This is a genomic window from Cellulomonas avistercoris, assembly GCF_014836445.1.
Taxonomy (GTDB): domain Bacteria; phylum Actinomycetota; class Actinomycetes; order Actinomycetales; family Cellulomonadaceae; genus Cellulomonas; species Cellulomonas avistercoris.
Genome location: NZ_JACSQV010000014.1, coordinates 87,157 through 127,944, shown reverse-complemented (window position 1 = coordinate 127,944; position 40,788 = coordinate 87,157). Strand labels below are relative to the sequence as shown.

At 75.4% G+C, this 40,788-nt stretch carries 39 protein-coding genes (1 of these 39 only partly in view); 22 read left to right on the top strand and 17 right to left on the bottom strand.

Going from position 1 to position 40,788, the window contains the following annotated elements; translation table 11 throughout:
* Window positions 1–68 precede the first annotated feature (68 nt).
* Window positions 69–3,794, top strand: a complete 3,726-nt coding sequence (locus tag H9657_RS19740) for an FtsK/SpoIIIE domain-containing protein (protein WP_191784341.1) — start codon at window positions 69–71, stop codon at window positions 3,792–3,794.
* Between the two features lie 18 nt (window positions 3,795–3,812).
* Here H9657_RS19740 and H9657_RS15625 read toward each other — a convergent pair whose 3' ends face one another.
* Window positions 3,813–4,268: a hypothetical protein gene (locus H9657_RS15625; RefSeq protein WP_191784340.1), complete on the bottom strand. Its 456-nt coding sequence runs from the start codon at window positions 4,266–4,268 to the stop codon at window positions 3,813–3,815.
* A gap of 537 nt (window positions 4,269–4,805) precedes the next feature.
* On the opposite strand from H9657_RS15625, the gene H9657_RS15620 reads away from it, so the two are divergent.
* Window positions 4,806–5,054 carry a WhiB family transcriptional regulator gene (locus H9657_RS15620; protein ID WP_089803287.1) on the top strand — a complete coding sequence of 83 codons (249 nt, stop codon included), beginning with the start codon at window positions 4,806–4,808 and terminating at the stop codon, window positions 5,052–5,054.
* Between the two features lie 168 nt (window positions 5,055–5,222).
* Here the strand turns inward: H9657_RS15620 and H9657_RS15615 are convergent, their stop codons facing one another.
* Window positions 5,223–6,704, bottom strand: a complete 1,482-nt coding sequence (locus tag H9657_RS15615; protein ID WP_191784339.1) for a sensor histidine kinase — start codon at window positions 6,702–6,704, stop codon at window positions 5,223–5,225.
* 118 nt (window positions 6,705–6,822) lie between these two features.
* On the opposite strand from H9657_RS15615, the gene H9657_RS15610 reads away from it, so the two are divergent.
* From H9657_RS15610 to H9657_RS15580, 7 genes are all read left to right on the top strand, one after another.
* On the top strand, window positions 6,823–7,356 hold the full coding sequence (locus H9657_RS15610) for a DUF2505 domain-containing protein (protein WP_191784338.1): 534 nt from the start codon (window positions 6,823–6,825) through the stop codon (window positions 7,354–7,356).
* A 457-nt stretch (window positions 7,357–7,813) separates the two neighbouring features.
* A complete protein-coding gene (locus H9657_RS15605; protein WP_191784337.1) occupies window positions 7,814–9,115 on the top strand; it encodes an ABC transporter substrate-binding protein in 1,302 nt (433 codons plus the stop codon).
* Window positions 9,116–9,209: 94 nt separating this feature from the next.
* The gene (locus tag H9657_RS15600) at window positions 9,210–10,220 is read left to right on the top strand and encodes a carbohydrate ABC transporter permease (protein ID WP_191784336.1); all 1,011 of its coding nucleotides are present in this window, start codon (window positions 9,210–9,212) and stop codon (window positions 10,218–10,220) included.
* The gene (locus H9657_RS15595; RefSeq protein ID WP_191784335.1) at window positions 10,217–11,125 is read left to right on the top strand and encodes a carbohydrate ABC transporter permease; all 909 of its coding nucleotides are present in this window, start codon (window positions 10,217–10,219) and stop codon (window positions 11,123–11,125) included. The genes H9657_RS15600 and H9657_RS15595 overlap by 4 nt, the downstream gene beginning before the upstream one ends.
* 195 nt (window positions 11,126–11,320) lie before the next feature.
* Window positions 11,321–12,361, top strand: coding sequence for a LacI family DNA-binding transcriptional regulator (locus H9657_RS15590; protein WP_191784334.1), 1,041 nt, complete (start codon window positions 11,321–11,323; stop codon window positions 12,359–12,361).
* A gap of 154 nt (window positions 12,362–12,515) precedes the next feature.
* Window positions 12,516–12,995, top strand: a complete 480-nt coding sequence (locus H9657_RS15585; protein WP_191784333.1) for a hypothetical protein — start codon at window positions 12,516–12,518, stop codon at window positions 12,993–12,995.
* Window positions 12,996–13,030: 35 nt separating this feature from the next.
* Window positions 13,031–14,332: a Glu/Leu/Phe/Val family dehydrogenase gene (locus H9657_RS15580; RefSeq protein WP_225215424.1), complete on the top strand. Its 1,302-nt coding sequence runs from the start codon at window positions 13,031–13,033 to the stop codon at window positions 14,330–14,332.
* On the opposite strand, the gene H9657_RS15575 is transcribed toward H9657_RS15580, so the two are convergent.
* Genes H9657_RS15575 through H9657_RS15565 form a run of 3 tightly spaced genes read right to left on the bottom strand, consistent with a single transcriptional unit; the run spans window position 14,323 to window position 16,700 of the window.
* Window positions 14,323–14,757, bottom strand: a complete 435-nt coding sequence (locus tag H9657_RS15575; RefSeq protein WP_191784332.1) for an META domain-containing protein — start codon at window positions 14,755–14,757, stop codon at window positions 14,323–14,325. The genes H9657_RS15580 and H9657_RS15575 overlap by 10 nt on opposite strands.
* Window positions 14,758–14,780: 23 nt before the next feature.
* Window positions 14,781–15,497, bottom strand: coding sequence for a hydrogen peroxide-dependent heme synthase (gene hemQ, locus H9657_RS15570; RefSeq protein WP_318241541.1), 717 nt, complete (start codon window positions 15,495–15,497; stop codon window positions 14,781–14,783).
* 39 nt (window positions 15,498–15,536) lie between these two features.
* Window positions 15,537–16,700, bottom strand: coding sequence for a ferrochelatase (locus H9657_RS15565; RefSeq protein WP_191784331.1), 1,164 nt, complete (start codon window positions 16,698–16,700; stop codon window positions 15,537–15,539).
* A 225-nt stretch (window positions 16,701–16,925) separates the two neighbouring features.
* Between H9657_RS15565 and H9657_RS15560 the strand changes: the two genes are divergently transcribed.
* Entirely contained in the window at window positions 16,926–17,807 is an 882-nt protein-coding gene (locus H9657_RS15560; RefSeq protein ID WP_191784330.1) for a serine/threonine-protein kinase, read from the top strand.
* 81 nt (window positions 17,808–17,888) lie between these two features.
* Here H9657_RS15560 and H9657_RS15555 read toward each other — a convergent pair whose 3' ends face one another.
* Both H9657_RS15555 and H9657_RS15550 read right to left on the bottom strand, forming a co-directional pair.
* On the bottom strand, window positions 17,889–18,416 hold the full coding sequence (locus H9657_RS15555; RefSeq protein ID WP_191784329.1) for a flavodoxin domain-containing protein: 528 nt from the start codon (window positions 18,414–18,416) through the stop codon (window positions 17,889–17,891).
* A gap of 101 nt (window positions 18,417–18,517) precedes the next feature.
* On the bottom strand, window positions 18,518–19,057 hold the full coding sequence (locus tag H9657_RS15550) for a MarR family winged helix-turn-helix transcriptional regulator (RefSeq protein WP_191784328.1): 540 nt from the start codon (window positions 19,055–19,057) through the stop codon (window positions 18,518–18,520).
* A gap of 172 nt (window positions 19,058–19,229) precedes the next feature.
* Here H9657_RS15550 and H9657_RS15545 point away from each other — a divergent pair, with 172 nt between their 5' ends.
* Window positions 19,230–19,793, top strand: coding sequence for an NYN domain-containing protein (locus tag H9657_RS15545; protein ID WP_191784327.1), 564 nt, complete (start codon window positions 19,230–19,232; stop codon window positions 19,791–19,793).
* Window positions 19,794–19,848: 55 nt separating this feature from the next.
* Here the strand turns inward: H9657_RS15545 and H9657_RS15540 are convergent, their stop codons facing one another.
* A complete protein-coding gene (locus H9657_RS15540; protein ID WP_191784326.1) occupies window positions 19,849–20,613 on the bottom strand; it encodes an alpha/beta hydrolase in 765 nt (254 codons plus the stop codon).
* Window positions 20,614–20,760: 147 nt separating this feature from the next.
* Between H9657_RS15540 and H9657_RS15535 the strand changes: the two genes are divergently transcribed.
* Entirely contained in the window at window positions 20,761–21,207 is a 447-nt protein-coding gene (locus tag H9657_RS15535; RefSeq protein ID WP_191784325.1) for an HIT family protein, read from the top strand.
* Between the two features lie 4 nt (window positions 21,208–21,211).
* Window positions 21,212–22,660: a Na+/H+ antiporter NhaA gene (nhaA, locus tag H9657_RS15530; protein ID WP_318241540.1), complete on the top strand. Its 1,449-nt coding sequence runs from the start codon at window positions 21,212–21,214 to the stop codon at window positions 22,658–22,660.
* Window positions 22,661–22,709: 49 nt separating this feature from the next.
* Here the strand turns inward: nhaA and H9657_RS15525 are convergent, their stop codons facing one another.
* From H9657_RS15525 to H9657_RS15510, 4 genes are read right to left on the bottom strand one after another with little or no spacing between them, the layout of a single operon-like run.
* Window positions 22,710–23,558 (bottom strand): SDR family NAD(P)-dependent oxidoreductase, encoded by an 849-nt coding sequence (locus tag H9657_RS15525; protein ID WP_318241539.1) that lies wholly within the window; start codon window positions 23,556–23,558, stop codon window positions 22,710–22,712.
* A gap of 57 nt (window positions 23,559–23,615) precedes the next feature.
* The gene (locus tag H9657_RS15520; RefSeq protein WP_191784324.1) at window positions 23,616–24,140 is read right to left on the bottom strand and encodes a DsbA family protein; all 525 of its coding nucleotides are present in this window, start codon (window positions 24,138–24,140) and stop codon (window positions 23,616–23,618) included.
* Window positions 24,141–24,186: 46 nt separating this feature from the next.
* The gene (locus tag H9657_RS15515) at window positions 24,187–25,215 is read right to left on the bottom strand and encodes an NAD-dependent epimerase/dehydratase family protein (RefSeq protein ID WP_191784323.1); all 1,029 of its coding nucleotides are present in this window, start codon (window positions 25,213–25,215) and stop codon (window positions 24,187–24,189) included.
* Window positions 25,216–25,243: 28 nt separating this feature from the next.
* Window positions 25,244–26,440 (bottom strand): alcohol dehydrogenase catalytic domain-containing protein, encoded by a 1,197-nt coding sequence (locus H9657_RS15510; protein WP_191784322.1) that lies wholly within the window; start codon window positions 26,438–26,440, stop codon window positions 25,244–25,246.
* A 184-nt stretch (window positions 26,441–26,624) separates the two neighbouring features.
* Here H9657_RS15510 and H9657_RS15505 point away from each other — a divergent pair, with 184 nt between their 5' ends.
* From H9657_RS15505 to H9657_RS15490, 4 genes are read left to right on the top strand one after another with little or no spacing between them, the layout of a single operon-like run.
* On the top strand, window positions 26,625–27,173 hold the full coding sequence (locus H9657_RS15505; RefSeq protein WP_191784321.1) for a hypothetical protein: 549 nt from the start codon (window positions 26,625–26,627) through the stop codon (window positions 27,171–27,173).
* 4 nt (window positions 27,174–27,177) lie between these two features.
* A complete protein-coding gene (locus H9657_RS15500; RefSeq protein WP_225215423.1) occupies window positions 27,178–28,323 on the top strand; it encodes an amidoligase family protein in 1,146 nt (381 codons plus the stop codon).
* A complete protein-coding gene (locus H9657_RS15495) occupies window positions 28,320–28,916 on the top strand; it encodes a SigE family RNA polymerase sigma factor (RefSeq protein ID WP_191784320.1) in 597 nt (198 codons plus the stop codon). The genes H9657_RS15500 and H9657_RS15495 overlap by 4 nt, the downstream gene beginning before the upstream one ends.
* On the top strand, window positions 28,916–29,713 hold the full coding sequence (locus H9657_RS15490) for a hypothetical protein (protein ID WP_191784319.1): 798 nt from the start codon (window positions 28,916–28,918) through the stop codon (window positions 29,711–29,713). Before H9657_RS15495 ends, H9657_RS15490 begins: the two co-directional genes overlap by 1 nt.
* Before the next feature lie 6 nt (window positions 29,714–29,719).
* Here the strand turns inward: H9657_RS15490 and H9657_RS15485 are convergent, their stop codons facing one another.
* The 5 genes from H9657_RS15485 to H9657_RS15465 form a co-directional block, all read right to left on the bottom strand.
* Window positions 29,720–30,253, bottom strand: a complete 534-nt coding sequence (locus H9657_RS15485; RefSeq protein ID WP_225215422.1) for a DUF1697 domain-containing protein — start codon at window positions 30,251–30,253, stop codon at window positions 29,720–29,722.
* Window positions 30,254–30,288: 35 nt separating this feature from the next.
* The gene (locus H9657_RS15480) at window positions 30,289–30,807 is read right to left on the bottom strand and encodes a methylated-DNA--[protein]-cysteine S-methyltransferase (RefSeq protein ID WP_191784318.1); all 519 of its coding nucleotides are present in this window, start codon (window positions 30,805–30,807) and stop codon (window positions 30,289–30,291) included.
* 44 nt (window positions 30,808–30,851) lie between these two features.
* Complete coding sequence (locus H9657_RS15475) at window positions 30,852–31,505, bottom strand: DUF6518 family protein (RefSeq protein WP_191784317.1); 654 nt, start codon at window positions 31,503–31,505, stop codon at window positions 30,852–30,854.
* A 105-nt stretch (window positions 31,506–31,610) separates the two neighbouring features.
* Complete coding sequence (locus H9657_RS15470) at window positions 31,611–32,429, bottom strand: ABC transporter permease (protein WP_191784316.1); 819 nt, start codon at window positions 32,427–32,429, stop codon at window positions 31,611–31,613.
* Entirely contained in the window at window positions 32,426–33,430 is a 1,005-nt protein-coding gene (locus H9657_RS15465; protein ID WP_191784315.1) for an ABC transporter ATP-binding protein, read from the bottom strand. The genes H9657_RS15470 and H9657_RS15465 overlap by 4 nt, the downstream gene beginning before the upstream one ends.
* Window positions 33,431–33,522: 92 nt before the next feature.
* Here H9657_RS15465 and H9657_RS15460 point away from each other — a divergent pair, with 92 nt between their 5' ends.
* The 5 genes from H9657_RS15460 to H9657_RS15440 form a co-directional block, all read left to right on the top strand.
* Window positions 33,523–34,542, top strand: a complete 1,020-nt coding sequence (locus H9657_RS15460) for a helix-turn-helix transcriptional regulator (protein WP_191784314.1) — start codon at window positions 33,523–33,525, stop codon at window positions 34,540–34,542.
* 344 nt (window positions 34,543–34,886) lie between these two features.
* Entirely contained in the window at window positions 34,887–35,768 is an 882-nt protein-coding gene (locus H9657_RS15455) for a DNA-3-methyladenine glycosylase family protein (protein WP_191784313.1), read from the top strand.
* Window positions 35,769–35,861: 93 nt separating this feature from the next.
* Window positions 35,862–36,782: a DUF4349 domain-containing protein gene (locus H9657_RS15450; protein WP_191784312.1), complete on the top strand. Its 921-nt coding sequence runs from the start codon at window positions 35,862–35,864 to the stop codon at window positions 36,780–36,782.
* 161 nt (window positions 36,783–36,943) lie between these two features.
* Complete coding sequence (locus H9657_RS15445; protein ID WP_191784311.1) at window positions 36,944–38,854, top strand: DUF4914 family protein; 1,911 nt, start codon at window positions 36,944–36,946, stop codon at window positions 38,852–38,854.
* 123 nt (window positions 38,855–38,977) lie between these two features.
* Window positions 38,978–40,788, top strand: partial view of a cation-translocating P-type ATPase gene (locus H9657_RS15440; RefSeq protein WP_191784310.1) — the 5' portion only. It continues 931 nt past the right edge of the window; only the first 1,811 of its 2,742 coding nucleotides appear in the window; its start codon is at window positions 38,978–38,980; the stop codon falls past the right edge of the window.

Genomic DNA, 40,788 nt, shown 5'->3' with positions numbered 1-40,788 from the left:
GGAGGTGTCACCCACACCTCCCGGCCCCGGGACGTCACGGCGCACCCCGCGGGGCGGATGCTCCCGGGGTGCGCCTCACGCTGCCGTCCCCCGTCCTGCCCCGCCGGCACCTCGACCTCGAGGTGGAGGTCGGGCTGCCGGCCGGTGACCTGCGGCGCCGGCTCGCGGTGCTCACCGGGGACACCCGCTGGGCGGCACCGCGAGCGCGCCTGGAGGTCGCGGGGCACGTCCTCGACGACGAGCACCCCGCGGGGGCGCCCCCGCTCCTCCCCGGCGCCCACCTGGGGCCCGGGCCGGCGCCGCACCACGACGTCGACGCGGCCGTGGCCGCGGGGACCCACGTGGCCGTGCTCACCGGCCCGGGTGCCGGACGCCTGCTGCCGCTGGTCGACGGCGCGCGCCGGCACCTGCGCCTGCCGCCACAGGTGGGTGTCGAGGTGCGTCGCCGCGGCACCCGCACCACGGTCCGGACCACCGGTCCGCGCCGGACGACGGCGGTCGACCTGGGTCCCGCTCGGCGCCGCGGGCGGTCCCGCCGGTCGACGGTCGGGCGCCTGCCACGCCGCTGGCCCGCGCACGCGGACCTCCGGGTCGGCCCGACGCGGCTGAGGCTGCGCGAGGCGGTCGGCGACGAGCGACCCCGTCCCGGCCGCAGGCCACGGGTGCCGCCGTGGGCGTGGACCGCCCTCGCATCGTCGGCCGCTGCGCTCGCCCTGGCCGTCGCACTGCGTCAGCCGCTGCTCCTGCTCACGGCCGCCACGGGCCTCGTCGGGCTCCTCGGCGTGCGGGGGGCCCGCGCACCGCAGGTCCGTCCACCGGCGGGCGTCACGACCGTCGCGCCGGCCTCGGACGTCGCGCTGCTGCGCCTGACGACGGGTCTGCGGCTGCGCGACCTCACCGCGCCCGTCCCGGGCGACGACGCGCCGTGGCCGCCCGACGCCACCCTCGCGCTGGTCGGGCCGCGCAGCTCGACCCTGGGCGCCGCTCGCGCCCTCGTCCTGCGCACGCTCGGTGCGGGTGCGCCGGTCCGCCTCGTGCTGCGGACCGGTGCCGCGGCGGACTGGGCCTGGACGCGCTGGTGGGATCCCGACGCCCGCCTGCCGGCGGCCGAGGACGACGACGTCCTGGTGGTCGCGGACGGCAGCGACACCACGCTGGCGTCGTGGCGCCTGGCCGTGCCGCGCGCCCGGCTCCTGCTGGTGGTGCCGCCGGGCTCGTCCCCGCCGGCCTGGGCGTCCACGGTCCTGCGCACCGACGACCGCACGCCGCCGGGTCCCGCCGCCCTCGAGCAGGTGGACCCGGACGTGGCCGACGCGCAGGCACGGTCGGCCGCCGCTCTGGGCTGGCTGCTGTCCGCGCACGGCACCTCGGCGGTGCGAGCTCCCGCGCCGGCCCCGGCGCTGGGAGACCTGCCCGGCGTGCCACCGCCCGACGCGGCAGCCGTCGCGTCGTCCTGGAGCCGTCCGGACGGCCCCGGCACGCTGGCCGCACCCGTGGGCACCGGGGCGGGCGGCAGGCCCGTCGTCCTCGACCTGCTGCAGGACGGGCCGCACGCGCTCGTCGCGGGCACGACGGGCGCCGGCAAGTCCGAGCTGCTGACGACCGCCGTGCTCGGGCTCGCGCTGAGCACCCCCCCGTCCCGCCTCGCCGTGCTGCTGGTGGACTTCAAGGGCGGCACGGGCCTGGGCCCGCTCGCGCGGCTGCCGCACGTCGTCGACCACGTCCACGACCTCGACGTCGCCGCGGCCCGGCGCACGCTCGCGGGGCTCCGGGCGGAGCTGCGCCGCCGCGAGCGCCTGCTCGCCGCCGCGGGCTGCACCGACGTCGCCGACCTGGACCGCGCGGGCGCCGCGCCGCCCGCCCGCCTGCTCGTGGGCGTCGACGAGCTGCGGGCGCGCGTCGACGACCTGCCCGAGGCCGCCGCCGCGCTCGCGCGCCTCGCGGCGCAGGGCCGCGCGCTGGGCATGCACCTGCTGCTCGCGACGCAGCGTCCGGCCGGTGCGGTGCCCGCTGACCTGCGCGCGAACGTCGGCCTGCGCATCGCGCTGCGCGTCGCCGACGAGGACGACTCGCGCGACGTCGTGGGGTGCGGGGGCCCCCCCCCCCGCGACGCCGCCCACCCCGGCAGCGCGCTGGTCCGGACCGGCGCCCGGCCCGTGACGCCCCTGCAGGTGGCGCGCGCGCGGCACCGGCGCACGGCGCCGCCGGTCCGCATCGTGCCCTCCGTCCCGGTGCCGCGTGCCACGGCCTGGCGCGTCATGGGGCCGCCCGACGACGACGTCGCCGCCTGGGTGACCGCGTGTCGTGAGGCGGCACGGGACCTCCCGGGTACGGGTGTGCCCTGGACGCGCGCGCTGCCGGACCGCGTCACCGCGGACGAGGTGGGCGCCGGGGCGGACGCCGACGGCCTGCTCGTCGCCGTGGCCGACGTCCCCGACGAGCAGCGCCGTGCACCCGTGCGGTGGGGGCCGGGGCACGGCCACCTCCTCGTGCTCGGCGGGCCGCGCTCGGGGCGGTCCACGGCGCTGCTCACCGTCGGCAGGCACGCGCTGCTGGACCGTGCGCACGTGCACACCGTGGGCCTGCCGGGCGACGCCGTCCGGCATCTGCGCGAGGCGGCGGGACCGCTCCTGGGCACGACGCTCCCGCTCGACGACGTGCACCGCGCGCTGCTGCTGCTCGACCGCCTCGCGACGCGCCGCGAGGCGGCGGGGACGGTCGTGCTCCTGCTCGACGGGCTCGACGCCCTGCTGGACGCCCTCGCGACGCACGCGCGGGGCGTCGGCGTCGACCTGCTCACGGCGTTGCTGCGCCACCCGCCCGCCGGCGTGCGCGTGGCGGCGGCGGGACCGGTCGTGCCGGCCCTGTCGCGCCTGGCGGGCACCTTCGGGCTGCGGCTCGTCCTGCCGGTGCCCGACCCCTCGCTCGACGCGCAGGCCGGGGTCCCGCACGGTCTGCTCGGCCCGCGGACCGCCCCGGGGCGCGCCGTGGTGTCCAGCACGCAGGGAGCCCTCGTGTGCCAGGTCGTGCTGCCGGCACCCGCCGCCGACCGCCCGACCACCGCCCCGGGCGACCACGTGAGGGCGGCGCTGCGGCTCGGCGTCGTGCCCGAGCTGGCCACGCCGCCGTCCGGTCCGATCCCCGCGGGCGGCTGGATCCCTCTCGGCGTCGGGGGTGACGGTCCAGGACCGGTCGAGGTGGACCCGGGCCGACCGCTCGTCGTCACCGGCGCACCGGGAACCGGGCGTACGACGGCCCTGCGCACGCTCGCCCACGGCTGGGCAGCGACCGGGCACGACGTGCTCGTCGTGACACCGGCCGCAGGTCCGGCACGCGTGGGCGACGACTGGGCCGGCCGGGCCGTGCCACCGTCGGACGCTCTCGCGCACCTGGACCGGGCCGCCCGGCGGTCCCCCGGGCGACCCGGCCCCACCGCTCTCCTGGTGGACGACGTCGACCTGCTCGAGCGCGACGCGCCGGAGGTGGCGGAGCGCGTCGGACGGCTGCTCGAGCCCGCGTCGCACGGGATCCGCGTGGTCGCGCTGTCCACCACGAGCGAGCACGCCGCCGCGGGCTGGCGCGGCCCGGTCGCCACGGCGCTGCGCGCGCGCCAGCTGCTCGTGCTCGACGCGCACGGCCCCGCCGCGGCCGACCTGCTGGGTCCGGGTTCCGCGCTGCACGCGGACCCCCGGGCACGGCCCGCGGGTCGCGGCGTGCTGCGCCGGGACCGCGAGCTCGTCCGCGTCCAGGTGCACCGCACTCCCGCGCCGCGCCCCGTGCCGGGCGTGGCGTGACGGGACCTGCCGAGGGCGTCAGGCCCCCGGTTCGCGCCCTCGGGAGGTGGCGGCCAGGACGCGCGGGGTCAGGACGGCGACCGCGACGACCAGCGCGACGACGGCGGGCACGGCGGCCCAGGGACCACCCCCCGACGACCACCACGTCGCGGCCGTGACCAGGAGGAACGCCTGCGCGGTCAGCACGGGGCCCCGCCCCCACCGGCGCCCGGACCACAGGGCGCGCGCCGCCTGCACGAGGAGCGCCGCGGTCCCGAGGGCCAGCGCGCACAGGAAGACGACCTGCCCGGCGTCGCCGCCCTGCACGAGTGCCGCCACGCCCGCGACCACGGCGACCACCAAAGCCGTCGCCTCCAGCAGGACCAGCGCGCACGCGACGGCCAGCATCGTCGGGCGCCCGCCGGGGCCAGGATGCGGCGGGCCGGACCCGCCGGGACCGTCGACCGGCTCGGGGCCGGGGGGCGTGCTGCGCATGGCACGACCCTAGGCGGCGTCGCGCCCTGGGTCCCCCGCTGCGTGCGCCGGCGTGCGCAGGGCGCGGCACCGCGCGGGCTCGCCACGCCCATACCAGAGCCGCGACGGTGCTACGACCACGCGACGCCACCGGAGCACCGTGCACGACGCCGCGGGCCCGGCGGCCCCGCGAGGTGAAGCGCGTCACGCCGTCGCCGCGCGCGCCCCGCGTGACCGACGACACCCCGCATCCCGACATCCCGCACCCAGTGATCTCCCAGGTCAGCGGCATGGCACGGCGCTCGACCCGCTGACCTGGACGTTCGACCCGAACGTCGCGCCCGGATCCTGGGCGGCGCGTCGGGTGCGGCGGACGAGGAGGCAAGACGTGTGATGAACGCCTCAGTCGTTATGCACATGAAACGTTGCCGTAACCCTTGTGCGCCGCCGCCCCGGGTGTGACTCTTGGTGCAGCACGTTTCCCCCACCATTGATCCCATGCATTGTCGCGCGCGCTCCTCCGGGCGTGCAGACATGCGTGTGCCAAGGAGATTCCCCATGGATTGGCGTCACCGCGCAGCCTGCCTCGACGAGGACCCCGAGCTGTTCTTCCCCATCGGGAACACGGGTCCTGCGCTGCAGCAGATCGAGGAGGCGAAGGCTGTCTGCCGTCGCTGCGACGTCGTCGACACGTGCCTCAAGTGGGCCATCGAGACGGGCCAGGACGCCGGCGTCTGGGGCGGGCTGTCCGAGGACGAGCGCCGCGCACTGAAGCGCCGCACCGCCCGCCAGCGCCGCGCCAGCTGACACCGAGCACTGACCGGCGACGACCGCCGACCACCCCGACGGGGCCGCCGACCACGGCGGCCCCGTCGTCGTCTCCGAGTGACCGCCCTCGCGCCGAGTGACCGCCCTCGCGGCGAGTGAGCGCCCTCGCGGCGGACCACCCCGCGGGCGCGCCGCGAGGGCGCGTCGTCACGCGACGGTCGCGGCGTCCCTCCCCTGGCGCAGCTGGGCCTCGATGACGACGGACGTCCCGCCGCCCTCGCGCGCGAGCCACGAGATCGACCCGCCGAGCTCGTTGCGGACGAGCGTCGAGACGATCTGGGTGCCCAGCCCGGTGCCCTCACCCTTGCCCTCCGGCACGCCGCCGCCGTCGTCGGCGACCTCGACGCGCAGCCGGTTGCCCTCGCGCTCCACCACGATCTCCACCGTGCCCTGGTCGCGGCCGGCCAGACCGTGCTCGACCGCGTTCGTCACGAGCTCGGTGAGGATGAGCGCCAGCGCCGTCGCGTCCTCCGCCGGCACCGCGCCGAACGAGCCGCGGACCGTGGTGCGCACGTGCGCGCCCGCGGTCGCGACGTCCGCCGCCAGGCGCAGGCTCCGACCGACGAGGTCGTCGAAGGGCACGCTCTCGTCGAGGGTCTGGGAGAGGGTCTCGTGGACGAGCGCGATCGTCGCGACACGTCGCATCGCCTCGGCGAGCGCGTCGCGCGCCTCGGGCGAGCTCATGCGACGCGACTGGAGCCGCAGGAGCGCGGCGACGGTCTGCAGGTTGTTCTTCACCCGGTGGTGGATCTCGCGGATCGTCGCGTCCTTGGTGATGAGCTCGCGCTCGCGCCGCCGCAGCTCGGAGACGTCGCGGCACAGCAGGACCGCCCCCGTGCGCTGACCGCGCTCGGTGAGCGGGACCGCGCGCAGCGAGAGCGCCACACCGCGCGCCTCGACGTCCACGCGCCACGGCGCTCGGCCCATGAGCACCAGCGGCATCGACTCGTCCACCGTCGCGTTCTGCTCGATGAGGTCCGACGTCACCTCGATCAGCGACCTGCCGACGAGGTCGCCCAGGACGCCGAGGCGGTGGAAGCAGGACAGCGCGTTCGGGCTCGCGTACAGCACCTCGCCCTCACCGTTGAGGCGCACCAGGCCGTCGCCCACGCGCGGCGCGCCGCGGCGGGGACCCGTCGGCGCGTCGGGCGCGGGGAACTCGCCGCGCGCGACCATCCCCACCAGGTCGTCGGCCGCCTCGACGTAGTTCAGCTCGAGCCGCGACGGCGTGCGCGCGCCGCCCAGGTTCGTCTGGCGCGCGAGCACGGCGATCGACCTGCCGCCGCGCACCACGGGGACCGCCTCCTCGCGCACCGCGTACGAGCCGAACCAGCGCGGCTCGCGCGAACGCTGCGGAGCCTGCTCCTCGAGCGCCCGGCGCAGCTGGGAGACCTGCCCCTCGGGCGGGCGGGAGCCCACGACGTCGTCGTAGTGCACGGTGGCCCCGGTCGACGGCCGGCACTGCGCCACCGCCACGAAGTCACCGTCCGGCGTCGGCAGCCACAGCACCAGGTCGGCGAACGCCAGGTCGGACACGACCTGCCAGTCGCCGACCAGGAGGTGCAACCACTCCACGTCGGCGGGGTCGAGCGCACCATGACGCGTGACGAGGTCGCTCAGCGTGGACACACGCCCAGGGTACGCAGCGGCGGCTACGCTCGAGGACGACGGACGCCTTGCGGGCGGTCGCCCGTCGATGGTCCGCGCGGCCGCTCGGACCGGAGTACACCACCCCGGGGGGTCAGCGGTGCAGCTGCACGTGACGATCGACCTGCCGACCGACGTGCGCGGTGCGGCCCACCTGCTGGCCGACCCGGCGTACGTCCACGCGAAGGTGCGCGCCTCGGGCGCCGTCGACGAGCAGGTCGACGTGTCCGGCACCGCGGCGGGCGCCTTCACCGTGACGACGCGCCGCGCCGTGCCGACGTCACAGATCCCCGCGCACCTGCACGCGCTGGTCGGCGCGCGGATCGACGTGCGCCAGGTCGAGGCCTGGGAGGCAGCAGCCGCGGACGGCTCCCGCTCGGGGACCGTCGTCGTCGAGATCGCCGGGGCACCGGTGCGCGTCACGGGACGCACGTCGCTGGTGGCCACCGGGCCCGACGCGTCGCGCGTCACCTACGAGGGCGAGGTCCGTGCCGCCGTCCCGCTGTTCGCGAGCGCGGTGGAGGAGGCCGCGGGCGCGGCCGTGCGGGCAGCGCTGCGCGAGGAGCAGTCCGTGGCCGCCCGGTGGCTCGCAGGCGCGGACGGCACACCGACGGTCGGGCCGGCAGCTCCCTGAACCCGTCGCGGGACGGCGCACCGCCACAGGGCGGTGCGCCCTCCCGTGCGCGCCCGACGCCCCATTCGTCGGGGTATGGGCCCAGCCGAGACGCGGCCGACCAGCCGCCCCGGCGCGGCCGCACGCCGGTCGCCTGAACGAGGCACGGGCAGGTCTCCGAGCCGTAACGATTGGATAACGTGGGAGGCGTGGGAAATGGCGCTGACCTGCGAGGACGTACGTGTGGGACCGCTACCACCACCCCATTGCGCCGCACCGTCCTTGACACCCGCCCATCTCCGGGACGAAGGTGTCCCGCAGTGCGTGGGAACGCTCCCGCGAGACTCATCCGGAAGCGCACCCATGCCGGGGCCCGAAAGCCCCAACGCGCGACGTCCGTCCGGCCCCACAGGCCGGGCGAGCGGCACGCGGACAAGGTGTACGGCGACGCAGCCGTCCGACTGACAAGGGAGTCATTGTGCGCAAGACCACACGCAAGGCGTGGGCGCTCGCAGCTGGTGTGACGAGCATTGCACTCGTCGCCACCGCCTGCTCCTCGAGCGACGACGCGGGCGAGGGTGACGAGACCGCGGACGGCGGCAACATCACCCTCACGGTCGCCACCTTCAACAAGTTCGGCTACACGGACGAGATGTTCGACCGCTACGAGGCCGAGCACCCGGGCGTCACGATCGAGCAGAAGGTCGCCGCGACGTCGAACGAGGCGCGCGAGAACCTCAACACGCGTCTCGCGGCCGGTTCCGGCACCGCCGACATCGAGGCCATCGAGGTCGACTGGCTGCCCGAGCTGATGCAGTTCCCCGACTACTTCGAGGACCTGGCGTCCCCCGACGTCGAGGGCCGCTGGCTCGACTGGAAGGTCGCCCAGGCCACCACGCCGGACGGCAAGCTCATCGGCTACGGCACCGACGTCGGCCCCGAGGGCATCGCCTACCGCGCCGACCTCTTCGAGGCCGCCGGCCTGCCGAGCGACCGCGAGTCCGTCGCCGAGCTCTTCGGTGGCGACGCCGCCACGTGGGACACGTTCTTCCAGGTCGGCAAGGACTACACGGCCAAGACGGGCAAGCCCTTCTTCGACTCCGCCAGCGCCGTCTACCAGGGCATGGTCAACCAGGAGGAGGCGGCCTACGAGGACCCCGACTCCGGTGACGTGATCGCGCTCGACAACCCGCGCATCAAGGCGATGTACGACCAGGTCACGTCCGCTGCGAAGACGGACAACATGTCCGCCCACTTCAGCCAGTGGAGCGACGACTGGACGAACTCGTTCCAGACGGACGGCTTCGCCGTCATGCTGGCTCCGGGCTGGATGCTCGGCGTCATCGCGGGCAACGCGGCCGGCGTCACCGGCTGGGACCTGGCCGACGTCTTCCCCGGCGGCTCGGGCAACTGGGGCGGCTCGTTCCTGACCGTTCCGTCGCAGGGCGAGAACGTCGAGGCCGCCAAGGAGCTGGCCGCGTGGCTGACCGCTCCTGAGCAGCAGATCGAGGCCTTCAACAACGAGGGCACGTTCCCGAGCCAGGTCGAGGCGCTCGAGTCCGACGAGATCAAGTCGGCGACCAACGAGTTCTTCAACAACGCGCCCGTCGGCGAGATCCTCGCCAACCGTGCCAAGGGCGTCGTCGTGCCCTTCAAGGGCCCGCAGTACTTCACGATCCAGGACGCGATCTCCAACGCGATCGTCGAGGTCGACGTCAACGGCGCCGACCCCGCCGCCCAGTGGGAGACCTTCGTCGGGGTGGTCCAGGGTCTCGGCTGACCTGACCTGACCTCAACGCTCCGGGGCCGGGTCGGTGGTGACCGCCACCGACCCGGCCCCGTCCGCGTCGCCCCTGAGTCTCCGGAGGACCCTCATGGCCACCTCGACCACGCAGCCGCGCGCCGGGCGCCGGCTGCCTGACTCCCCGCGCGAACCGCGCCGCGTCGGCTTCAGCCAGAAGCTGGGCCGCTGGGACGTCAAGGTCTCGCCCTACCTGTACATCTCGCCGTTCTTCATCCTGTTCGGCCTCACCGGGCTCTTCCCGCTGGCCTACACCGCGTACGTCTCGGTGTACGACTGGCACCTGCTCGGTGGCCAGGGTGAGTTCGTCGGCTTCGAGAACTTCGCCTTCGTCTTCCAGGAGCCGAACTTCTGGAAGGGCCTGCGCAACACCTTCAGCATCTTCCTGCTGTCGACGGTCCCCCAGCTCATGGTGGCGATCGTGCTCGCGGCGATCCTCGACGCGAACCTGCGTGCCAGGACGTTCTGGCGCATGGGCGTGCTGGTGCCCTACGTCATCGCCCCCGTGGCCGTCTCGCTCATCTTCGGCAAGGTCTTCGCCGACCAGTCCGGTCTCGCGAACGCCGTGCTCGGGATCGTGGGCATCGACCCGATCAAGTGGCACGGCGCCGTGCTGCCGTCGCACTTCGCGGTCGCCACCATGGTCAACTTCCGGTGGACCGGCTACAACACGCTGATCCTGCTCGCAGCGATGCAGGCCGTGCCGCGGGAGCTCTACGAGGCCGCCGTCATCGACGGCGCCGCCCGCGTGCGGCAGTTCTTCTCGATCACGATCCCCCAGATCCGCCCGACCCTGATCTTCGTCGTCATCACGTCGACCATCGGTGGCCTGCAGATCTTCGACGAGCCGCGCATGTTCGACCAGCTCGGGCAGGGCGGTCCCGGTCGGCAGTGGATGACCGTGACCATGTACATCTACGAGCTCGGCTTCGGCAACCAGAAGAGCTTCGGACGAGCGGCCGCTGTCGCGTGGGTGCTGTTCCTCATCATCCTCGCCGTGGGCATGCTCAACTTCTGGCTCACCCGCCGCATCGCGTCGGACGCGACGCCGAAGGAACCACGACGGAAGAAGGTCAAGCGATGAGCGCGCCCTCGGTCCCCTACATCCGGCAGACCGCCGGTGCCGGCGCCGCGCGAGCGGCGAACCGTTCGCGGGGGTACGGCTCGGAGCGTCGGCCGGGCTGGGTCACCTACACGCTGCTGGTGCTCGCGATCCTCGTGTTCGTGTCGCCGATCTACTACGCGTTCCTGCTGGCGAGCTCGGACGCCACGACCATCGCGCAGAACCCGATCCCGTCGCTCATCCCCGGCAGCAACTTCTTCCACAACGCATCCGAGGTGCTGAACGCGGACATCAACTTCTGGAAGGCGCTGACGAACTCGATCATCGTGGCCGTCATCACCTCGGTGTCGGTCGTGCTGTTCTCGACGCTCGCCGGCTTCTCCTTCGCGAAGCTGCGGTTCCGCGGGCGGTCCGGCCTGCTGCTGTTCGTCATCGCCACCACGGCGGTGCCGACACAGCTGGGCATCGTCCCGCTGTTCATCGTCATGGCGGAGCTGCACTGGCTCGGCAAGCTGGTCGCGGTCATCGTGCCCGGCCTGGTCACGGCGTTCGGCGTCTTCTGGATGACGCAGTACCTCGAGTCCGCGCTCCCCTACGAGCTGATCGAGGCGGCGCGGGTCGACGGCGCCTCCATGATCCGCACGTTCTGGAGCATCGCCCTGCCGGCCGCGCGGCCCGCCGCGATCATGCTCGGTCTGTTCGCGTTCGTCGGCTCGTGGACGAACTTCTTCTGGCCGTTCATCGTCCTCGGCTCGACGAACCCGACCCTGCCCGTGGCTCTCCAGCTGCTGCAGGCCACGTACTTCGTCGACATGTCCCTGGTCATGGCGGGCGTCGTGCTCTCGGCGATCCCGCTGCTGCTGCTGTTCGTGGTCGCCGGGCGTCAGCTCGTCGCGGGCATCATGGCAGGGGCGGTCAAGGGCTGACACCGCACGTCGTGCCTGGTCGGGGGGGCCCCCCGCCCCCCCCCCCCCCCCCCCCCCCCCCCCCCCCCCCCCCCCCCCCCCCCCCCACCCCGGGACCGCACGGTCCGCAGGTACCCTCACGTCGTGCGGCGCGAGAGTCCTGGCCAGATGAACGTTCATGCTGCCTCAGTGCAGCCACAGAGGGGATGACCAACGGTGGTCGACAACTTCTCGCTCCGCACCGACCCGTCGCGGCCGGCCGCGCCCACCCTCGAGCAGGTCGCCGAGCGCGCCGGCGTCTCGCGCTCGACGGCGTCGCGCGCGATCAACGGCGGGCTCCGGGTCTCCCCCGAGGCGCTCTCGGCCGTCGAGGCCGCCGTCGCCGACCTGGGCTACACGCCCAACCGCGCCGCGCGCTCCCTCGTGACCCGCCGCACGGACTCGATCGCTCTGGTCGTGCCCGAGCCGGACGAGCGCGTGCTGTCGGACCCCTTCTTCGCGGGCACGCTCAACGGGTTGAGCACGTCGCTCGCCGACTCCGACATCCAGGTCGTCCTCGTCATCGCCCGCCCGGGCGAGAGCGAGCGGACCATCCGCTACCTGCGCAACGGGCACGTCGACGGGGCGATCGTGGTGTCGCACCACCGGGACGACGAGCTCGACCGTGCGCTGCTCGCCTCGCGCGTCCCGAACGTCTTCGTCGGTCGCCCGCTGTCGGCGTCGGACGAGGACGTCCAGTACGTCGACACCGACAACACCGAGGGCGGGCGGCTCGCGACGCAGCACCTCATCGACCGTGGCTGCCGACGCGTGGCCACGATCGCGGGGCCGCAGGACATGTCCGCCGGCATCGACCGGCTCGCCGGGTGGCGCCTCGCGATGGCCGCCTCGGACCTCGACCAGTCCGCGGTCGTCCACGGGGACTTCACCATCACGTCGGGCGCGCACGCCGCGCGCGACCTGCTCACCCGCTTCCCCGACGTCGACGGGATCTTCATCGCCTCCGACCTCATGGCGACCGGAGCCCTCGGCGTGCTCGCCGAGCTCGGGCGCGAGGTGCCCGGTGACGTGGCGATCGTCGGCTACGACAACCTCGGGGTGGCCGCGACCACCACGCCGCCGCTGACGAGCGTCATCCAGCCCGTCGTCGCCATGGCGCGTGCCGCCGGCGCCCGGCTGCTCGACCAGCTGCACGGGGCCCCCGGCGCCGAGCCGCTCATCTTCGCCCCCGAGCTCGTGGTGCGCGCGTCCGCCTGATCCGTCCGCGGGCGGCACCCAGCAATGGCGGGCTCTGACCCCAGTGCTGTCACGCCTTGACAGCACGGGTGACGTCGCGTCAGGGTGGGTCCGGCGTCGCACGACGGGGTGCGGCGCCCCCGTCAGCGCTCGGCGGGAGCCGAGAGGGGACGCGATGCTCCGCACCACCCGCCACGCGCGCCACGCCGCCGTCCCGGCCACACGGCACGAGCGGCTGCACGCGGCGCGCGGCATGCGCGCCCGTCGCCGCGTCACGACCGCGCTGGCGGTCGCGGCGGTCGTGGCGACCACGCTGCCGAGCGCTGCTACCGCGCGCGACGCCGGCGCGGCCCGGTCGGCCGCCACGAGCACGGACCGGAGCGTCGCGGCCCCGCCGGCCGCGGCCCCGGACGCCGTCACGACGCCGGCCGGCACCGAGGACGCCGAGGTCTGGTGCGACTACCTCTCGTCGTACTACCTGGCGTTCCCGTCGCCGTGGACCGCCCGCGTGATCAACTGCCGCTCCACCAGCCTGTTCGTCGCCCCCGTCCGCTCCGACGGGTCGCTCGGGACGTGCGTCCTGGTGCCCGCGCGTCACAGCCGTCACCTCGGCGGCAACGTCGTCAGGTGGGTGACGGACACTCGGCTCTGCTGACGGGTGGCGGGCTGGTCGACGTGCCAGGGTGAGGTATGGGCCACCCCTCGACCACGACCACGGACGGCACGGCCGTCCACCCGCACCCCGACCCGGACACCGCCCCCCTGGCGACCGCGCAGGCACAGCTGAGGCGTGCGGTCGAGATCCTGGGGTACGGCGAGGACCTGCACGAGGTGCTCGCGACCCCGCGCCGCGAGCTGCGCGTCGCCGTGCCGCTGCGGCGCGACGACGGTCGCGTCCAGGTCTTCACCGGCTACCGCGTGCAGCACAACATCTCGCGCGGACCCGGCAAGGGTGGACTGCGCTACGCGCTCGGCGTCGACATCGACGAGGTCCGCGCGCTCGCCATGTGGATGACGTGGAAGTGCGCCGTCGTCGACGTCCCCTACGGCGGTGCGAAGGGAGGCGTCACGGTCGACCCGCACGCGCACTCGACCGGTGAGCTCGAGCGCATCACCCGCCGCTACACGAGTGAGATCATGCCCATGATCGGCCCCGAGCGGGACATCATGGCGCCCGACATCGGGACGAACGAGCAGACCATGGCCTGGGTCATGGACACGTACTCGGTCAACCGCGGGTACACGATCCCGGCGGTGACCACGGGCAAGCCGCTCGCGGTCGGTGGGTCGCTCGGACGCCCGACGGCCACGTCGCAGGGCGTGGTCCACACCGCGCGCGCGGCGCTGCGGGCCGACGGCGTCGAGCTGTCCGAGGTCCGTGCGGCCGTGCAGGGGTTCGGCAAGGTCGGGTCGCACACCGCCAGGCTCCTGCACGAGGCCGGCAGCCGCGTCGTCGCGGTCAGCGACGAGCACGGGGGCGTGCGACGGGACGACGGGCTCGACCTGCCGGCGCTGCTGGAGCACGTCGCCAGCACGGGATCCGTGACCGGGTTCCCGGACGCCGACCCGCTGAGCAACGAGGAGCTCCTGGCGCTGGACGTCGACCTGCTCGTGCCGGCCGCCGTCGAGGGCGTCCTGGACGGCGAGACGGCCCAGCACGTCAAGGCGCGATGGGTGGTGGAGGGCGCCAACGGACCCACCACGAGCGAGGGCGACCGGGTGCTCGCGGAACGGGGCGTCGTGGTGGTGCCCGACGTCCTGGCGAACGCCGGCGGGGTCGTGGTCAGCTACTTCGAGTGGGTGCAGGCCAACCAGGCGTACTGGTGGACCGAGGGCGAGATCGCCGAGCGGCTCGAGCAGCGCATGCTCGCGAGCCACGCCGCGGTCGCCGCGCTCGCGCGGGCCGAGTCGGTGACGCTGCGGGAGGCCGCCATGACGATCGGCGTCCGCCGGGTGGCGGAGGCGCACCTGATCCGCGGCCTCTACCCCTGAGCAGGGCTCTCCCCCACGGCAGGGACGTCGGGCGCGCGCACGAGCTCGAGGACCCGTCCACCGGGCGTCCGCAGCGCGAAGGTGTCGCGCTCGGGCGTCACGTGCCCGCTGTCCTGCAGCACGCCGAGGACGGTCCGCTCGGTGGCCGTCGCCGCCGGCGGACCGGCCATGAGCGTGGCGACGACCGGCCCGAACGTCAGCGCCGTGCCGTCGAGCCGCCACGTCCCGCGCACGCGGTTCACCCCCGCGTAGCCGAACACCATGCCGTCACCGTCGAAGGTGAGCCACGGCGGGCCCTGCAGGCCGTCGGCGAGGGGCGCGCCGTCGCAGCGCACGACCCGCCACGTGCCGTGCAGCCACGGGGCGTCCGGGACCGCCCCCGCGGGGTCGGCGAAGGTCGGCCGGTCGTGCCCGTCGTCGCGCATGCTCGATCATGGCACCTGGAGCCTCAGGCGCGCGGCAGGAGCTGCGCCCACTCCTCGAGCTCGACGCGCGGCCCCGTGTAGAAGGGGACCTCCTCGCGGACGTGCAGGCGCGCCTGCGTCGCCCGCAGGTCACGCATGAGGTCGACGATGCGGTGCAGCTCGGGCGCCTCGAACGCGAGCACCCACTCGTAGTCGCCCAGCGCGAACGACGAGACGGTGTTGGCGCGCACGTCGGCGTAGTCGCGCGCGGCCGCGCCGTGCTCGTGGAGCATCTGCCGCCGCTCGTCGTCCGGCAGGACGTACCACTCGTACGACCGCACGAACGGGTAGACGCACACGTAGTCGCCCGCGGGCTCCCCGGCGAGGAAGGCCGGGACGTGGGCCCGGTTGAACTCCGCGGGACGGTGCAGGCCGACGACGGACCAGACGGGTGTCAGCACCTCGCCGAGCGCGCTCGCGCGCAGCCGGTGATAGGCGCCCTGGACCTGCTCGACGGTCTCGGCGTGCCACCAGACCATGAGGTCGGCGTCCGCGCGCAGCCCCGCGACGTCGTACCACCCGCGCACGACGAGCCCGGGGTCGGACGCGACCGCACGCAGCGCGTCGGCGACGACGTCCGCACGCTCCGCCGCGTCGGCGGGCAGCGGGCCGTCGACGGCGAACACCGACCACATCGTGTAGCGGATGGTCGTGTTGAGCGCATCGGGGTCGGTCGGGTGGGCGGTCGCGTGCGTGGTCACAAGAGCTCCGTCATCGGGTGGGCAGCAGGTCGGGTGGGGTCAGGACCAGGGGTCGACCGAGCACGCGGCCGGGCGGCCCGAGTCGACGCCCTCGCGCATCCGGCAGCACCCCGGCACGCAGACCGAGCGGAACGCGGGCAGGTCGCCCGCCGTCGCCTCGGCAGGCCGGGGCGCACCGGCGTCGTCGGCCCGGGCGATCGCGGCGCGCTCGAGCAGCAGGTCGACCAGGCCGCGCACGAAGGGCTCGCGCACGCCCACGGAGTCGGCCCGCACGGCGGTCATGCCCAGCTCGTGCGCCGTGGCGAGCGCCTCGGTGTCGAGGTCGAACGCGACCTCCATGTGGTCGGACACGAAGCCGATCGGCGACAGCACGACCGACGTCGTGCCCGCCGCCGCGAGCGCCTCGAGGTGGTCGTTGACGTCGGGCTCGAGCCACGGCTGGCTGGGCGGGCCCGAGCGCGAGCAGAAGGCCAGGTCCCACTCGACCGGGCGGCCGAGACGCTGCCCGGCCGCTGCGGCGACGGTGCGGGCGACGTCGAGGTGCTGCTCGCGGTACGACGCGCCGGCGACGGCCGACGCGGCCTCCATCGTGTCCGGGATCGAGTGCGTCACGAAGACGAGGCGGGGCCACGCGGCGTCGGCGGACGTCGCCCCGTACGCCTCGACGACCGCGTCCACGTTGGCCTGGACGAAGCCCGGGTGGTTGAAGTAGGAGCGTGCCTTGTCGACGACGAGCGGCTCGCCGTCCGGGGTCGCCACCGCGTCCAGCGCCGCCCAGAGGTCCTCGCGGTACTGCCGGCAGCCGGAGTACGACGAGTACGCCGACGTCACGAGCGCGACGATGCGGTGCGCACCGGCGGCACGCGCCTCGGCCAGCGCGTCGCGCGTGTACGGCTCCCAGTTGCGGTTGCCCCACACGACGGGGACGTCGAGACCGCGCCGCGCCAGCTCGGCCTGCAGGGCGGCCCGCAGCGCGAGGTTCTGCTCGTTGATCGGGCTGCGTCCGCCGAAGTGGTGGTAGTGCTCCGCGACCTCGGCCAGTCGCTCGTCGGGGATGTTCTTGCCCGCGGTCACGTTGCGCAGGAACGGCAGGACGTCGTCGGGGCCGTTCGGGCCGCCGAAGGAGAACAGCAGGACGGCGTCGTACGGCGCCAGGCCCGCCGTGCCGGCGTCCGGCGTCGGGTCGGTCGAGGGGGGCGTCACGAGAGGCACCGTCCGATCATCCCACCGCGCCCGCGGGACGCCCTGCGGTGGCCGGCCGCCCGGCACGTGACGTTGTCGGGACGGTCTGTCACCTCCTGCACGCCGGCGCCTCACCCGTTCGGTGGGCTCCGCGTGCGCCCTTCCGGGGACGGCTCTACCGTCGTCGTGGCGCGCGGTCCGCGTGCCGAGCCGCGAGGAACCGGAGCCCCTACCGATGAGCAAGCCGTGACGCGCGCCGGGCGGCACGCCGCGCCCGAGCTGGCGCATCGCTACGTCCTGGGCGAACGACTCGGCGAGGGCGGATCGGCACAGGTGTACCGGGCGGTGGACACCCGGCTGGACCGTCCCGTCGCGATCAAGCTCTTCCGCCTGGCGGGCGCCGACCCGGCGCAGGTGCGGCGGTACGCGCAGGAGGCGCGCGTGCTCGCCGAGCTGTCCCACCCCTCGCTCGTGGCCCTGCTCGACGTCGGCGCGGACGTCGCACCGGGCACCGGGCCCGTCGCGTTCCTGGTCATGGAGCTCGTCGAGGGCCGCACGCTGCGCGAGCTCGTCGCGGACGGCCCGCTCGACGCCGCCACGACGGCGGACATCGGGCACCAGCTCGCGCAGGGCCTCGCCCACGCGCACCGTGCCGGCGTCGTGCACCGCGACGTGAAGCCGTCGAACGTCCTGGTGGCGGACACGACCCCGGCTTCCGGCCGGCGCGACGCCCCGACCCTGCCCGTCGTGCTCGCGGACTTCGGCATCGCCGCGTCGGACGCCGCACCGCGCACGAGCCGCACGGACGACCGCGCGACGGCGAGCTACCAGAGCCCCGAGCAGGCGCTCGGGGAGCAGGCGGGGCCCGCGAGCGACATGTACTCGCTCGGGCTCGTCCTGCTCGAGTGCCTCACGGGCCGCCGCGCGTACCCCGGCGACCCGCTCACGGCGTCGCTGGCCCGGCTGCTGCACGGCCCGCAGATCGCCGACGACCTCGACCGCGACTTCGCCGCGCTGCTGCGCGCCATGACCCGCACCGACCCGGACCAGCGCCCCACCATGGTCGCCGCCGCCGCCGAGCTGCGCGGGCTCCGACGCCAGCGCGAGCGGGCGCTGCGCGTCTCCTGACCGCAGCGCGCACCACGCGACCCGTCTCCCCCGACGCCCTCAGCACAAGACGCTCAGCGCGAGACGCTCAGCACCTCCGGCTCAGCACCGGTGCGAGGCCCCCACGGGCCGCTGCGCGGGTGCCGTGCCGAGCGCGTCGGCGATCTCGTCGGCCCAGGCGGCGACGGCCGCCATGTCCCGGTGGTCGCCCTCGCGCGCACGGCCGCCGGCGATGATCGCGCGCTCGGTGAAGGACAGCAGCGAGCGGTCCAGACGCCCGCGGAAGCTGCGGTGCGCGCGGGCCCCGATCCGCTCGCGCAGGGCCGCCACCTCGAGAGGCGAGTTCGCGGAGTTGGCCGGCTGGGTGGCGAGGCCGGACGAGAACACCCAGACCGGCCGGGCGCGGAGCTCGTCGGCGCAGCGCTCCGCCAGGTCGCGCGCGGCGGGCAGCCAGTGCGCGGTGTAGACCGCCGATCCCAGCACCACCGCGTCGTGGTCCGCCACGCTCGTGACGTCCTCGGGCGCCCGCAGGTCGACCTCGTGACCCCGCTCACCCAGCCGACGCGCGATCACCTCGCCGATCTCCCACGTGCCCTGGTGGCGCGACGCCACCGTCAGCAGGATGCGCATCGTTCCTCCTCGCCGTCGTCCGGCGGGCGCCGTGCCCTCCGGGTTCCCATCGTCGCCGGGGCGGGGGGGCACGGCGTGGGCCGGAGGTCCCCGTGGCGTCGTCAGACCTCGGGCGGGTCGTCACCCGTGAGCGCGACGGGATCGGGAAGGTCGGCCTGCGCGAGACGCAGCCGGTCGCACAGCCGCTGGAGCGTCGCGAGCTCCTCGGCGTCGAGCGCACCGCCGACCAGGGCGTCGATCGAACGGGCGTGGCGCCGTCCGATCTCGCGCTGACGTCGCCGCCCGGCCTCCGTCAGCTGCACGACCTTGCCCCGCCGGTCGCCTGCGACCGGTCCGCGCCGGACCAGCCCCTCGGCCTCCAGCCGGTCGACGAGCCGCGACAGGCTGGGCTGCGTCAGGAGGCTCGACCCGGCCAGCTCGCGCAGGCGCAGCGCCCCGTCCTCGGCGAGCGACAGGGTGTAGAGCACGTCGTACTCGCGCATGCTCGTGCCGCCCCACACGTCGTGCCGTGCGAACCGCCGCACGAGCGTGACCTGGGCGCGGAACAGCGCCTCCCAGGCGGCCACCGACGCGCGGACGTCGACGTCGCTGCGCGGCGGACGGTCGGCCGGCGCCGCCGGTCCGAGGTCGTGGTCGGACATCACCCCGTCCCTCCTGCCCGCCACGGCGACGGGTGCCCGCCACCGGTCCTCGCCGGGACGAGGAGAGATCATGTCACCACACCGCGTCGAGGTCCGCCGCCCGCGGGCCGGCGGACTCCCGGCCGTCGCGGACGTGCCGTCCGCGCCGCCCGTGCCCGTCTAGGCTGGGGCGATGAGCGAGACGGGCACCACGTACCTGCTGGTCGACGGCGAGAACATCGACGCCACGCTCGGCTCCTCCATCCTCGGCGGACGACCGACGCCCGAGCAGCGACCTCGCTGGGAGCGGGTGCTGAGCTTCGCGCAGCAGACGTGGGACCAGCCGGTCAAGGCGCTGTTCTTCCTCAACGCGTCGAACGGCTCGCTGCCGATGTCCTTCGTGCAGGCGCTCACCGCGATCGGGTTCGTGCCGATCCCGCTGTCGGGCGAGTCGTACGAGAAGGTCGTCGACATCGGCATCAAGCGCACGCTCGAGGCGATCGCGGACCGCGAGGGCGACGTCCTGCTGGCGAGCCACGACGGCGACTTCGCGCCGGAGGTCGCCGAGCTGGTGGACGCGGGGCGCCGCGTGGGGCTGCTCGCGTTCCGGGAGTTCACGAGCCAGTCGCTCGCGGGCCTGACGGCCCGTGGCCTGCAGACGTTCGACCTCGAGAGCGACGTCGCGGCGTTCAACGTGCAGCTGCCGCGCCTGCGGATCATCCCCCTCGAGGAGTTCGACCCGCTGCGCTACCTGTGAGCCCACGACGGCCGCCCCGGGGACCCGGGTGCGGCCGTCGTCGGACGCCGGTGGCTCAGCCCTCGCCGAAGCCCTGGCTGAGCGCTGTGTCGATCGTGCCGCGCACGTGCTCGGCGTGGTAGCCGTCGGGTGCCATGAACTCGATGCCGTGGGCCGTGCCGGACACCTCGGTGACGATCGACGTCTTGTCGTTGCGCACGACGAGCGCGCTGTCGGCCGCCGGCACCTGGGGGTCGTCGGTCGAGGAGAAGACCTGCAGCGGGCCGGTGAACTGGTTGGCCTCGACGCGCGCGTCGACGTCGCCGTACTGGGCGGGCGGGCTCAGCGCGACGACGGCGACGGCGGACAGGTCGTCGGCCAGCCCCGCGGCCAGCGTGCCGCCGGCGGACGCGCCGACGAACGCCACGCGGTCCGCGCCCGTGGCCTTGAGCACGTCCAGCGCCGCCTGGAAGCCCGCCTGGCCCGACGCGCCCCAGTCGTACGTCGCGACGAGGTACCCGGCACCGGCGAGCCGGGCGACCTCCGCGGACCACTGGCAGACGTCGCCGTTCTCCTGCGGGGCGAACAGGACGCCGCGGTCGCCCGCACCGGCCCAGGCGACCGTGGTGGCACCCGCGTCCTGCCCGACGGTGGCGTAGGCGATGCCGTCGGAGAGGCACTCGGGAGGCTCGGCGGCCGCCAGGTCGACGGGGGCGCTGGCGAGCATCGTGGGTGTCTCGGCCGCGGTGGCCTGCGCGGGGTCGCCGGTCTGCGGCTCGGTGCCGGCGGAGCACGCGCCGAGCAGGCCGAGCGCGAGAGCGGCGACGACGGCCGACCTCACGTGCGCGCTCGTGGGACGGGGGGACACGGTGACGGGTTGCAGACGCACATGCGATTCCTAGGCGGTCGTCGGCGCGGGGACAAGACGCACGCGAGGCCGTAAACGTTTCACAGACCCTGTGCGTGACGACGCGCTAGCGTGTGCACCATGCCGACGCTGTTCACCCGCATCATCGACGGCCAGATCCCCGGACGCTTCGTGTGGGCGGACGAACGGGCGGTCGTCCTGCTCACGATCGCCCCGATCACCGACGGTCACGCGCTCGTCGTGCCGCGCGACGAGGTCGAGCAGCTGACGGACGCACCCGACGACCTGCTGGCCCACCTCGTCCAGGTCGCCAAGGCCGTCGGCCTCGCGCAGCGCGCCGCCTGGGACGCGCCGCGCGCCGCGCTCCTCGTGGCCGGCTTCGAGGTGCCGCACCTGCACCTGCACGTGCTGCCCGCGTGGGACGAGTCCGGCCTCGCGTTCGACCAGGCGCGCCACGACGTGCCCGAGGCCGAGCTCGACGCCGCCGCCGAGCGTCTGCGCGACGCGCTGCGCGCCGCCGGGCACGGCGACCACGTCCCCGCCGACGTCACCTCCCCCGCTCTCTGACCGCGTGGCCGGCACGCGCAGCACGCCGCCCACCGTCGACGTGGCGCCCGGCGCACGTCCCACGCTGCGTTCGCGGGTGCTCCGCGCGCACGGTGGCGCTCGCAGCAGCCTCGCGCCCGCCCTGCGCACGTTCCTGGCGACCGAGGCCGGCAGCGCGGCCGTGCTCCTCGTCGCGACGCTCGCTGCGCTCGTGTGGGCCAACTCCCCGTGGCGCGACACGTACACCGCCCTGTGGCACGCACCCGCGGGCGTCTTCGTCGGCGGTGCCGGCATCGAGATGGACCTGCAGCACTGGGTCAACGACCTCGCGATGGCCGTGTTCTTCGCCGTCGTGGGCCTCGAGATCAACCGCGAGCTCACGCGCGGCGAGCTGCGCGACCCCCGCGCGGTGGCCGTGCCCGCGTTCGGTGCGATCGGTGGGCTGCTCGTACCCGTCCTGGTCTACCTCGCGTTCAACGGCGGCACCGAGGCCGCGCACGGGTGGGGCGTCGTCATGTCGACCGACACCGCGTTCCTCGTGGGCGTCCTGGCGCTGTTCGGCCCCCGCTGCCCCGACCGGCTGCGCCTGTTCCTCCTGACCCTCGCGATCGTCGACGACATCGGCGCGATCGCGGCGATGGCCGTGTTCTACACCGACGACGTCGACCTGCGGGCGCTCGCGGCGGCCGCCGTCCTCGTGGCGGCCCTGGTCGTGCTGCGGCGCCGCGGCGTGTGGCGCCTGGCACCGTACGTCGCCGTCGGGCTCGCCCTGTGGGTGGCGGTGCTCGCGTCGGGCGTCCACGCGACGATCGCCGGCGTCCTCGTCGGACTGCTCGTGCCGACGTCGCTGCCCCACGAGCGACGCCGCCAGGCCGTCGCGGTGCACGCACGCCGGTTCCTGTCCGAGGGGGGCGCCGACCGCGAGCACGCCGCCGAGATCGCGGGCCGCGCGGCCGTGCCGACCGGTGACCGGCTGCAGCGCGCGCTGCACCCGTGGAGCGCGTTCGTGGTGGTCCCGCTCTTCGGCCTCGCCAACGCGGGCGTGCGCCTCGACCCGGCCACGCTCGCGGACGCGTTCTCGTCCCGCCTGACGGTCGGCGTGGCGGTCGCGCTGGTGCTCGGCAACGCCGTGGGCATCGCGGGTGCCGCGACGCTCGCCCTGCGCCTGGGGCTGGGCGACCTGCCCGGCCGCGTGCGCTGGGGCCACCTGATGGGCGGCGCCGTCCTGGCGGGCATCGGGTTCACCATCTCGCTGTTCATCGCGCAGCTCGCGTTCGACGACCCGGTGCTCCTGGAGCGGGCCAAGATCGGCGTGCTCGCGGGCTCGCTCGTCGCGGCCGTCGCGGGCTCGCTCCTGCTGCGCTGGCTCGGCGAGCGGCTGCCGCTGTGCACGCCGCCGGACCTGCCGCCGACGCTGCCCCCGCTGCCCTGGCGGCAGGCCGCCGCGCCCGCGGACGCGACCACGACCGACTGACGCCCGACCCGCCCGCACTGCCGCCCGGGGACGCCGCGTCACACCCGCGTCACACCGCCGGGTCGTCCGCGCCCCAGGTCGACAGCCGCAGCGTCCGGGCGTCCGTCGCCACGATCACGTCGGCGTGCGCACGCAACGAGTCGACCGTGTCGACACCCGCCCGCACGAAGCGCCCCGACAACGCGTCGAGCTCGCCCGCGGCGAAGCCCACGACGAGGGCCGCGACCTGCTCGGGCGACGTCCACTCGGTGCGCTGCGCGTGCACCGGCATGGCGGCCGTCATGTCGGTCGCCACGACGCCGGGCGCCAGGTCCAGCACCCGGATGCCGGCCTCGGCGTACTGGCGGTGCAGCTGGGTCGTCAGACGCGCGAGCGCGCCCTTGCTGATCGCGTAGCCGGTGTAGGACGTCATGGCGCGGTGCCCGGCGCCCGAGTTCATGTTGAGCACCCGCCCACCACCGCGCGCGAGCATGCCCGGCAGGACCGCGTGGGTCGCGAGCAACGGGCCGCGCACGTTCGTCTCGACCACGCGCCAGACGTCCTCGACGTCGTCGGCCGCGAACGGGAGCTCGGCGTGCTCGATGACGCCCGCGTTGTTGACGAGCAGCCCGATGCCGCCCTGCGACGCCAGGCCCGCCTCGACGCGCCCGACCGCGTCCGCGACCGCCGTCGCGTCGACCAGGTCGGCCGCGGCCACGGTCACCGGTGCGCCGAGCGCACGGGCCTCGTCGGCGACCTCCTCGAGGCGTTCGCGCGTGCGTGCCACGAGCCCCAGCGCGTACCCCTCGCGCGCCAGCGCGAGGGCCAGCTCACGCCCGATCCCCCGGCCGGCACCGGTGACCAGTGCCGTGCGCGGGACGGGAGGACGGGTCGGCAGGTCGGGCGTCGTCGTGGTCACGAGCCCATGGTGGCGCAGCACCCGGCCGGACGCCCGCCGCGGGTCGTGCGGCGGCGGTCACACCGCGCCGACGACGCCGCGCAGCTCGTCCAGCGCGATGCGGCCCCGGTACGGCACGCCGTCCACGACCAGCGTCGGCGTGCCCGGGACGTCGAGCTCGATGCCGCCCTCGTAGTCGGCCTGCACCGCGCGGGCGTACCGGTCCGCCGGCGCGCCGACGATCTGCTCCGGGTCGAGCCCCAGCTCCTGGGCGTACCGGGCGAGGTCGTCGTCCGTCAGGGCGTCCTGGTGCTCGAACAGCAGCCGCTGCATCTGCCAGAACTGCCCGTGCGCACCGGCGGCCTCGGCCGCGAGCGCCGCCGCGAGCGCGTGCGGGTGCACCTGGAACAGCGGGAAGTGGCGCCAGACCAGGCGCACGCGCCCGTCGGACTCCTCGACGAGCTGCCGGAGCACCGGCTCGGCGTCGCGGCAGTACGGGCACTCGAGGTCGCCGTACTCGACGATCGTGACGGGCGCGTCGGGATGGCCCAGGACGTGGCGGTCGGGGTCGGTGATCACCGCGGTGCGCTCGGGCGACGTCATGCGCCCAGCGTGCCGCGCGACGCACGCACCCGCACGCGGGAGGCCGTCACCGCCCGCGCGGGCGCAGGGGCGGGCTGACCGTGCCCGCGCCGGCGGCGATGCCCGTGAGGACCTCGTGCACCGCCTGGACGCCCGATCGGCGGGGCCGCCAGTCGAGCTCGCGCTCGGCGCGCGTCGTGTCGAGCACGGGCGCCGACATCGCCATGTCGAGCCAGCCCGGACCCACGGGGACCACGCGCGCACGCCACCCGACGGACACGGCCGCGCGCGCCAGGCGGACCGGCACGTCCCGCAGGCGCGCGCCGGACACCAGCGCCGCGACGTCCGGCCCCCGCACGATCCCGGGGCCGGCGAGGTTGAACGGACCGCGCACCTGCCGGACGACGGCCTCGCGGTAGGCGTCGGCGAGGTCGTCGGCCTGGACCGCCTGCAGCCGCAGCCCGTGGGGCCAGGGCAGCACGGGGACCCGGCCGTCCAGGACGCGCTGCGGCACGAGCGGCCCGAGGAAGTACCGGGCGATCTCGTGGCCGGCGTCGTGCTGGAACACCAGCGCGGGGCGCAGCCGGGCGATCACGAGGTCGCCGCGCTCGTCGGCCCGGTCGAGGACCGCCTCGACGGCGGCCTTGTCGACGCTGTACGACGAGGACGGGACGCCGTCGGTGGGCCAGGTCTCGTCGCGCGGGGCGTCACCGGGCGACGGCGAGTACGCACCCACGGACGACGCCACGACCAGGTGCGGCACGCGCGCCCGCTCGGCGGCCTCCACCACGCGCTGCGTGCCGACGACGTTGGTCGCGCGCAGCCGGTCCCGGTCGTGGCTGGGCTGGATCGCCCAGGCCAGGTGCACGACGGCGTCGGCGCCGGCGAACACGTCCGCGAGCGCGGCCGTGACCTGCTCGTCGTCGGCGCCGACGTCGCAGGCCACCCACGTCGCGACGTCGTAGGGGGCCGGCGGCCGCTCGCGCGGCGCACGGCGCGCGACGCCGACGACGGACGTCACGGTGCTGTCCTGCGCGAACCGGCGCAGCACCGCAGTCCCCACGTTGCCGCTGGCGCCGACGACGACGACCCTCATGCGCACCTCCGGGGACGCGACCCGCCGGTCACGACGTGGGGTCCAGGACGACCTTGATGCAGCCGTCCGCCTTGCGCTGGAACACGTCGTACGCCTGCGGCGCCTGCTCCAGGGACACGCGGTGCGTCCGCAGGTCGGCGACGGCCAGCGGGTCGGACGGGTCGGTGACCAGGGGCAGCAGGTCGTCGTACCAGCGCCGCACGTTCGCCTGGCCGAACCGCAGGGTCAGCTGACGGTCGAACACGTCCATCATCGGGATCGGGTCCAGCGCGCCGCCGTACACCCCGACGACGGACACGGTCGCCCCGCGACGCGCCACGCCGATGGCCGTGTGCAGCGCCGCCATGCGGTCCACCGCGGCCCGTTCGATGACGGGCCGCGCGAGCGCGTCCGGCAGGAACGCCGCGGCCCGCTGCCCGGCGGCCGCGAGCGGCGAGCCGTGGGCCTCCATGCCGACGGCCTCGACGACCGCGTCCGCACCGCGGCCGTGCGTGCGGTCGCGCACCGCGGCGACGACGTCGTCGGTCCGGGCGGCGTCGATGACGTCGACGCCGTGCCGCGACGCCATGAGCAGCCGCTCCGCGACGATGTCGATGCCGATGACGCGCTCGGCGCCGCGGTGCAGCGCGATGCGTGCGGCCATCTGGCCGATGGGGCCCAGGCCGACCACGGCGACCGTGCCGCCGGGCGGCACGTCGGCGTACGCGACCGCCTGCCACGCGGTGGGGAGCACGTCCGACAGGTAGAGGTACGTCTCGTCCGGCCGGCCGTCGTCCGGCACCACGACGGGCCCGTACTGCGCCTGCGGCACCCGCAGGTACTGCGCCTGCCCGCCCGGCACGCTGCCGTAGAGCGAGGTGTAGCCGAACAGCGCGGCACCCTTGCCCGCACCGCGCACCTGCGTCGTCTCGCACTGGCTCTGCAGACCGAGCGCGCACATGTGGCACGTGCCGCAGGCGATGCCGAAGGGGACGACGACCCGGTCCCCCACCCGCAGACGCGTGCCCGCCTCCGGACCGACCTCCTCGACGACGCCCATCGCCTCGTGGCCGAGCACGTCACCGGGCTTGAGGTACGCACCGAGCACCGAGTACAGGTGCAGGTCGGACCCGCAGACGGCCGTCGACGTCACGCGGATCACCGCGTCCGTCGGTTCCTCGATCCGCGGGTCCGCCACGTCCTCGACCCGCACCTGCTCGCGTCCCTGCCACGTCAGTGCCCGCACCTGTCCACCGTTCCGTCGCTCGTTGCTCGTCGTCGCCACCGTGGCACCCGTCCGCCCGGTGCGCATCCGCAGACGCCCGACCCGCGCGCCCCCGGGGCCGGACGAGTTCGGGCGACGGCTCCACATCCCCGGCGCGAGCCGCGTTTCCACGGTGCACGCAGTCACCCGAACCAGGAGGAACACCATGAACGCGACTCCCGCCCGCACCCCCGCCCGGCACCGACGGGTCATCGCCGTCGGGGCCGTCGCCGCCGGCCTCTCCGTGGCCTGCGCGGGAGGTGCGATGGCCGTCGCACCCGGCTCTGCCGTGTCCCGCACCCTGTCCGGCGCCCTGCAGAGCGTCGGCATCGAGTGGGAGGGCATGCCCGAGGGCTACACGCCCGAGCAGTACACGGCGTTCTGGGACGCCGGCTACACGTCGGGCGACGTGCAGCACCTCGCGGAGCTGTGGAACCTCGACGTCGTCGAGACCAAGTCGCAGGCGGGCCAGCTGCTCGCCGACGGGCAGACGCTGCCGATCACGCCCGGCACGTACCCCGAGGCGGGCGCCGACCCGCAGTCCGTGGCCCTCGACGCCTTCTGGTCCGCCGGGTACACGTACGAGGACGCCGAGCAGCTCGCCGCGCTGTGGGGCACCGACACCGCCGAGACCAAGGCGCGGGCCGGGCAGGCGCTCGTCGACGGGCAGACGCTGCCCGTCGAGCCGAGCGGTACCGCCACCACGGGGTCCTGACCCGATGACGTCCGGCATGCTGGGGCACCGCCACCGCGAGGAGACGACCATCGAGACGGACGGCCTGACGCTGCGCACCGGCGTCGAGATCGAGCTGCTCGCACCCGCGGGCTCCGACCGGCAGGCGCTGGCCGACGTCCTCGCCGCCCGCAGCGGCGGCGCCGTGCGGCGGTCCTTCCACACCGACAGCGAGCCGTCGGCCGTGCCGGGCGTCGGTGTCTTCCGACACCTGTCCCCCGCCTTCGACGTCGTCGACTGGCGCGGGCGGCCGCTCGCCCGCCTCGTCGACGACATCACCATCGAGGCGGACCTCGTCCCGGTGCCCGGCAGGCGCGACCTGCCCGGGCACCGGGGCTGGTACCGGGTGCTGTGCGACGACCCGCGTCTCCTGCGCCTCGTCGAGCGGCACGTGGACCCGCACGCGTCGCTCGCCGACGTGCTGCGGCCCGTGGCCGACCTGTTCGGTGCCACGCTCGACGTGTTCCCCGGCGCCGCGCGCGTCAACGACGCGACCGGCGCGAGCATCGCGGTGGCGATGGCCCTGCCACCGGGCCGCGAGCGCCCCTGCGAGGTCGTGACGCCGCCGCTCGAGCGGGCGCACGCCCGGGCGCTGGAGAACCTGCTGGCCCCGGCCCGCGACCTCGGGTTCACGGTGCCCCACGAGGCCGCGGTGCACGTGCACGTCGACGGGGCACCGTTCCGCCGGCCGGGGACGTTCGCCAACCTCGTGCGCCTCTTCGCGCACTGGCGCGAGCCTCTGTGGGAGGCCCTGGGCACCAACCCGGCCTGCCGCCGGCTCGCGCCCCTGCCGGACGCGCTCGTCGACCTCGTCGAGCGGGACCGTGCCGCGACGCCCGAGGCCTGGGCGCAGCTGCAGCGCGACGCGCGCGCCGTCGGCCTGACCAAGTACGCCGACGTGAACCTCACGCAGCTGGTCGCCGCGCGACCCGTGCGCGACACCGTGGAGGTGCGCGTCCTGCCCGGCTCGATCGACGGGCACGACGTCGTCCGCCGTGCCGGCCTCGTCGAGCGCCTGCTGCTGCGCTGCCTCGACGCACGCCCGGTGCCACGGCCGGACGCGGCCGCCGCGCACGACGCCCCCGGGGCGCTCGACGCGCTCGCGGGTGCGCACCGGGCGGTGACGCGATGAGCGTGTGGACCCCGATGTCCCCCGACAGCGCCGCGATCCCGGCGGTCCGGCCGCTGCGCGCGCTGGTGGACGCGACATCCGCGGGGACCGGCTCGCCCGGGCACCACCTCGACGAGGTCGTTCGCACGCACCTGCCCGGGCTGCTGCGGTACGCCACCGTGCTGACCGGTGACGGGCACACCGCGGCCGACCTCGTGCAGGAGGTCCTGCTGCGCGCCCACGTGCGCTGGACGCGGATCGGCCTCATGGAGCGCCCCGACCTGTACCTGCGCCGCATGGTCACCAACGAGCACCTGTCGTGGCGCCGGCGGTGGCACGTGAGAACGGTGCACCCGTCGAGCGACGACGTGCTGGCCGCCCACGCCGACCCGGCGCGCGACCACGCCCACCGCGTGGTCGAGGACGACGCGATGTGGCGTCGCCTGTCCGAGCTGCCCCCGCGGCAGCGCACCGTCCTCGTCCTGCGGTACTACGAGGGCCTCGCCGACCTGGAGATCGCCCAGGTCCTGGGGACGTCCGCCGCGACCGTCCGCTCCCACGCCTCGCGCGCGCTCGCCGCGCTGCGGGTCGCCGACCTCACCACGGAGTCCTGATGAACGAGCACCTGCGAGCCGTGCCCGGCTCCCCCGGCGACGACGCCGGGACACCACCTGCGACGTGCGCGCCGCGCGACCTGCTGGCCGAGCGGATCGCGGCGTCGCTGCGCTCGCGCGAGACGCTCGCGCCCGACGCCGTCGCCGTGGCGGCGGCCGTCGAGCAGCGGCTGGCGACGTCGCAGCGGTCCACGTCGCGCCTCCTGGCGGGACGTGGCGCACGCATCGCCGCCGCGGGCGTCGTGACGTCGAGCCTCGCGATCGGCGGTGCGGGTGCCGCGGCGGCCGCGAACCCGTACTCCCCCATGGCACGGACCGTCGAGAGCGTCGTGCGGGCCGTGGGCATCGACTGGTCGGCGATGCCGGACGGCTACACGCGCGAGCAGTACGAGGCGCTGTGGGGTGCGGGCTACGAGATCGAGGACGTCACGGCGCTCGAGGAGCTGTGGGGCACCGGGACGACGGAGACGAAGGCGCGCGCCGGGCAGATGCTGCTCGACGGGCAGGCGCCGCCCGTCGCGCCCGGCTCGATGGCGCCCGGCACCGCGGCTCTCGGCACCGCCGCTCCGGGCGGCGCGGCGCCCCAGGGCGTGACGCCCGGCACGGGCACGACGGCCGTGACCGGCGCCCAGCTGGAGGGGCTGTGGGCGGCGGGCTACGTGTGGGAGGACGCGCTCGCGCTGGCCGACCTGTGGGACGTCGACGTGAGCGAGGCGAAGGCCCGCGCCGCGGTCGCGGTCGCCCAGGGCCAGGCACTGCCCCTGCCGCCGTCCGGTCCGCCCGGGGGCGACGGCTGAGCGGGCTCAGACAGGCTCGTCGGCCATCCGGGCGAGCGTCGTCACGGTGCGCCAGTTGCGTGCCGTGCCCGCGGGACCGGGGCGACGAGCGAGGCGTGCGGCCAGCACGCTGCGTCCGATGCCGCCCGGCAGGTACAGGTACACCTCACGCCCGGCGACGGCGAGGTCCTCGGGCGGGGTGACCTCGACGTCGGGGGTCCGGGCGGGCGACGTGCCGGGCAGGAAGACGACGTGGTGGTGCGTCGGGTCCTCGTCGCGGTCGAGGAACGGGTTCGCCGCGAGGACGGCGTGCAGCTCGTCCCGGGTGCGGACCACGACGTCGGGCGCCACCGGGAACGCGGCCGCGCACGCCGCGCGCAGCGTCGCGGCGACGGCCTCGGTGTCCGTGCCGTCGGCCGCCAGCACGACGTTGCCGCTGTTGACGTACGTGCGGACCGCGTCGTAGCCGGCGTCGACGACGACGCGCCGCAGGTCGGCCATCGGCACCCGCGTGGCGCCCCCGACGTTCACGCCGCGCAGCAGCGCCACCATCACGGTCATCGTGGTCCTCCCCCGTCGCCGGTCGGACTCGACGCTCAGAACAGCGTGCCCGCGCCCGACGCGACGCGCGCCTCCAGCGCCAGGAGCTCGCGCTTGCGCTCGACGCCTCCCGAGAAGCCGGTGAGCGTGCCGTCCGCGCCGATCACGCGGTGGCACGGCACGACGATCGGCAGGCGGTTGGCGCCGTTCGCGGCGCCCACCGCACGGGCCGACGTCCGCGGGTCGAGCCCGAGCGCGGTCGCGAGCGCGCCGTACGTCGTCGTGGTCCCGTAGGGGACGGCGCGCAGGCCCTCCCACACGCGCTGCTGGAACGGGCTGCCGCGGTAGCGCAGCGGCAGCTCGAAGTCGCGCAGCTCGCCGGCCAGGTACGCCGTGAGCTGCTGCACCGCGGCCGCCAGCACCGGGTCGTCGGCCGGCGCGGCGGGCTCGCCCAGGCCGTCGGTCGCCGCGGAGCCGTCGAGGTGCGGGAACCGGACGTCCGTCACCGCGCCGTCGGCCACGGCGACGGTCACGGGCCCGAAGGGGGCGCGCACCACCGCGTACGTCGTCGTCACGCCGCCATCCTGCACCGGACCACCGACACGCGACAGGGCGGCGGCTACAGCGAGTGGAGCACCGCGAAGCCGGCGCACGCGAGCGCGGTGGTGGGCACCAGCCACCGGGCGATCGCGCCGTGCTGGCGCCCGTGGCGCCCCAGCAGGACGAACGTGACGGCACCCGCCGCGACGAACGCGACCGCGTGCCCGGTGTACCGCAGCACGACCGTGTACGTCACGAGCGCCTCGGCGAGCCACGCGGCCACGAGGACCGCGCCGCCGAGCCCGCGCTCGCGCGCCGCCCACCGCGACGGTCCCGGCGCGTCGACCGAGCGCCACCACGACCAGCCCGCCGCCCCCGCCGCCAGGCCGCCCGGCAGTGCGCACGCGAGCCACAGGAGCACCCCGCCGGTGCCGACGGGGAAGCCGCGCAGGTGCGCCGTCGCGTAGTAGCCCGCCACCTGCCCCGCGCACGCCACGACCCCGACCACGAGCGCCCACCGGCGTCGCCGTGGGGTCGCGCCCACCACGAACGGCACCACGAGCCACGGCGACACCGCGTTCGCGAAGCCCGCGAACGGGAACGGGAGCCCTTGCGCGAACGACGTGATCGCGCCGGACACCGTGCCGCCGGCGACCGCGAGCGCCAGGGCGGCGGCGGGGCCGTACCCGCGCAGCGTGGTGGATCGTTCGGGCAGGGTGCCGGTGCTCGCCATGCCCGCAGTCTCGCGACGCGGTGCGCGCGCGGGCATCGGCCGGCGGGCGCGCGCGTGCGCGAGCCCGTCCACCCGCGGGGGGACGGGCTCGCGCACCGGACACCGTCAGTCGGTCGACGCGAGGATCGCGCGCACCCCCACGACGAGCCCGGCGACGGCCGTCAGGCCCGCGGCGAGGAAGCCCCACGCCACGGCCGACGCGGCCAGGTCCCCCGCGAAGAGGGCACGCTCGGCGTCGACGACCCACCGCAGCGGGTTGACGCTCGAGGCGACCTGCATCCACCGCGGGCCGGTCTCGAGGGGCAGCAGCAGGCCCGAGAGGATCATGAGCGGGAACAGGAACGTCTGCTGGACGGCCCAGAACACCCACTGCTGCGAGCGGACCGCGAGCGCGAGCGCGTAGCTGAACGCTCCGAGGCCGACGCCGAGCACCGCGAGCAGCGCGAGGCCCAGCGCGACGCCGACCGGGTCGGGCCGCAGCCCGAACGGCAGCATGACGAGCACGACCAGGAGCGCCTGGGCCACGAGGGGCACGACCTCCTTGAGCGCCCGCCCGACGATCTGGGACGAGCGCGACAGCGGCGAGACGAGCATGCGCTCGTGGGATCCCGCGATCATCTCGTCCTGCAGGTTGGAGCCGGTGGTGGACGTGCCGAACAGGGTCGTCATGACCAGGACCGAGGGCACGAACCACAGCCACACGTCGGGCGCCGGCAGCCCGGCGCCCACGCTGCCGACGAGCAGCGGCCCGAACAGGGCCAGGAACACCAGGGGCTGCACCAGCCCGAAGACGAGGGAGAACGGCTCGCGGACGACCGGGCGCAGCTCGCGCGCGAGCACGAGCCACACGTCGGTCCACCAGGAGCGGCGCCTCTCGCGCGTCGGCGGTGCGGCCGTGCCGGTGTCGAGCGTGGTGGCGGTCATGCTGCGTCCTTCCCGGCGGGGTCGTCCGCCCGGTCCTCGGTGGTGGTGGCGGTCTCCCGCAGGCTGCGACCCGTGAGGGCCAGGAACACGTCGTCGAGCGTCGGGCGCTGCGTCCGGACCTCGGTGACGTCGACACCGGCGGCGGCCGCGGCGCGCACGACCTGCGCCGCGGCGCTCGCGGCGTCGGCGACGCGCCCGGTGACGCGCGGGCCGTCGACCTCGACCTCGCGCGCGCCCGCCGCCCGGCCCACGACCTGCGCGAGCGCGGGGGCGTCCGCGGTCGTCGCGACGGTCAGCGCGAGCCGGTCGCCGGCGAGGTCGCGCTTGAGCGCGTCCGCCGTGTCGTCGGCGATGACGCGCCCGTGGTCGACGACCACGACGCGTTCGGCGAAGGAGTCGGCCTCCTCGAGGTAGTGGGTCGTCAGCACGATCGTCACGTCCTGCTCGGCACGCAGCCGTCCCACGTGCTCCCACAGGTGGGCACGGGTCTGCGGGTCCAGGCCCGTCGACGGCTCGTCGAGGAACAGCAGCCGGGGGCCGTGGACGAGCCCCAGCGCGACGTCGGCACGCCGCCGCTGGCCGCCGGACAGGCTCTGCACCTTGCGGTGCGCGAGGTCGGTCAGGTCGAGCGCGTCGAGCAGCTCGTCGGCGCGGCGCCGTGCGGTGCGCGCGTCCATGCCGTGGATGCGCGCCTGCAGGACGAGCTCGTCCACGACGTGCTGGGAGCGTCCGGCACCGTTGCCCTGCCCGACGTACCCGATGCGGCGGCGGACCGCGGCCGGGTCGGCCAGCACGTCGGCTCCCGCGACGCTCGCGGTGCCGGCGGTGGGTCGCACGAGCGTCGTGAGCATGCGCATCGTGGTGGTCTTGCCGGCCCCGTTGGGGCCGAGGACCGCGACGAGCTCGCCGGCGGCGACGTCGAGGTCGATGCCGCGCACGGCGTGCACGGTCCGGGTGCGGCCGACGACGAAGTCCTTCGTCAGCCCTCGGGTGCGGATCATGGTGTCTCCAGGTCTCGTGCCGATCGGGACGACGTCGATGCTGCTCCGGGTAGCGGTCAGGTCCTGTCCTCCACCGGTGGCACTGTGGAGGCATGTCGTCGCCGTCCTCGCGTCTGCTCGCGCTGCTCTCGCTGCTGCAGTCCCGCCGCGACTGGCCGGGCGACGTCCTGGCCGACCGGCTCGGCGTGAGCGCCCGCACCGTGCGTCGCGACGTCGACCGGCTGCGCGAGCTGGGGTACCCCGTGCACGCGACCAAGGGCCCGGACGGGGGCTACCGGCTCACGTCCGGCGACCGGATGCCGCCGCTGCTCCTGGACGACGAGCAGGTCGTGGCGCTCTCGCTCGCGCTGCAGACCGCCGGCACGGGCGTCGACGGCGTCGACGAGGCCGCGCTGCGTGCGCTGACGACCCTGCGCCAGGTCATGCCGACGCACCTGCGCGCCGCGTCCGACGCCCTGGCGGTCACCGTGGTGCGGCGCCGCGAACGGGACGTCACCGTGGGCGCGGACGTGCTCCTCGCGGTCGGCACCGCCGTGCGCGCCCGGGAGGTGCTGCGCTTCGACTACGAGGGCGGCAGCGCACCGATGGTCGGGCAGGGCGAGTCCGCGTTCCGCCCGCCGCGGCGCGCGGAGCCGCACCACCTGGTGACGTGGGGCGGTCGCTGGTACCTGGTCGGCTACGACCTGGACCGTCAGGACTGGCGCACGTTCCGGGTGGACCGCATGGCACCGCGCACGCCGACCGGGCCGCGCGTGCCGCCGCGCGAGGTCCCGGGGGGCGACGTCGCGGCGTTCGTCGCCGCCCGCCTCGGCGCACGACCCGCGAGCCCCTGCCGCGGCGAGGCGGTGCTGCGCATGCCCGCGGCCGAGGTGGCGCGGTGGGCGGGCCGCGACGCCGTGGTGGAGGCGGTCGACGCCGCGCACGCCCGGCTGGTCACCTCGGCGTGGTCCTGGGACGGGCTGGCCGCGGTGCTGGGGATGTTCGGCGTGCCGTTCGACGTCGTCGGACCGCCGGACCTCGCCGACGCGTGCCGCCGCCTCGCCGCGCGCTACGGGGCCGCCGTCGCGGCGGCGGGCGCCCCGCCGGGCGGGGCGCCCGTGCCGTCGCCGTGACGTGCCCGGTGCGGACATGACCGGTCCCGCCCCCGGACGCTGGGAGCGGGACCTGGCGGGAGAGCCGTCTCGCCGGCACGAGGCGTGGCGGACTCTCTGGCCCCGAGGGGCCGGCCCGGCTCTCGCCGGACCCTTTGCGACGTGCGGAGTGACGTGGAAGTCGGAACCGCGGGTGGCCGGTCGCGGTGGTGGCGCGATCGGCTGATGCACCGAGCATGGCACCGCTGCGTGACCTCCGCATCTCGAACGTGCGACCAGTTCACGACCGGGTCTTTGCCGTCGCGCGCCGTCGGTCACGCCGGCTCCGACCGGGGGCCGTCCGTCGACCGCACTAGCGTGATCGGGTGCGCGCACCCCTGGAGCCCGGCCCCGCCCTCGCCTCCGTCGCGGCCCGCGCCGTGCCCGGCGTGGAGGAGGTCGACGTGGCCGCGGGCACGGTGCGGCGCCTCGTCGACCTCGGCGCGGGCCCGGTGGCGGTCACGGCCCACGTCACGGCCGCGGGCGTGGAGGTCCGCACCGACGGGCCCGACGCCACCGGCGCGGGCGACCGGCTCGCCGCGCGGTGGTTCGGGTTGGACGACGACCTCGCCCCAGTGCACGACGCGCTGGCCGACGACCCGACGCTCGGCCCGCTCCTGGCCGCCCGTCCGCACCTGCGCGTGCCCGGGCACCCCGACGGCTTCGAGGCGGCGGTGCAGGCCGTCCTGACGCAGCAGGTCTCGCTGCGCGCGGGACGCACCACCGGGGGCCGGCTCGCCGCCGCGTACGGCCGGCCGCACCCGTCGGGCCTGACGGCGTTCCCGCTCCCCGACGACGTCGCCGCCGCCGACCCCGTGGCGCTGCAGGCGGTGCTGCGCGTGCCGCACGCGCGGGCGCGGGCCGTCCACGCGCTCGCGGTCGCGTGCGCGAACGGTCTGGTGCTCGCACCGGGGGCACCCGTCGGCGAGGTCCGCACCGCTCTCCTGGCCATCGCGGGCATCGGCCCGTGGACCGCCGACGTCGTCGAGCTGCGGGCGCTCGGCCACCGGGACGCCTACCCGTGGGGCGACCTCGTGCTGCGCCGGGCGCTGGGTGTGCCGGACGCGCGCGACGTCGCCGCCGCGGGTCGGGCGTGGTCGCCGTGGCGCGCGTTCGCGGCGACGCACCTGTGGTCGTCCGTGGGCTACGCCGAGGTGCCGCCGGGCTCGCCCGCCCGCGTCGCGCGCACGGGAGGACCGGACGGGTGAGCCCGGCATCGGTGCGGGCGCGATCCGGTGTCGAGGGGGTCACGATCCCGGCGTTCGGGCCCCCGTGCGACGCGTGGCACCTAGCGTGCGGCCATGACGACCCGCACCCGCACCCTCGTGGCCACCCTCGCCGTGCTCGCCGCTCTCACCGGGTGCAGCGCCGAGGGATCGGCCGACTCCGGCATGGCCGCACCGGAGGCCGCGGCCGACGACGCCGCGGCGCTGGGCGCCGCCGGTGACGGTGCGGCGCGCGTGGAGGGCACGGCCACCGGCACCGGTGAGGACCAGCAGGTCGTCCAGACGGCCCGCGCGACCCTCACCGCCACGGATCCCGTCGCCGCGGCGCGCGACGTGGTGGCCCTGGTCGCGCGGCTCGACGGCCGCGTGGACGCCCGCTACGAGCGCTCGGGCAGCGGCAAGGACGACCCGGGCAGCGCCACGCTGACGCTGCGGGTGCCGTCGTCGGCGATGACGTCCCTGCCGGAGGACCTGGGCGGGATCGGCGAGCTCGAGGAGTACCTCGTCGAGACCGAGAACGTCACGAACGCCGCCCAGGACCTCGACGCGCGCATCACCGCGACCGAGCTCTCGGTCGAGCGCATGTCCGCGCTGCTCGCGAGCGCGTCGACCAACCGCGACGTCATCGAGGCCGAGGGCGCGCTGACCGAGCGGCAGGCCGAGCTCGAGCGGCTGCGGTCCGAGCGCGCACGTCTCGCCGACCGCGTCGCGCTGTCCACGGTCGACGTCGAGATCTACGCGCCCGAGCAGGTGCCCGAGGCGCTCGTCGAGGAGCCGGCCACGTTCCTCGACGGGCTCGCGACGGGCTGGGGGGCCTTCACCGCGACGGTCCGCGGCGTCCTCGTCGTGATCGGCGTGCTGCTGCCGTGGCTCGTGCTCGGCGCCCTGGTCGGGGCCGGTGTCCTGGTGTGGCGCCGCCGCCGGTCGACGGCCCCCACGGCGGCCCCCACGGCACCGCCCGCGCCCCCCACGCCCGGCCCCGCAGCCGGAGCCTGACGGCGTCGCCCGCTCCCCGACGGCCGAAGGTCCCGCCGACGGCGTGCCTTCCGGTCCTAATCTCTTGGCAAAGAGCAGACCGGGACCGCGAGGTCGCCGGACTGCCTGCCGGGTCACGTGTCGCCACGACCGTTCCCGGTCCCCAAGGCGAAGGAGCTGCCATGAGCGTCACCGTGACCGGTCCCCTGGCGGACGTGTCTCTCGCACCCGAGGTGCGTGCGGCCCTGGAGGCCAGCCCGCGCCTGGTCGTCCCCGCGACGCGCGAGGAGCTCTACCGGCTGGCCCTGGGTCCACAGGGCGGCCCCACCTTCACGGTGGAGTACGACGTCGACGGCGAGATGGTCCCGGAGGCGACGATCACCCGCTGCCGCAACGGCGTCGCCGTCAACTACCCCGAGGACTACATGCGCCGGCGCGACCCGGACTGCATGCGCATCGCCGACGACCTGCCGACCGACAAGCCGCGCTACCGCGACGTCTTCGACGCCGAGTTCGACCCCACGCGCACCGAGACGCTCGAGTGGCTCGCCACGCAGGAGCTCGTCGTGGTGCCGTTCAAGGCCGGCGGTCCGCGGTTCGGCTACCCGTCGCTGGCGATCGTCCCGCTCAACAGCGCCTTCTTCGCGCTCACGCTGGTCGACCTGCAGGGCTGGGTGACGTTCGACGAGATCGGTCCGTTCACGCCGCGCTCGATCCTGTACGTCGCTCCCCCGTTCCGGCACACCCACTTCGGCGGCCGCCAGGTCGTCGTCCACAACCGCTCGCGCGAGCTGCACGAGGTGTGGGCGTACAACCTGTACCCGGGGCCGAGCGCCAAGAAGGGCGTGTTCTCGGTCCTGCTCGACATCGGCGAGCACGAGGGCTGGCTCACGGCCCACGCGTCGAGCGTGCGCGTGACCACGCCGTACGAGAACGAGACCGTGATCATGCACGAGGGCGCCTCGGGCGGCGGCAAGTCCGAGATGTGCCAGGAGATCCGGCGCGAGGACGACGGCCGCATCCTCGTGGGGACCAACGTCGTGCGCAACGAGCCGTACCACATCACCCTCGGCGAGACCTCGGCGCTCGCGCCGGTGACCGACGACATGACGCTGTGCCACCCGTCGGTGCAGAAGGGCAACGGCAGGCTCGTCGTCGCCGACGCCGAGGCCGGCTGGTTCGTGCGCGTCGACGGCATGACGAGCTACGGCGAGGACCCGGCGTTCGAGCGTGCCGTGATCCACCCGCAGGAGCCTCTGCTGTTCCTGTCGATCGACGGCGTGCCCGACGCGACCGCGCTGCCGTGGGAGCACACGCTCGACTCCAACGGCAAGCGGTGCCCCAACCCGCGCGTCGTCATCCCGCGCTCGTTCGTCAAGAACGTCATCGCCGAGCCGCAGGAGGTCGACGTCCGCACGTTCGGCGTCCGGATGCCCCTGTGCACCCGTGAGAAGCCCAGCTACGGGATCATGGGGATGATGCACATCATCCCGCCGTCGCTGGCGTGGGTGTGGCGTCTCATCGCCCCGCGGGGGGACAAGAACCCGTCGATCGGCGAGAGCAAGGACGTCAAGAAGGCGCTCAAGCACGGCGGCATGGTCGCCGAGGGCGTCGGGTCGTACTGGCCGTTCTCGACCGGCACCAAGGTGGCCGCCGCGAACCTGCTGCTGCGCCAGATCGTCGAGAACGACCGCACGCGGTACGTGCTGGTGCCCAACCAGCACATCGGTGCGTACAAGGTCGGGTTCTCGGCCGAGTGGCTGACCCGCGAGTACCTGGCCCGCCGCGGCGGCGGACGCATCCAGCCCGAGCAGCTGACCCCCGCGCGCTGCGCGCTGTTCGGCTACCGGCCCAAGGACGTCAAGCTCGACGGGCAGCAGATCCGGCCGACGCTGCTGCAGCCCGAGTACCAGTCGCAGGTCGGGCTCGAGGCGTACGACGCCGGCGCGCAGATCCTCACGGACTTCTTCCGTTCCGAGCTCGAGCAGTTCCTCACCGACGAGCTGGACCCGCTGGGCCGCCAGATCATCGAGGTCGTCCTGCGGGGCGGCACCGTCGAGGACTACGAGGCGCTCACTCCCCTGTACGTCTGAGACGTCCGCGGCACCGGGGCCGCACCCTGCACGTCGGGGTGCGGCCCCGCCCTGTGTCGCCCCGACGCCGCGCGTGCCACGATGCGAGGACGTCCGGTCCTGCCACACCGACCGAGGTGACGCATGACGAGCACGGCCCACGACCACGCCCGACGCGGCACGGAGCCCGCCGCCCCGGACGTCCCCGACGACCTGCCCTACGCCCAGGAGCCCGAGGCGGTGCTCGAGCGGCTCGGCACGACGCGGGCGGGTCTGGACGCGGACGAGGCGGCCGCCCGCCTGCGGACGGTCGGTCCCAACCGGCTCCCCACGGCCCCGCGACCGTCGGCGCTGCGGCGGTTCCTGTCGCACTTCGACGACGTGCTCATCTACATCCTGCTCGCCGCCGCCGTGCTCAAGGCGTTCCTGGGCGACTGGGTCGACTTCGGCGTCATCCTCGTGGTCGCGCTGGTCAACGCGCTCGTGGGCTTCCTGCAGGAGGGGCAGGCCGAGCGTGCGCTCGACGGCATCCGCACGATGCTCTCGCTCACCGCGACCGTGCGCCGCGACGGCCGGTGGACCGAGGTCGACGCGGAGACGCTCGTGCCGGGCGACGTCGTGCGCGTGCGCTCGGGCGACAAGGTGCCGGCGGACGTGCGGCTCGTGCGCGCCACGAACCTGCAGGTCGACGAGTCGGCGCTGACCGGCGAGTCGGTGCCGGCCGTCAAGGACGTGGCCCCTGTGGGCGCCGACGCGGGCGTCGGGGACCGCGCGAGCATGCTGTTCTCGGGCACCATCGTCGCGGCCGGCACCGGCGGCGGCGTCGTGACGGCCACGGGTGCCCGCACCGAGATCGGGCGCATCCAGGCGCTCATCGCGAGCGTCGACCACCTCGACACGCCGCTCACCCAGCAGCTCGGGCGGCTCGGCACGCTGCTGTCGCGCGGGATCCTCGCCATGGCGTTCGTCATGCTCGTCGTCGGCCGGGTCGTCCACGACTTCGCGCTCCCGGACCTCGTGTCCGCCGCGATCGGCTTCGCCGTCGCGGCCGTCCCCGAGGGCCTGCCGGCGCTCGTGACCATCACCCTGGCGCTGGGCGTCCAGCAGATGGCGCGGCAGCACGCGATCACGCGCAAGCTGCCCGCGGTCGAGGCGCTCGGCTCGGTCACCACCATCTGCTCGGACAAGACCGGCACGCTGACGCGCAACGAGATGACGGCCCGCACGGTCGTCACGGCGCAGCGGACGTACGCGGTCGAGGGCCTGGGCTACGAGCCGACCGGGAGCGTGACCCTCGACGGCTCCCCCGCGCCGCTCGCCGCGCACGCGGACCTCGCCGCGCTGGTCCGTGCCGGTGCGCTGTGCAACGACTCCCGCGTGACGGCCGGCGACGACGGCCGGTGGACGATCGTCGGCCAGCCGACCGAGGCCGCGCTGCGCACGCTCGCCCTCAAGACGGGGGCCGGCACGGCGGGCACGCAGCGGCTCGCCGCCGTGCCGTTCGAGTCGGCCCACAAGCTGTCCGCGACGCTCGACCGCCTCGCGGACGGCACGCTGCGCATCCACGTCGTCGGGGCCCCGGACCGGCTGCTGGACCGCTCGACCACGCAGCGCGGCCCGGACGGCGCACCGGCTCCGCTGGACCGCGCGCACTGGGAGCGCACGATCGACGCGCTGGGCGCGCAGGGCCTGCGCGTGCTCGCCGCCGCGCAGCGCCCCGCGGCGCCGGACACGTCGGGGCTCGCGCTCGACGACGTCGCGGCCGGGCTCACGTTCCTGGGCGTCGTCGGCATCGTCGACCCGCCGCGCCCCGAGGCCGTCGCCGCCATCGCCGACTGCCACCGCGCGGGGATCGCGGTCAAGATGATCACCGGCGACCACGCGGGCACCGCCGTCGCGATCGCGCGCGAGCTCGGCATCGTCCCGCCGGGCGAGGACGTGCAGGCGCTCACGGG

Bases quoted from the DNA above. Each gene is read 5' to 3' on its own strand.
- H9657_RS15445 (WP_191784311.1), top strand. From the start codon at position 36,944: ATGAGCGTCACCGTGACCGGTCCCCTGGCGGACGTGTCTCTCGCACCC.
- H9657_RS15555 (WP_191784329.1), bottom strand. From the start codon at position 18,416: ATGCGCATCCTGCTGACGGTGGCGTCGCGCCACCAGGGCACGTGGGAG.
- H9657_RS15535 (WP_191784325.1), top strand. From the start codon at position 20,761: ATGCCGACGCTGTTCACCCGCATCATCGACGGCCAGATCCCCGGACGC.
- H9657_RS15585 (WP_191784333.1), top strand. From the start codon at position 12,516: ATGCTCCGCACCACCCGCCACGCGCGCCACGCCGCCGTCCCGGCCACA.
- H9657_RS15600 (WP_191784336.1), top strand. From the start codon at position 9,210: ATGGCCACCTCGACCACGCAGCCGCGCGCCGGGCGCCGGCTGCCTGAC.
- H9657_RS15495 (WP_191784320.1), top strand. From the start codon at position 28,320: ATGAGCGTGTGGACCCCGATGTCCCCCGACAGCGCCGCGATCCCGGCG.
- H9657_RS15460 (WP_191784314.1), top strand. From the start codon at position 33,523: ATGTCGTCGCCGTCCTCGCGTCTGCTCGCGCTGCTCTCGCTGCTGCAG.
- H9657_RS15575 (WP_191784332.1), bottom strand. From the start codon at position 14,757: ATGCGCGACGACGGGCACGACCGGCCGACCTTCGCCGACCCCGCGGGG.
- H9657_RS15595 (WP_191784335.1), top strand. From the start codon at position 10,217: ATGAGCGCGCCCTCGGTCCCCTACATCCGGCAGACCGCCGGTGCCGGC.
- H9657_RS15485 (WP_225215422.1), bottom strand. From the start codon at position 30,253: ATGACCGTGATGGTGGCGCTGCTGCGCGGCGTGAACGTCGGGGGCGCC.
- H9657_RS15515 (WP_191784323.1), bottom strand. From the start codon at position 25,215: ATGAGGGTCGTCGTCGTCGGCGCCAGCGGCAACGTGGGGACTGCGGTG.
- H9657_RS15505 (WP_191784321.1), top strand. From the start codon at position 26,625: ATGAACGCGACTCCCGCCCGCACCCCCGCCCGGCACCGACGGGTCATC.
- H9657_RS15475 (WP_191784317.1), bottom strand. From the start codon at position 31,505: ATGGCGAGCACCGGCACCCTGCCCGAACGATCCACCACGCTGCGCGGG.
- H9657_RS15625 (WP_191784340.1), bottom strand. From the start codon at position 4,268: ATGCGCAGCACGCCCCCCGGCCCCGAGCCGGTCGACGGTCCCGGCGGG.
- H9657_RS15500 (WP_225215423.1), top strand. From the start codon at position 27,178: ATGACGTCCGGCATGCTGGGGCACCGCCACCGCGAGGAGACGACCATC.
- H9657_RS15620 (WP_089803287.1), top strand. From the start codon at position 4,806: ATGGATTGGCGTCACCGCGCAGCCTGCCTCGACGAGGACCCCGAGCTG.
- H9657_RS15545 (WP_191784327.1), top strand. From the start codon at position 19,230: ATGAGCGAGACGGGCACCACGTACCTGCTGGTCGACGGCGAGAACATC.
- H9657_RS15450 (WP_191784312.1), top strand. From the start codon at position 35,862: ATGACGACCCGCACCCGCACCCTCGTGGCCACCCTCGCCGTGCTCGCC.
- H9657_RS15520 (WP_191784324.1), bottom strand. From the start codon at position 24,140: ATGACGTCGCCCGAGCGCACCGCGGTGATCACCGACCCCGACCGCCAC.
- H9657_RS15550 (WP_191784328.1), bottom strand. From the start codon at position 19,057: ATGTCCGACCACGACCTCGGACCGGCGGCGCCGGCCGACCGTCCGCCG.
- H9657_RS15465 (WP_191784315.1), bottom strand. From the start codon at position 33,430: ATGATCCGCACCCGAGGGCTGACGAAGGACTTCGTCGTCGGCCGCACC.
- H9657_RS15490 (WP_191784319.1), top strand. From the start codon at position 28,916: ATGAACGAGCACCTGCGAGCCGTGCCCGGCTCCCCCGGCGACGACGCC.
- H9657_RS15580 (WP_225215424.1), top strand. From the start codon at position 13,031: ATGGGCCACCCCTCGACCACGACCACGGACGGCACGGCCGTCCACCCG.
- H9657_RS15470 (WP_191784316.1), bottom strand. From the start codon at position 32,429: ATGACCGCCACCACGCTCGACACCGGCACGGCCGCACCGCCGACGCGC.